General features: G+C 69.2%; 55 protein-coding genes and 1 tRNA gene (2 of these 56 only partly in view). 28 read left to right on the forward strand and 28 right to left on the reverse strand.

Features of this window, described 5'->3' with window-relative positions; translation table 11 throughout:
• From ACFDS6_RS03235 to rpsB, 6 genes are all read right to left on the reverse strand, one after another.
• Positions 1–558: the 5' portion of a phosphatidate cytidylyltransferase gene (locus ACFDS6_RS03235; protein WP_375270727.1), read on the reverse strand. It extends 183 nt beyond the left edge of the window; only the first 558 of its 741 coding nucleotides appear in the window; it begins with the start codon at positions 556–558; the stop codon falls past the left edge of the window.
• Positions 559–605: 47 nt separating this feature from the next.
• On the reverse strand, positions 606–1,343 hold the full coding sequence (locus ACFDS6_RS03240) for an isoprenyl transferase (protein ID WP_375270666.1): 738 nt from the start codon (positions 1,341–1,343) through the stop codon (positions 606–608).
• 22 nt (positions 1,344–1,365) lie between these two features.
• Positions 1,366–1,923 carry a ribosome recycling factor gene (gene frr, locus ACFDS6_RS03245; RefSeq protein ID WP_375270667.1) on the reverse strand — a complete coding sequence of 186 codons (558 nt, stop codon included), beginning with the start codon at positions 1,921–1,923 and terminating at the stop codon, positions 1,366–1,368.
• A gap of 3 nt (positions 1,924–1,926) precedes the next feature.
• Complete coding sequence (gene pyrH, locus ACFDS6_RS03250; protein WP_375270668.1) at positions 1,927–2,655, reverse strand: UMP kinase; 729 nt, start codon at positions 2,653–2,655, stop codon at positions 1,927–1,929.
• A gap of 138 nt (positions 2,656–2,793) precedes the next feature.
• On the reverse strand, positions 2,794–3,729 hold the full coding sequence (gene tsf / locus ACFDS6_RS03255) for a translation elongation factor Ts (RefSeq protein ID WP_375270669.1): 936 nt from the start codon (positions 3,727–3,729) through the stop codon (positions 2,794–2,796).
• A 146-nt stretch (positions 3,730–3,875) separates the two neighbouring features.
• A complete protein-coding gene (rpsB, locus tag ACFDS6_RS03260; RefSeq protein WP_375270670.1) occupies positions 3,876–4,697 on the reverse strand; it encodes a 30S ribosomal protein S2 in 822 nt (273 codons plus the stop codon).
• A gap of 314 nt (positions 4,698–5,011) precedes the next feature.
• Here rpsB and ACFDS6_RS03265 point away from each other — a divergent pair, with 314 nt between their 5' ends.
• A complete protein-coding gene (locus ACFDS6_RS03265) occupies positions 5,012–5,245 on the forward strand; it encodes a hypothetical protein (RefSeq protein ID WP_375270671.1) in 234 nt (77 codons plus the stop codon).
• Here ACFDS6_RS03265 and ACFDS6_RS03270 read toward each other — a convergent pair.
• The gene (locus ACFDS6_RS03270) at positions 5,187–5,984 is read right to left on the reverse strand and encodes a CDP-alcohol phosphatidyltransferase family protein (protein ID WP_375270672.1); all 798 of its coding nucleotides are present in this window, start codon (positions 5,982–5,984) and stop codon (positions 5,187–5,189) included. The genes ACFDS6_RS03265 and ACFDS6_RS03270 overlap by 59 nt on opposite strands.
• 2 nt (positions 5,985–5,986) lie before the next feature.
• Entirely contained in the window at positions 5,987–6,709 is a 723-nt protein-coding gene (locus ACFDS6_RS03275; RefSeq protein WP_375270673.1) for a phosphatidylserine decarboxylase, read from the reverse strand.
• Between the two features lie 155 nt (positions 6,710–6,864).
• Here ACFDS6_RS03275 and ACFDS6_RS03280 point away from each other — a divergent pair, with 155 nt between their 5' ends.
• The 5 genes from ACFDS6_RS03280 to ACFDS6_RS03300 all read left to right on the forward strand — a co-directional run bounded on the left by ACFDS6_RS03280 (position 6,865) and on the right by ACFDS6_RS03300 (position 11,937).
• Entirely contained in the window at positions 6,865–8,085 is a 1,221-nt protein-coding gene (locus tag ACFDS6_RS03280; RefSeq protein WP_375270674.1) for an NADP-dependent isocitrate dehydrogenase, read from the forward strand.
• 7 nt (positions 8,086–8,092) lie between these two features.
• A complete protein-coding gene (locus ACFDS6_RS03285) occupies positions 8,093–8,536 on the forward strand; it encodes a hypothetical protein (protein ID WP_375270675.1) in 444 nt (147 codons plus the stop codon).
• A complete protein-coding gene (locus ACFDS6_RS03290) occupies positions 8,537–8,893 on the forward strand; it encodes a hypothetical protein (protein ID WP_375270676.1) in 357 nt (118 codons plus the stop codon). It begins immediately after the preceding gene.
• A gap of 32 nt (positions 8,894–8,925) precedes the next feature.
• On the forward strand, positions 8,926–10,707 hold the full coding sequence (locus ACFDS6_RS03295) for a cation:proton antiporter (RefSeq protein WP_375270677.1): 1,782 nt from the start codon (positions 8,926–8,928) through the stop codon (positions 10,705–10,707).
• Positions 10,708–10,785: 78 nt separating this feature from the next.
• Positions 10,786–11,937 carry a glycosyltransferase family 4 protein gene (locus ACFDS6_RS03300; RefSeq protein ID WP_375270678.1) on the forward strand — a complete coding sequence of 384 codons (1,152 nt, stop codon included), beginning with the start codon at positions 10,786–10,788 and terminating at the stop codon, positions 11,935–11,937.
• On the opposite strand, the gene ACFDS6_RS03305 is transcribed toward ACFDS6_RS03300, so the two are convergent.
• Together ACFDS6_RS03305 and ACFDS6_RS03310 are read right to left on the reverse strand one after the other, a co-directional pair.
• Positions 11,934–12,236, reverse strand: coding sequence for a DUF2218 domain-containing protein (locus ACFDS6_RS03305; RefSeq protein WP_375270679.1), 303 nt, complete (start codon positions 12,234–12,236; stop codon positions 11,934–11,936). The two genes, ACFDS6_RS03300 and ACFDS6_RS03305, sit on opposite strands and share 4 nt — an antisense overlap.
• Positions 12,233–12,838, reverse strand: coding sequence for a PadR family transcriptional regulator (locus ACFDS6_RS03310; protein ID WP_375270680.1), 606 nt, complete (start codon positions 12,836–12,838; stop codon positions 12,233–12,235). The genes ACFDS6_RS03305 and ACFDS6_RS03310 overlap by 4 nt, the downstream gene beginning before the upstream one ends.
• 129 nt (positions 12,839–12,967) lie before the next feature.
• On the opposite strand from ACFDS6_RS03310, the gene ACFDS6_RS03315 reads away from it, so the two are divergent.
• From ACFDS6_RS03315 to ACFDS6_RS03385, 15 genes are all read left to right on the forward strand, one after another.
• Positions 12,968–14,293: a replication-associated recombination protein A gene (locus ACFDS6_RS03315; RefSeq protein ID WP_375270681.1), complete on the forward strand. Its 1,326-nt coding sequence runs from the start codon at positions 12,968–12,970 to the stop codon at positions 14,291–14,293.
• Positions 14,271–15,629 (forward strand): serine hydrolase domain-containing protein, encoded by a 1,359-nt coding sequence (locus ACFDS6_RS03320; RefSeq protein ID WP_375270682.1) that lies wholly within the window; start codon positions 14,271–14,273, stop codon positions 15,627–15,629. The genes ACFDS6_RS03315 and ACFDS6_RS03320 overlap by 23 nt, the downstream gene beginning before the upstream one ends.
• Positions 15,630–15,646: 17 nt before the next feature.
• Entirely contained in the window at positions 15,647–16,522 is an 876-nt protein-coding gene (locus tag ACFDS6_RS03325) for a hypothetical protein (protein ID WP_375270683.1), read from the forward strand.
• A gap of 49 nt (positions 16,523–16,571) precedes the next feature.
• Positions 16,572–16,647 (forward strand) — tRNA-Thr (locus ACFDS6_RS03330).
• A 54-nt stretch (positions 16,648–16,701) separates the two neighbouring features.
• Complete coding sequence (locus tag ACFDS6_RS03335; protein WP_375270684.1) at positions 16,702–17,400, forward strand: endonuclease/exonuclease/phosphatase family protein; 699 nt, start codon at positions 16,702–16,704, stop codon at positions 17,398–17,400.
• Positions 17,397–19,715, forward strand: coding sequence for a patatin-like protein (locus tag ACFDS6_RS03340; protein ID WP_375270685.1), 2,319 nt, complete (start codon positions 17,397–17,399; stop codon positions 19,713–19,715). Before ACFDS6_RS03335 ends, ACFDS6_RS03340 begins: the two co-directional genes overlap by 4 nt.
• 41 nt (positions 19,716–19,756) lie before the next feature.
• Complete coding sequence (locus tag ACFDS6_RS03345; RefSeq protein WP_375270686.1) at positions 19,757–20,092, forward strand: lipopolysaccharide assembly protein LapA domain-containing protein; 336 nt, start codon at positions 19,757–19,759, stop codon at positions 20,090–20,092.
• Complete coding sequence (pyrF, locus tag ACFDS6_RS03350) at positions 20,092–20,766, forward strand: orotidine-5'-phosphate decarboxylase (RefSeq protein WP_375270687.1); 675 nt, start codon at positions 20,092–20,094, stop codon at positions 20,764–20,766. Before ACFDS6_RS03345 ends, pyrF begins: the two co-directional genes overlap by 1 nt.
• 14 nt (positions 20,767–20,780) lie before the next feature.
• The gene (locus ACFDS6_RS03355; RefSeq protein ID WP_375270688.1) at positions 20,781–21,008 is read left to right on the forward strand and encodes a hypothetical protein; all 228 of its coding nucleotides are present in this window, start codon (positions 20,781–20,783) and stop codon (positions 21,006–21,008) included.
• A gap of 49 nt (positions 21,009–21,057) precedes the next feature.
• Positions 21,058–21,696: a phosphoribosylanthranilate isomerase gene (locus ACFDS6_RS03360; protein ID WP_375270689.1), complete on the forward strand. Its 639-nt coding sequence runs from the start codon at positions 21,058–21,060 to the stop codon at positions 21,694–21,696.
• On the forward strand, positions 21,693–22,940 hold the full coding sequence (gene trpB / locus ACFDS6_RS03365; RefSeq protein WP_375270690.1) for a tryptophan synthase subunit beta: 1,248 nt from the start codon (positions 21,693–21,695) through the stop codon (positions 22,938–22,940). The genes ACFDS6_RS03360 and trpB overlap by 4 nt, the downstream gene beginning before the upstream one ends.
• Positions 22,940–23,743, forward strand: coding sequence for a tryptophan synthase subunit alpha (gene trpA / locus ACFDS6_RS03370; protein ID WP_375270691.1), 804 nt, complete (start codon positions 22,940–22,942; stop codon positions 23,741–23,743). Before trpB ends, trpA begins: the two co-directional genes overlap by 1 nt.
• On the forward strand, positions 23,740–24,603 hold the full coding sequence (gene accD / locus ACFDS6_RS03375; RefSeq protein WP_375270692.1) for an acetyl-CoA carboxylase, carboxyltransferase subunit beta: 864 nt from the start codon (positions 23,740–23,742) through the stop codon (positions 24,601–24,603). Before trpA ends, accD begins: the two co-directional genes overlap by 4 nt.
• Positions 24,604–24,684: 81 nt before the next feature.
• Entirely contained in the window at positions 24,685–26,013 is a 1,329-nt protein-coding gene (locus ACFDS6_RS03380; protein WP_375270693.1) for a bifunctional folylpolyglutamate synthase/dihydrofolate synthase, read from the forward strand.
• Positions 26,014–26,083: 70 nt separating this feature from the next.
• Positions 26,084–26,509: a DUF6628 family protein gene (locus ACFDS6_RS03385; RefSeq protein WP_375270694.1), complete on the forward strand. Its 426-nt coding sequence runs from the start codon at positions 26,084–26,086 to the stop codon at positions 26,507–26,509.
• A gap of 6 nt (positions 26,510–26,515) precedes the next feature.
• On the opposite strand, the gene ACFDS6_RS03390 is transcribed toward ACFDS6_RS03385, so the two are convergent.
• A complete protein-coding gene (locus ACFDS6_RS03390; protein WP_375270695.1) occupies positions 26,516–27,865 on the reverse strand; it encodes an MFS transporter in 1,350 nt (449 codons plus the stop codon).
• 104 nt (positions 27,866–27,969) lie between these two features.
• The gene (locus ACFDS6_RS03395; RefSeq protein ID WP_375270696.1) at positions 27,970–28,404 is read right to left on the reverse strand and encodes a response regulator; all 435 of its coding nucleotides are present in this window, start codon (positions 28,402–28,404) and stop codon (positions 27,970–27,972) included.
• A gap of 97 nt (positions 28,405–28,501) precedes the next feature.
• On the opposite strand from ACFDS6_RS03395, the gene ACFDS6_RS03400 reads away from it, so the two are divergent.
• Complete coding sequence (locus ACFDS6_RS03400; RefSeq protein ID WP_375270697.1) at positions 28,502–30,004, forward strand: pseudouridine synthase; 1,503 nt, start codon at positions 28,502–28,504, stop codon at positions 30,002–30,004.
• Positions 30,001–30,546, forward strand: coding sequence for a 16S rRNA (guanine(966)-N(2))-methyltransferase RsmD (rsmD, locus tag ACFDS6_RS03405; RefSeq protein WP_375270698.1), 546 nt, complete (start codon positions 30,001–30,003; stop codon positions 30,544–30,546). The genes ACFDS6_RS03400 and rsmD overlap by 4 nt, the downstream gene beginning before the upstream one ends.
• A gap of 6 nt (positions 30,547–30,552) precedes the next feature.
• On the opposite strand, the gene ACFDS6_RS03410 is transcribed toward rsmD, so the two are convergent.
• Positions 30,553–31,836: an MFS transporter gene (locus tag ACFDS6_RS03410; RefSeq protein ID WP_375270699.1), complete on the reverse strand. Its 1,284-nt coding sequence runs from the start codon at positions 31,834–31,836 to the stop codon at positions 30,553–30,555.
• 256 nt (positions 31,837–32,092) lie between these two features.
• Positions 32,093–33,727, reverse strand: a complete 1,635-nt coding sequence (locus ACFDS6_RS03415; protein ID WP_375270700.1) for an inorganic phosphate transporter — start codon at positions 33,725–33,727, stop codon at positions 32,093–32,095.
• Positions 33,728–33,941: 214 nt separating this feature from the next.
• Here ACFDS6_RS03415 and ACFDS6_RS03420 point away from each other — a divergent pair, with 214 nt between their 5' ends.
• Positions 33,942–36,245 carry an ATP-dependent helicase gene (locus ACFDS6_RS03420; RefSeq protein ID WP_375270701.1) on the forward strand — a complete coding sequence of 768 codons (2,304 nt, stop codon included), beginning with the start codon at positions 33,942–33,944 and terminating at the stop codon, positions 36,243–36,245.
• Positions 36,246–36,429: 184 nt separating this feature from the next.
• Positions 36,430–36,921 (forward strand): hypothetical protein, encoded by a 492-nt coding sequence (locus ACFDS6_RS03425; protein WP_375270702.1) that lies wholly within the window; start codon positions 36,430–36,432, stop codon positions 36,919–36,921.
• Here ACFDS6_RS03425 and ACFDS6_RS03430 read toward each other — a convergent pair.
• The 9 genes from ACFDS6_RS03430 to ACFDS6_RS03470 form a co-directional block, all read right to left on the reverse strand.
• The gene (locus ACFDS6_RS03430; protein ID WP_375270703.1) at positions 36,905–37,264 is read right to left on the reverse strand and encodes a hypothetical protein; all 360 of its coding nucleotides are present in this window, start codon (positions 37,262–37,264) and stop codon (positions 36,905–36,907) included. The genes ACFDS6_RS03425 and ACFDS6_RS03430 overlap by 17 nt on opposite strands.
• 32 nt (positions 37,265–37,296) lie before the next feature.
• Entirely contained in the window at positions 37,297–37,629 is a 333-nt protein-coding gene (locus ACFDS6_RS03435) for a hypothetical protein (RefSeq protein WP_375270704.1), read from the reverse strand.
• A 96-nt stretch (positions 37,630–37,725) separates the two neighbouring features.
• Complete coding sequence (locus ACFDS6_RS03440; RefSeq protein WP_375270705.1) at positions 37,726–39,846, reverse strand: prolyl oligopeptidase family protein; 2,121 nt, start codon at positions 39,844–39,846, stop codon at positions 37,726–37,728.
• Between the two features lie 150 nt (positions 39,847–39,996).
• Positions 39,997–40,332 carry a DUF423 domain-containing protein gene (locus ACFDS6_RS03445; protein ID WP_375270706.1) on the reverse strand — a complete coding sequence of 112 codons (336 nt, stop codon included), beginning with the start codon at positions 40,330–40,332 and terminating at the stop codon, positions 39,997–39,999.
• Complete coding sequence (locus ACFDS6_RS03450) at positions 40,329–42,113, reverse strand: cation:proton antiporter (protein WP_375270707.1); 1,785 nt, start codon at positions 42,111–42,113, stop codon at positions 40,329–40,331. Before ACFDS6_RS03450 ends, ACFDS6_RS03445 begins: the two co-directional genes overlap by 4 nt.
• Entirely contained in the window at positions 42,113–42,550 is a 438-nt protein-coding gene (locus tag ACFDS6_RS03455; RefSeq protein ID WP_375270708.1) for an iron-sulfur cluster assembly scaffold protein, read from the reverse strand. Before ACFDS6_RS03455 ends, ACFDS6_RS03450 begins: the two co-directional genes overlap by 1 nt.
• Positions 42,547–43,110, reverse strand: a complete 564-nt coding sequence (locus ACFDS6_RS03460; protein WP_375270709.1) for a CvpA family protein — start codon at positions 43,108–43,110, stop codon at positions 42,547–42,549. Before ACFDS6_RS03460 ends, ACFDS6_RS03455 begins: the two co-directional genes overlap by 4 nt.
• 33 nt (positions 43,111–43,143) lie before the next feature.
• Positions 43,144–44,511, reverse strand: coding sequence for a DNA repair protein RadA (gene radA, locus ACFDS6_RS03465; protein WP_375270710.1), 1,368 nt, complete (start codon positions 44,509–44,511; stop codon positions 43,144–43,146).
• A 45-nt stretch (positions 44,512–44,556) separates the two neighbouring features.
• Positions 44,557–45,255 carry a glutathione S-transferase N-terminal domain-containing protein gene (locus ACFDS6_RS03470; RefSeq protein ID WP_375270711.1) on the reverse strand — a complete coding sequence of 233 codons (699 nt, stop codon included), beginning with the start codon at positions 45,253–45,255 and terminating at the stop codon, positions 44,557–44,559.
• Between the two features lie 106 nt (positions 45,256–45,361).
• Between ACFDS6_RS03470 and ACFDS6_RS03475 the strand changes: the two genes are divergently transcribed.
• On the forward strand, positions 45,362–46,090 hold the full coding sequence (locus tag ACFDS6_RS03475; protein ID WP_375270712.1) for a hypothetical protein: 729 nt from the start codon (positions 45,362–45,364) through the stop codon (positions 46,088–46,090).
• Positions 46,091–46,140: 50 nt separating this feature from the next.
• Here ACFDS6_RS03475 and alaS read toward each other — a convergent pair whose 3' ends face one another.
• The 5 genes from alaS to ACFDS6_RS03500 all read right to left on the reverse strand — a co-directional run bounded on the left by alaS (position 46,141) and on the right by ACFDS6_RS03500 (position 54,428).
• Positions 46,141–48,804: an alanine--tRNA ligase gene (gene alaS / locus ACFDS6_RS03480; protein ID WP_375270713.1), complete on the reverse strand. Its 2,664-nt coding sequence runs from the start codon at positions 48,802–48,804 to the stop codon at positions 46,141–46,143.
• A 77-nt stretch (positions 48,805–48,881) separates the two neighbouring features.
• Positions 48,882–50,366 carry a Ppx/GppA family phosphatase gene (locus ACFDS6_RS03485; protein WP_375270714.1) on the reverse strand — a complete coding sequence of 495 codons (1,485 nt, stop codon included), beginning with the start codon at positions 50,364–50,366 and terminating at the stop codon, positions 48,882–48,884.
• Positions 50,363–52,537 (reverse strand): RNA degradosome polyphosphate kinase, encoded by a 2,175-nt coding sequence (locus ACFDS6_RS03490; RefSeq protein ID WP_375270715.1) that lies wholly within the window; start codon positions 52,535–52,537, stop codon positions 50,363–50,365. Before ACFDS6_RS03490 ends, ACFDS6_RS03485 begins: the two co-directional genes overlap by 4 nt.
• Positions 52,534–53,151: a chromosomal replication initiator DnaA gene (locus tag ACFDS6_RS03495; RefSeq protein WP_375270716.1), complete on the reverse strand. Its 618-nt coding sequence runs from the start codon at positions 53,149–53,151 to the stop codon at positions 52,534–52,536. Before ACFDS6_RS03495 ends, ACFDS6_RS03490 begins: the two co-directional genes overlap by 4 nt.
• A gap of 41 nt (positions 53,152–53,192) precedes the next feature.
• Complete coding sequence (locus tag ACFDS6_RS03500; protein WP_375270717.1) at positions 53,193–54,428, reverse strand: heavy-metal-associated domain-containing protein; 1,236 nt, start codon at positions 54,426–54,428, stop codon at positions 53,193–53,195.
• Between the two features lie 61 nt (positions 54,429–54,489).
• Here ACFDS6_RS03500 and purM point away from each other — a divergent pair, with 61 nt between their 5' ends.
• Both purM and purN read left to right on the forward strand, forming a co-directional pair.
• Entirely contained in the window at positions 54,490–55,614 is a 1,125-nt protein-coding gene (gene purM, locus ACFDS6_RS03505) for a phosphoribosylformylglycinamidine cyclo-ligase (protein WP_375270718.1), read from the forward strand.
• Positions 55,611–55,718 carry the beginning of a phosphoribosylglycinamide formyltransferase gene (gene purN / locus ACFDS6_RS03510; RefSeq protein WP_375270719.1) on the forward strand. 456 nt of this gene lie beyond the right edge of the window, so the window shows 108 of its 564 coding nt (coding positions 1–108); its start codon is at positions 55,611–55,613; its stop codon lies beyond the right edge, outside the window. The genes purM and purN overlap by 4 nt, the downstream gene beginning before the upstream one ends.

Consider the following 55,718-nt stretch of genomic DNA (forward strand, 5'->3'; position numbering starts at 1 on the left):
GGTCGCGATCAGCAGCCTGAGCGGCAAGGCGTAAGCCAGGTGCAGCACGAACGCGAACAGGGTCGCCGCGACGATCCCGCCGATCAGGCCCGCCCAGGTCTTGTTCGGGCTGACCCGCGGCGCGAGCTTGGGACCGCCGATTGTGCGCCCGGCGAAGAACGCGCCGATGTCGGTCATCCACACGAGCACCAGCGCCCAGAGCGACAGCAGCAGCCCGGCCTCCTGCTCGCGGATCAGCACGAGCGACAGCACCGGCAGCGCGCAGTAGACGGCGCCGCTCGCCAGCCACGCGCGCCGGGTGACGATAGCGACGAAGAAGAACGCGGCGGCGATCAGCCCGAGTGCCAGGAAGCTCGCCCCCGCCGCGATCGGCGCCATGATCGCGAGCGGCACCGAGACGGCATATTGCGCCAGCCGCTTCTCACGCGGCGGCGTCGCGGTCAGATCGGACCATTCGGCCATCATGAACAGCGCGATCACGACCATCAGCAGCCAGTAGGCGAACCCGCCGATTGCGAGTGCGACCAGCGCCACGGCCGCCATCACCGCGGCCGCCATCGAGCGGAGGGCGAGCTCGGATACGCGCGGCCCCGCTTCCGGTGCGGTCACAATCCACCGTAGCGGCGCTGCCGCTGGCCGAACGCCTCGACCGCGGCGGCGAGATCGCGCGCGCCGAAATCGGGCCACAAGGTATCGACGAACAAGAGCTCCGCGTAGGCCGCCTGCCACAGCAGGAAATTGGACAAGCGATGCTCACCCGAGGTGCGGATCATCAGGTCGAGTGGCGGCAGCTCGCGCGTTTCCAGCTCGCGCTCGATCGAGCCGACGTCGATCGCCGATGGGTCCAGCGTGCCCGCCCGCGCCTGCGCCGCGAGCGCCTGTGCCGCGCGCACCAGCTCGGCCTGCGCACCGTAGTTGAGCGCGATCGCCAGGATCGGTCCGGTGTTGCCCGCGGTGCGCGCCAGGGCGTCGTCGATCAGGTCGACCACGTCGGCGGAGAAGCGTGCGTAATCGCCGAGCACGCGCAAGCGCACGTTCTCGCGTACCAGTTCGGCCAGATCGTTGCGGATGAAGAACTTGAGTAGCCCCATCAGGTCGCTCACTTCCTCCGCCGGGCGCCGCCAATTCTCCGACGAGAAGGCATAGAGCGTCAGCGCCTCAATCCCCATCGATCGCGCCGCGCGGGTGACGGAGCGCACCGCCTCGACGCCCGCCTTGTGGCCGGCGGCGCGCGGCAGCAGACGCTTCTTCGCCCACCGCCCGTTGCCGTCCATGATGATCGCGACGTGGCGCGGGATCGTCCCGCCCGCCATGTCCGCCCTGACCGCGGTCGCCATCAGCATTCCCCCCTATGCCGACGCGGGCTCACTTGCCGAGGATTTCCTTTTCCTTGACGGCCGAGACGCTGTCGATGTCGGCGGTGGTCGCGTCGGTCAGCTTCTGCACTTCGCCCTCCAACCGCTTGCGCTCGTCCTCGGAGAAGACGCCCTTCTTCTCGTCGGTCTTGAGCGCGTCCATGCCGTCGCGGCGGACGTTGCGCACCGCGATCTTCGCCTTCTCCGAATATTGCCCGGCGAGCTTGGCCAGCTCCTTGCGGCGCTCCTCGGTCAGGTCCGGAATGGGTAGGCGCAAATTCTGGCCGTCATTGATCGGGTTGAGCCCGAGCCCGGCGGACCGGATCGCCTTCTCGACCGGGCCGACGTTCGACTTGTCCCACACCTGGACCGAGATCATCCGCGGTTCGGGCACGGACACGGTCGCGACCTGGTTGAGCGGCATCTTGGCGCCGTAAACCTCCACGGTCACCGGATCGAGCAGCGAGGTCGACGCGCGACCGGTGCGCAGGCCCCCGAGATCGCCCTTGAGCGATTCCACCGCGCCGTTCATGCGACGCTCGATGTCGGCCTTGTCATACGCGGGCATGGCTTACTTCTCCGTGTTGGACTGAACGATCGTCGACACACCCTCACCGTGCAGCACGGCGGCAAAATTGCCGTGCTCGCGGATGTTGAACACGACGATCGGAATGTTGGAATCGCGGCACAAGGCGACCGCGCTCGCGTCCATGACGCGCAGGTTCTTGGACAACACCTCGTCGTAGCCGATCGTGTCGTAGCGCCTGGCGGTCGCCACCTGCTTGGGATCGGCATCGTAGACGCCGTCGACGCTGGTACCCTTGAACAGCGCGTCGCAGTTCATCTCGGCCGCACGGAGCGCCGCACCGCTGTCGGTGGTGAAGAACGGCGAGCCGACCCCTGCGGCGAAGATCACGACACGACCCTTCTCCAGGTGCCGCATTGCGCGACGCCGCACGAACGGCTCGCAGACCGACTGCATCGGGATCGCGGACTGGACGCGCGTATCGACGCCGATCTGCTCCAGCGCGTTCTGTACGGCGAGCGCGTTCATCACGGTCGCGAGCATGCCCATGTAATCGCCGGTCGCGCGCTCCATGCCCCGCGCGGCCCCCGAAATACCGCGGAAGATGTTGCCGCCACCCACCACGACGCACAGCTCGAATCCCTGCGCCTTCACGTCGGCGATCTCTTCGGCGACGCGCGCGGTGACGGTCGGATCGATCGCCAGACCGCCCTCCCCCATCAACACTTCGCCCGACAATTTCAGCAGGATACGGTGGTAGCGCGGTTTGGTCATCGATTCCGAATGGTTTGGGGAGAGGCTGGCGGACCTTAGAGGCCCACTCGGACGTCGGCAACCCGCCCGACACGCAAACCGCCGCCCCGGCGGGTGCCAGGGCGGCGGCTTCTTACAACGCGTTAGCGTCTCGGCAGGTCAGGCGTTCTGCGGCACGCCCGAAGCGGCCGCGACCTCGGCGGCGAAGTCGGACTGCTCCTTCTCGATGCCCTCGCCAAGCTGGAAGCGGACGTAGTCGACCAGCTTGATCTCGGCACCCGCATCCTTGCCCGCCTTGGCGACGACATCGCTGATCTTGGTCTTGCCGTCCATGACGAACAGCTGGCTGACCAGCGCGTGCTCCTTGCGGTACTTGGCGATCGAGCCTTCGACCATCTTGGCGATGATGTCGGCGGGCTTGCCGCTCTCCCCTGCCTTCTCGGTCGCGATCGCGCGCTCGCGCTCGATCTCGGCCTCGTCCAGGTCACCCTCGTTCAGCGCCTTGGGGAAGGCCGCGGCGATGTGCATCGCAAGGCTCTTGCCGAGCGACTGGAGCGCCTCGTCACTTGCCGCGCTCTCGAGTGCGACGAGCACGCCGATCTTGCCCAGGCCCGGCGACTGCTGGTTGTGGACGTAGGCGACGACCGCGCCCTGCGACACTTCGAGGCGACGCGCGCGGCGGATCGACTGGTTCTCGCCAATCGTCGCGACGTTGTTGGTCAGCGCGTCGGCGACGGTCGTGCCCGACGGCATCGACGCGCCCTTGATTGCCTCGACGTCTTCACCGGTGGCCAGCGCGATCTGGGTCACTTCGCGCACGAAGTTCTGAAACTGGTCGTTCTTGGCGACGAAGTCGGTCTCGGAATTGACCTCGACCGCCGCACCCTTGGTGCCCGACACGGCGACGCCGACCAGCCCTTCGGCCGCGGTACGGCTCGACTTCTTCTGCGCGGCGGCAAGCCCCTTGGTGCGCAGCCAGTCGAGCGCCGCGTCCATGTCGCCGGCGGTCTCGTTCAGCGCCTTCTTGCAGTCCATCATGCCCGCGCCGCTCTTCTCGCGCAGGTCCTTCACCATCGAAGCGGTGATGTCGGCCATCGTTCTGGTCCTCGGATGTAGTTGGTTGCCCTCACGCCTGCACGCCAAGGCGGCAGGCGGACGGGCGATGAAATAAATGGAGGCCGCCATGTAGGCAGCCTCCATGACAATTGCACGTCACCGCGGATGCGGTGCCGCGTCGAGGCTCACGCCTGCGCGTTCGCCGCCATGACGTTGCCCTCGGCATTGACGTCGGTGTCGATCGGGGCGTCGACGCCCTGGATCGCTTCCTCCGCCGGCGGCTCGACCATCGCGCCCAGGTCGGCACCGCTGCGCGCCTGCTGCTGCTGGTTGCCGCGGGTCGCGGCGATCGCGATCGCCTCACAGTACAACCGGATCGCGCGCGCCGCGTCGTCGTTCGCCGGAACCGGGAATGCGATGCCGTCAGGCGAGACGTTCGAGTCGAGGATGCCGACGACGGGGATGCCCAGCGTATTGGCTTCCTTGATCGCGAGCTCTTCCTTGTTGGCGTCGATCACGAACATGACGTCGGGGATGCCGCCCATGTCGCGGATGCCGCCCAGCGACATCTCGAGCTTGTCGCGCTCGCGCGTCAGCTGCAGAACTTCCTTCTTGGTCAGGCCCGCGGTGTTGCCCGACAGCTGCTCCTCGAGCGCCTTCAACCGCTTGATCGAGTTGCTGATCGTCTTCCAGTTGGTAAGCATGCCGCCCAACCAGCGGTGGTTGACGAAGTGCTGGCCCGCGCGGCGCGCAGCCTCGGCGACCGGCTCCTGCGCCTGACGCTTGGTGCCCACGAACAGCACCTTGCCGCCCGAGGCGACCGTCGACGACACGAACTCGAGCGCGCGGGCGAACAGCGGCACGGTCTGCGACAGGTCGATGATGTGGACGCCGTTGCGATCGCCGAAGATGTACGGCTTCATCTTGGGATTCCAGCGGTGGGTCTGGTGACCGAAGTGCGCGCCGGTTTCGATAAGCTGCTGCATGCTGACGACAGGTGCCGCCATAACGATGTTCCTTCCGGTTAAGCCGCTGGGAAGCGAGTGACGCGTGCGGGCTCCAAGCCCGGCGCACCGGTTTTTTGATGCTTCCCATGTGGGATTTAGGGGGCCGCGCTTATCCGCGATCGCGCGATCTTACAACCCGCAATTGCCGCTTGACGGAGGAACGTAAGCGGAACATAGAAGAGAACAGAACACGAACTTGCCTGTTTCTCGCGTAAGTGGCTCTATTTTCGTCCGAAATGGTCGCGTTGCCGGGAACCGAAGCTCGTGGATGGATGTTGGCGGACGTTGGGTTCGCATAAGCTGAGGAAGCGAACATGCTGATCGTGCTTGATGTTCTGGTCTTCGGGGGCGCCACGCTGGGCGCGTTCTATGCGCTCGGTGCGACGCTCGTGCCCAATGCCGATCGCATTATGGATGTGCTGGCCGGTCGGCCGCAGCAGCGCTTCGAGCCGCTGGCGACGCTGGTACGCGCCGAGAACCGGATCGCCGTCAGGCGCTGGTCGTCGGCGTCGCCGCGTCCGCAGCAGCGGTGGCGCGAAGCTGCCTGACCCGCGCGTAGCTCGCGATGCTGAACGGCAGCGCGAGCAGGTAGGCCACGCACAGCAGCGACAATGTCTCCCACGGCGCGGAGATCGCCGCGGCGCCGACCACCACCACTACCGCGATCGCCTCGAAGCGGACGTTGCGGCGCAGGCGCAGCGACGACCACGAGAAGGTCGCGACGCTCGACACCATCAGCACCGCGATCAGTACGGTCCACGGCGCAACCAGGTACGGGGAGCGGAACACTGGCTCGCCGGTCGCCAGCCACAGGAACATTGGCAGCAGCGAGAGGCCGGCGCCCGCGGGCGCCGGCGCACCGGTCAGGAAGCCGGCGGACTTGTGCGGCTGGTCGCCGGCGTCGATCGCCGCGTTAAACCGCGCGAGCCGCAGCGCGCAGAACACCGCCAGCATCAGCGCCGCCGTCCAGCCGAAGCGCGGCAGCGTCGACAACGACCAGAGATACAGGATCAGCGCGGGCGAGACGCCAAACGAGATTGCGTCGCTCAGCGAATCGAGCTCGGCCCCGAACCGGCTCTCCCCGCGCAGCATGCGCGCGACGCGTCCGTCGAGCCCGTCGAGCACGCCCGCCAGCAGCACCATGACGACCGCCAGCGCCCATTGTTGCTGGATCGCAAAGCGAATGCCCGACAACCCCGAGCAGAGCGCGAGCGCGGTGACCGCGTTGGGCGCGACCGCGCGAAGCGGCAGGCCGCGCGGGCGGCGTAGCGGGCGAACGGTGCGCACGATTACTGCGCCACCCCGGTTACCGCCGCGCCGCCGAAGCGGCCGAGCACCGTCTCGCCCGCGATCGCGCGCTGACCGAGCGCCACCTGCGGCACGCACCCCTCGGGCAGGAACACGTCGACGCGGCTGCCGAAGCGGATCAGCCCGACGCGCTGCCCGACCGCGACAATGTCGCCGACCTTAACGAAGCCGACGATCCGGCGCGCAACCAGCCCGGCGATCTGCGTGAAGCCGATGCGGCGCCCGTCGTGGCCCTCGACCACGAAATGCTGCCGCTCATTCTCCTCCGACGCCTTATCGAGGTCGGCGTTGAGGAACTTGCCCGAGATATAAACCACCCGGCGCACCACGCCGGCGATCGGCGTGCGGTTGATGTGCACGTCGAACACCGACATGAACACCGACACGCGCACCATCGGCTCCGCGCCCAGGTCGCCGACCAGCTCGCGGGGCACGGGCACCCGCTCGATCATGGTGATCAACCCGTCGGCGGGCGAGACGACCAGATCGTCGCCGATCGGCGTGGTGCGAACGGGATCGCGAAAGAAGGCTGCGACCCACAAGGTCACGCCCAGCAATGGCCAGAACAGCACCTTGGTGACGATCGTCGCGAGCAGCGTGATGCCGAACGCGATGGCGGTGAACTTCTGCCCTTCCGGGTGGACGGCGGGGAAACGCCACTTGACCGTGGAGGTGACCACCGGGGGCTTCTGCAATGATGACATGACCGCGGGTCTATCGTCGGTGAACCGCCCTGACAACGCGCCGCGTCGTGTCGGCCGCTTTTCGTGTCGCGGTGCGGCCGAGGTCCGCCCACGCTTGATCCGCGCGCCCGCCCTTTCTATGCGCGGAGCCAACCCCTCCCACAGGAAGAGAGAACATGGCCAAGATCAAGGTGAAGACGCCCGTCGTGGAGATCGACGGCGACGAGATGACGCGGATCATCTGGGAGTGGATCCGCGAGCGCCTGATCAAGCCGTATCTCGACATCGAGCTCGACTATTACGACCTCGGCATCGAGCACCGCGACGCTACCGACGATCAGGTAACCGTCGACAGCGCCAAGGCGACGCAGAAGTACGGCGTCGCGGTGAAGTGCGCGACGATCACGCCGGACGAGGCGCGCGTCGAGGAATTCGGCCTCAAGAAGATGTGGCGCTCGCCCAACGGCACGATCCGCAACATCCTGGGCGGCGTGATCTTCCGCGAGCCGATCGTGATCAAGAACGTGCCCCGCCTGATCCCGGGCTGGACGCACCCGATCGTGGTCGGCCGCCACGCCTTCGGCGACCAGTACAAGGCGACTGACTTCGTCGTGCCGGGCGCGGGCAAGCTGACGATGAAGTGGGAAGGCACCGACGGCCAGGTGATCGAGCGCGAGGTGTTCGACTTCCCCGAGGGCGGCGTCGCGATGGGGATGTACAACCTCGACCAGTCGATCCGCGACTTCGCGCGCGCCAGCATGAACTACTCGCTGGGCCGCGGCTGGCCGCTGTACCTTTCGACCAAGAACACCATCCTCAAGGCTTATGACGGCCGCTTCAAGGACCTGTTCGCCGAAATCTTCGAGGCCGAGTTCAAGGACGAGTTCGCCGCCAAGGGGATCGTCTACGAGCACCGCCTGATCGACGACATGGTGGCGTCGGCGCTCAAGTGGAACGGCGAGTTCGTGTGGGCGTGCAAGAACTACGACGGCGACGTCCAGTCGGACCAGGTCGCGCAAGGCTTCGGCTCGCTCGGCCTGATGACCTCGGTGCTGATGACCCCGGACGGCAAGACGATCGAGGCAGAGGCCGCGCACGGCACCGTCACCCGCCACTATCGCCAGCACCAGCAGGGCAAGGCGACCTCGACCAACCCGATTGCGTCGATCTTCGCCTGGACCGGCGGCCTCAAGTACCGTGGCCAGTTCGACAACACGCCCGACGTGACCCGCTTCGCCGAGACGCTGGAGCAGGTCTGCATCGAGACGGTCGAGAACGGCGACATGACCAAGGACCTCGCGATCCTGATCGGTCCCGACCAGAAGTGGATGACCACCGAGCAGTTCTTCGAGGCGGTGCGCCAGAACCTCGAGAACAAGATGGCCAACTGGGCCTGATCGCCCGGTGCGCGAGGAAGCCTTTCGCCGCTTCCTCGCGCCACGCCTCGGCGCGCGCAGCATCGACAGCTACCTGTCGAACCTGCGCCGCGTCGAACGGGTGCTGCGCGTCGACGTGGATGCGCTCGCGCTCGACGACCAGCTGATCGAGAATGTTCGCGAGCAACTGCGTGCCGCGAGCGTGAGCGACGCGAAGGTGTCGGACTGCCTCAGCGCCCTGCGCGCCTATGCCGCCCTCCGACGCGAAACGGCCGGAACTTACCCCCTCCTGCCAGCGCCGTCGACCGCAGCCGATCGTTCGCCGAATGGCCTGGCGTCGATGACGACCGCGGCCTTGCTCGCGAGCTACGCGGCAATCCTGCGCGAGTTTCGTGCCTGCGGGATTACCCGCACCGGCAACGGACCGGCCGGTAACTATGCCGAGCATCTGTTCTCGCGCGCGCTTGGTTGAATGCTGGAGCCGAACAGCAACGCCGGGTTCGATGCGCGCGATTCGGCCACGCGGCAACGCTACGAGGTCAAGGCGCGCCGCCTCACGTCGCCGAACCAATCCGCGCAGTTGAGCGCGTTGCGCGGCTTGCCCGAGCAACGCTTCGATCTGATCGCCGTGCTGTTGTTCGCGGCCGACTTCTCGGTCGCTACCGCCGCCCTGATCCCGCACGTGCTGGTCCTGCAGCGAGGGAGCTACGTCGCGCATACGAACAGCTGGCGGCTCGTCGTCACGCCGGCCCAACTCGCACATACTAGCATCGAGGACGTGACGACGGCCGTTCGCGCGATCTCCGGCGGTGACGACTTTACCACCTGACACGATTGCGCACTTCGGCCAAAGGTGCCCGCATGGCGATCGGATTGGAAAATTCGGGCTTCTCGGACGCGCTGGTGGTGCTGGGCGCGGCGGGACTGGTCATCCCTGCGTTCGCGCGGTTCCGGATCAGTCCGGTGATCGGCTTCATCCTGGTCGGTGCGCTGGTCGGGCCGGCCGGGCTCGGATCGCTCAGCGCCGCCTTCCCGTGGCTCTACTACGTGACGATCTCTAACCCGGACGCGATCGAGCCATTCGCCGAGTTCGGGATCGTGCTGCTGCTGTTCTCGATCGGGCTGGAGCTGTCCTTCCGTCGCCTGTGGACGATGCGGCAGCTGGTGTTCGGCACCGGCGCGGCCGAACTGCTGGGCTCGGCGGCGCTGATCGCGACCGCGCTGCACCTACTGGGGCAGCCGTGGCAGGGCGCGGCGGGGCTCGGGCTCGCGCTGTCGCTCTCCTCGACGGCGCTGGTGCTGCCGCTGGTGGGTACGACCAGCCCGGTCGGGCGCGGCGCCTTCGCGATGCTGTTGTTCGAGGACCTCGCGCTCGTGCCGATCATCTTCGCGCTCGGCGCGATGGCACCGACCGCGAGCGACGAGGGCTGGAGCGGCATCGCGGGCGTCGCGCTGCGCGGCGGGCTGACCGTCGTCGCGATGTACGTCGGCGGCCGCTTCGTGCTGCCGCGCCTGTTCGCGCAGGCGGCGCGCACCAAGAGCCCCGAACTGTTCCTCGCCGCCTCGCTGCTCGTCGTCATCGTCGCCAGCGTCGCGACCACCGCGGCGGGTCTGTCGCCAATCGTCGGCGCGCTGCTCGCCGGACTGCTGATCGCCGAAACCGAGTATCACAGCGAGGTCGAGGTCATCACCAAGCCGTTCCAGGGGCTCGCGCTCGGCGTGTTCCTAATCACGGTCGGCATGAGCCTCGACCTGCGCCTGATCCTCGCCAACTGGGCGTCGCTGCTGCTGGCGGTCGTGGGCGTCGTGCTGGTCAAGGCGGTCGTCACCGCGCTGCTGCTGCGCGTCGGCAACACCCGGCGCGGGGTCGCGGCGGAGACGGGACTGCTGATGGGCAGCCCGTCGGAGACGACGCTGATCGTGCTCGCGACCGCGGCGCAGGCGCGGCTGATCCTGCCGTCGACCGCGTCCTTTTGGCAGACCGTCACCGCGATCGGGCTGACCATCACGCCGCTGCTCGCCGCGCTCGGCCGGCGCGTCTCGCGGCGGCTGGAACGGCAGAACGCGCCCGAGCAGCTGCCCAACGGCGAGGATCGGACGATCATAATCGGGTTCGGCCGGGTCGGCGAGTTGATCGCCGACATGCTGTCGCGCCACGACCGCCCGTACCTCGCCGTGGAGGCCGACATCGACGCGGTCACCCGTGCGCGCGCGGCGGGCCACAGCGTCGTGTTCGGCGACATCGTTCGGCGCGAGCTGGTCGACCGGCTCGACCTTGGCACCGCGCCGATGCTGATCCTGACGATGGACGATCCGGTGCTGACCGTCCGCCTGACGCGGCAGGTCCGCGCGCAATTTCCCGACCTGCCGATCATCGCGCGCGCGCGCGATCCGGGCCACGCCGCCGAGCTCTACCGGGCCGGCGTCACCGATGCGGTGCCTGAGACGCTGGAGAGCTCGCTGCAACTCTCCGAGGCCGTGCTGGTGGAACTGGGCACCGCGATGGGCCCGGTGATCGCCTCCATCCACGAAAAGCGCGAGGAGCTGCGCAACGATATCCGCGCCGAGGCGAAGATGTCGCGTGATCCGCGCATCCGCCGCATCCGCAGCCGCAGCGAGGTCGAGGCCGCGGCCTCGTCCTGAGCCCCGACGCGCACGACGATGCATCTTACCGGGACACCGTCATGTTTCTGCCGGAAACCTTCCATAGGTGCGCATCGAATGAAGCCCTCCGACCTGCGCGTCGCGTTGTTCAGCGGCAACTACAATTACGTGCGCGACGGCGCCAATCAGGCGCAGAACCTGCTGGTCGGTTACCTGTTGTCGAAGGACGTGGAGGTCCGCGTCTATTCGCCCACCTCCAGTGACCCCGCCTTCGCGCCGCGCGGCGACCTGGTCGACGTGCCCGCCATCCCGATCCCGGGCCGGGGAGAGTATAAGCTCGCGCGAGCGCTACCCGCCGCGCCGCGCCGCGACCTGGAAGCCTTCGCTCCCAACATCGTCCATGTCTCCGCGCCTGAGTTCCTTGGCCACGCCGCGGTCACCTGGGCGCGCGCGCACGATGTGCCGGTGGTCGCCTCGGTCCACACGCGGTTCGAGACCTATTTCGAATATTACCGACTCGGCTTCATCCAGCCCGCGATCAAGTGGATCCTCAAACGCTTCTACAACCGTGCCGACCGCGTGCTGGTGCCAACCGCGTCGATGGGCGACATCATTCGCGCGCTCGGCGTCGACACGCCGGTGTCGCTGTGGCCGCGCGGGGTCAACCATCAGCGTTTCTCGCCCGAGCGCCGCTGCCTGGAGTGGCGGCGCTCGCTCGGTATCGCCGACGACGAGGTGGCGGTCGGCTTCCTCGGCCGGCTGGTGCTGGAGAAAGGCCTGGGCGTCTTCGCCGACGTGATCGCCGCGCTGCGCGAGCGGGGCGTGCGGCACCGCGTGATCGTGATCGGCGAGGGGCCGGCACGCGACTGGTTCGCCGACCGCGCGCCGGAGGCCGCGTTCGCGGGTTTCCAGAGCGGCGACGATCTCGGCCGCGCGGTCGCCTCGATGGACATCCTGTTCAACCCCAGCGTGACCGAGACCTGGGGACAGGTCACCTCGGAGGCGATGGCCGCGGGCGTGCCCGTCGTCGCCGCGCACGCGACCGGCGCGGTCGACCTAGTCGAGGACGGGGTCACCGGCTTCCTAGTCGAGCCGCAGCAGATCGCGGACTATGCCGAGGCGATCGCCCGCTTGATCGAGGATCCGGCACTGCGCGCGCGCGCCGGCGCGGCGAGCCACGCGCGCGCGGCGACCTTCCGCTGGGACACCGCCAACGCTCAGGTGCTCGCCGCCTATCTCGACGTCATGCGCGAACGGTCCGCGGCCTAGCTGGTCGGCGCACCATCGCGCCAGTCGAACGTCAGCGGGGTTTCGCGGAAGGCGAAGCGATCGAGGTGGCTCGACACCACCTCCTGCATCCGCGCCGCATCCTCACCGTCGGGCACGGTCAGCATCACGTCGAGCGTGTCGCTGTCCGCCCGCATCTTCAGCACCGAGCCGTTCGGAAACGCGATCCGGCCTTCCTGCTCGGAGTAGCTGACTTCCATCTTGTGGCTCCAGTGCTTGGCGAGCTGCTGGAGGTAGCGGCTCGCCGACGCGGTCGGCACGCGTGCGACCCGGACGCTCACTTCAGCCGCTCCACGCGCTGCGCCAGCTCGTCGATCATCGCCGCCACCTCGTACATCCGCTCCTGCGACACCTCCTCGCGCCCGAACGTCTCGCCCAGCGCGATCTTCAGGTTCCCCATCGCGCGTCGGATCGGTCCGGCATCGACCCGCTCGCGCTGCGCGCCGAGCGCGTGGAGCCGTGCCATGATCGCGGCGACCTGCTCGGCCTGCTCGTCCAGGTGCGTGCGGCCCGCGTCGGTCGCGGCGAAGCGCTTCTTGGCCCCGTCCGACTGCTGCTCCTCGATCAGCCCCATCTCGTCAAGCAGCGTCAGCGTCGGGTAGACCACGCCGGGACTGGGGGCGTAGGCGCCCGCGGTCAGTGCCTCGATCGCGCGGATTAGGTCGTAGCCGTGGCGCGGCGTGTCCGCGATCAGCTTGAGCAGCACCAGCCGCAACTCGCTGCCGTCGAACATCCGCGCGCGTCGCCCGCCCATCGGCCGCTCGCCCGCTGCGAACCAGTCGCCGCCGAACGGACCGCGGTGACCGCCACGCTGCCCCTGCCTGTCGAATTGTGCGCCGCCGCCGCCCCAGTGGGCGCGATGCGCGTGACCGTGATGCATCATGCTACGTCTCCTCAAGATTGCACCAAGATACATCTTCAGGCGGAGTGTGCAAGATGCTCTTAGATATGTTTTGCTAGTGTTCTACGATGGTCACTCCCGTTTCGCAGCTATTCGCCTATGATGCAGGAAATGGCCGACCTGCTGACCGGACTGGAACCACCCGCCCCGCCCGAGCCGCCGCGCACGGACGCGCCGCTCGCCGACCGGTTGCGGCCGCGCGCGCTCGACGAGGTGGTCGGGCAGGAGCATCTGACCGCGCCCGAGGGCACGATCGGCCGGATGGTCGCTGCCGGCAAGCTCTCCTCGATCATCCTGTGGGGACCGCCGGGCACGGGCAAGACGACGATCGCGCGGTTGCTCGCCGACGCGGTCGGCCTGCGGTTCGCGCCCATCTCAGCGGTCTTCTCGGGCGTCGCCGACCTGAAGAAGGTGTTCGCCGAGGCACGCGAGCACGCGCGGCTGGGCAAGCGCACCCTGCTGTTCGTGGACGAGGTCCACCGCTTCAACCGCGCGCAGCAGGACGGTTTCCTCCCCTACGTCGAGGACGGCACCGTCACATTGGTCGGCGCCACGACCGAGAACCCGTCGTTCGAGCTCAACGCCGCACTGCTCAGCCGCGCGCAGGTCCTGATCCTCCACCGTCTCGGCTCCGCCGCGCTCGAGCAGTTGATCGCGCGCGCCGAGGCCGAGGTCGGTCGCCCGCTCCCGCTCGACCCGGCCGCGCGCGAGGCGCTGATCGCCAGCGCCGACGGTGACGGCCGCTTTCTGCTCAACCAGGTCGAGACCCTGTTCTCGGTCGATCTCGCCGCACCGCTCGATGCGGCCGGGCTGTCGGCCTTCCTGCAGCGCCGCGTCGCGGTCTACGACAAGGATCGCGAGGGCCATTACAACCTCATCAGCGCGCTGCATAAGTCGATCCGCGGCTCGGACCCGAACGCCGCGCTCTACTATCTCGCGCGGATGCTCACCGCGGGCGAGGAGCCGCTCTACCTGCTGCGCCGGCTGACCCGCGCCGCGGTCGAGGACGTCGGGCTCGCCGACCCGCAGGCGCTGCAACAATGCCTCGCCGCCAAGGACGCGTACGACTTCCTCGGCAGCCCGGAGGGCGAGCTCGCGATCGCGCAGGCGTGCGTCTACCTCGCCACTGCGCCCAAATCGAACGCGGTCTACGTCGCGCAGAAGGCCGCATGGCGCAGCGCGCGCGAGAGCGGATCGCTGATGCCGCCCGCGCACATCCTCGGCGCGCCGACCAAGCTCATGCGCGATCTCGGCTACGGCAAAGGCTACGCCTACGATCACGATGCCGAGGACGCCTTCTCCGGCGCGAACTACTGGCCCGACGACCTCGTGCCGCAGCGCTTCTACGTGCCGACCGAGCGCGGGTACGAGAAGCGGATTGCCGAGCGGCTGGCTTGGTGGGATGAACGTCGCCATGCCCGCACGCCCCACGCCTAGAATTTTCGCCGCCCTCGCCGCCGTCACGCTGCTGGGCGGGACCGCGTCTGCCCAGACCAACGCGCAGCCCTACGCCCGCGCGATCGCCGCCGGGTACAAGGCGGCGACGATCTGCGGTGGCGTGTTCAACGCCGGGCGATCGCAGGCGGCGATCGAGGCGCTGGAGCTGAACGGCATCTATCCCGAATATGCCGCATTGGTGCCGACGCTCACCGCTACGGTCGACCGCGCGACGACCAGCGTCAGCGTCCCCTTCGCCGCCGATCTTCCGCCGCGCCGCGCGACGTGGCGGCGCGGGATCGGCTGCGTGCTCGCCCCGATCGGTGCGGCGGCCAAGCCGGCGGCGGCGACGCCCGCGCCCGCTTCCACGATCGGCGGCGCGGACCCGCGCCCCTGGCCGCTCGGCGACGCGAACATCGGACCCATCCCCTCCCCCGCGCTCGCCGGCGTCGTCGCGCGCGCCTTCTCCGACTACGGCCGCGGCAGCCAGACAGTTGGCGTCGTCGTGCTGCTGGACGGCAAGGTCGTGGCGGAGCGTTACCGCGACGGCTTCGGCCCGTTCGTCGCCAACCGCACCTGGTCGGTCGCCAAGAGCATCGCGGGCACGCTGGTCGGGCTGTCGGGCATCGACCCGCGCCGCCGCAGCGACATTCCCGAATGGTACAGCAGCGACCCCCGCCGCGCGATTACGCTCGACAATTTGCTGCGTATGTCGTCGGGGCTGCACAGCGACACGGCGGGCAACCGCACCGACGCGATCTATTTCGGCGGCACCACGGTGACCGAGCAGGCGACCTCCTGGCCGCTAGAGGCGAAACCCGGCACGCGGTTCCGCTACGCCAACAACGACATCCTGCTCGCGATGCGCAGCCTGCGCGCCACGCTCGGCGACGCGAAGGCAAGCGTCCTGCCGCAGCGGCTGTTCGCGACGCTGGGCATGACCCACACCGTCGCGCAGCGCGACTGGCAGGGCAATTACATCCTCTCGTCGGACGTCTGGTCCACCGCCCGCGATCTGGCGCGGCTCGGCCAGTTCTGGCTTCAGGACGGCGTGTGGCAGGGCAAGCGCCTGCTGCCCGGCGGCTGGATGCGCTACATGACCGCGCCCAGCGGTCCGCAGCCCGACCGCGCCGAGGGCTACGGCGCGACGATGTGGCTGTTCGGCGAGAAGCAGGGCCTGCCCGCCGGCAGCTACGCCGCGCAGGGCAATCGCGGCCAGTACGTCGTGGTGGTCCCGTCGGCGAAGCTGGTGGTGGTGCGCCGCGGCGAGGACCCGACCGGCAGCAGCTTCGACATTGCGCGCTTCGCCGCCGACGTGCTCGCCGCGCAGCGCTGATCGCGCGCCGAGCACGGGTGAGTACGCAGCCGCGCTTCCGCCACTTCGCCGGGATCGACTGGTCGGGCGCGGTCGGCGAGCGGCAGCGCGGCATCCGCGTCGCGCTATGCGAGGCGGGCAGCACCGCGCCGACCCTCGTCCGCCCCGACCACCTCTGGTCGCGCGCCGACGTGCTCGCCTGGCTCCTCGACGATCTGCCCGCGGACACACTGGTCGGCCTCGACCTCGGCGCCTCGCTGCCCTTCCTCGACCGCGGCGGCTTCTTTCCTGAATGGCCCGAGAGCCCGCCCGACGCGCGCTCGCTCTGGGCGTTGGTCGACCGCATCTGCGCCGACGATCCGCATCTCGCCGCCTCCAGCTTCGTCGATCACCACCAGGCGTCGCGCCACTTCCGCCGTCACGGCGGTCGCACCGGTGACCTGTTCCCGCCCGGTCGCGGGCGCTGGCGCGTCGCCGAGCACGCGCAGGCGACGCTCGGGCTCAACCCGGTCAGCAACCTCAATCTCGTCGGCGCGGCGCAGGTCGGCAAGTCGAGCCTGACGGGCATGCGCATGCTCCATCGCCTCGCCGGGCGCCTGCCCGTCTGGCCGTTCGACCCCGATCCCGGGCGCGGCAGCCTCGTGCTCGAAATCTACACCAGCCTCGCCGCGCGCGAGGCGGGCGTGCCCGCCGGTCGCAGCAAGCTGCGCGACACCGCCGCGCTCAACGCAGCGCTCGCCAGGCTCGGCAGCTTTCCCCTGCCCGACACCGGCGCGATCGACGACCACGCAAGCGACGCGCTGCTCGCCGCCGCCTGGCTCCGCGTCGCGTCTGCGCGGCCCCAAATTTGGCACCCCGCCGCGCTGACGCCCGAGGTCGCGCGCATCGAGGGCTGGACCTTCGGCGTCCCCTGAAAGGGGCTGGACGCGCGCGCGTGCCTGTCGCATGGCATCGCCGCACGGCGCCGGTTTAGCTCAGCTGGTAGAGCAGCGGTTTTGTAAACCGAAGGTCGCGGGTTCGATTCCTGCAACCGGCACCACCCTGCCCCACCGATCGTGCAACCGCCACCCCGGCGGATCGTTTCGGCGATACAATGAAGATCAAGGTCGCGAGCTACAACATGCGCAAGGGGATCGGCACCGATCGCCGGCGCGACCCGCAACGCATCCTCGACGTCCTGTCCGAGATCGACGCCGACATCGTCGCGCTGCAGGAGGCCGATCGCCGCTTCGGCACCCGCGCCGCGGTCATCACCCCGCACCTGCTGGAGGAGCATGGCGGGTGGAAGGCGGTCGGCTTCGGCGTCCGCGCGCTCAGCTCGGGGTGGCACGGCAACGCGCTGCTGGTGCGCCGTTCCGCGACGATCGACGATTGCGAGGTGCTCCACCTCCCCGCGCTCGAACCGCGCGGTGCGGTGATGGCCGACGTCACCGTGCGCGACGCCACCGTGCGCGTCGTCGGCATGCACCTTGACCTCTCAGGATTGTGGCGGCGGCGGCAGGCGCACACCATCCTGACGCACGTGGCGGCCAGCGCACGACAGCACCCGACGGTGATGATGGGCGACCTGAACGAGTGGAGCCGCGGGTCGGGCTGCCTGCGCGATTTCGCGCACAGCTTCGCCTTCGCCGAGACCGGCCCCAGCTTCCACGCGCGCCGCCCGATCGCGCGGCTCGACCGCATCATGGCCTCGCGCGAGTTGCGCATCACCGCGTGCGGCGTCCATGCCAGCGCCGCCGCGCGCCGCGCGTCCGACCACCTGCCGATCTGGGCCGAGATCACGGCCGCGTGAGCGACGACGCGCCACCGCCGCCGCGCCCACGCGACAAGGAACTGCGGCTCGCGCTCGTCTGCTACGGCGGGATCAGCCTCGCGGTCTACATGCACGGCATCACCAAGGAGGTCTGGCACCTCGCCCGCGCCAGCCGCGCGCACCACGACACGGGAGAGGCGCTGTCCGGCTCCGCGCGCGTCTACGCCGACCTGCTGGCCGAGATGGGCGACACGGCCGGCATCTCGCTCCGCATCCTGCCCGACATCGTCGCCGGCGCCAGCGCGGGCGGGATCAACGGCATCTTCCTGGCGCAGGCGATCGCCGCCGGCCAGTCGCTCGACCCCTTGACCGACCTGTGGCTCGACGGCGCCGATGTCGAGCGGCTGATCGACGCCGACGCCGCACCCGCCTCGCGCTTCTCCAAGGTTTGGGCGCTGCCGATCGCCTGGATGGCGGCGGGGCGCAGCGCCGATCAGCTCGACGCGCTGGACGAGCCCACGCGCGAGGAAGTGCGCGCCAAGATGTCGCACTTCATCCGCTCGCGCTGGTTCGAGCCGCCCTTCTCCGGCGCGGGCTTCACCGCCATGCTGCTGGACGCGTTCGACGCGATGGCGACCGCGCCGCGCGGGCCCCGCCTGCTCCCGCCGGGGCAGCCGCTCGATCTGTTCGTCACCGTCACCGATTTCACCGGCCACCCCGAACGGCTGGAGCTGCACTCGCCGCCCGAGGTTACCGAGACCGAGCACCGCCTCGTCTTCCCCTTCACCGACCACGGCGCGAGCTGCGACACGCTCGCCGACGCGGCCGAGCTGACCTTCGCCGCGCGCGCGACCTCCAGCTTCCCCGGCGCCTTTCCCCCGCTCACCGTCGCCGAACTCGACCGGGTGATCGAGACGCGCGGCGCGGACTGGCCCAGCCGCGATGCCTTCCTGCGCCGCGTGCTGCCGCGCCAATCGGCCGCCAACACGATCGACAAGACCGCGCTGATAGACGGCTCCGTGCTCGCCAACGCGCCGTTCCGCCCCGCGATCGACGCGCTGCGCAACCGTCCCGCGCGGCGCGAGATCGACCGGCGGTTCGTCTACATCGACCCCTCGCCCGGTACCAAGTTCCGCCTATCCGGCGCGAGCGACGGCGTGCCCGGCTTCTTTCAGACGATCCTGGGCGCGATCAGCGAGCTGCCACGACAGCAACCGATCCGCGACAACCTGGAGGCGCTCGCCGAGCGGTCGCGCCGCATCGAGCGGATGCGGACGATCCTCGAGGCGATCCGTCCCAACGTCGAGCGCGAGATCGAGCAATTGTTCGGCCGCACCTTCTTCCTCGATCGCCCGACTGCCGCGCGGCTGGTCGCGTGGCGACGGCGCGCGCAGACCGCCGCTGCCGAGCGCGCCGGCTTCTCCTACGCCGGCTACGGCCACCTGAAGACCGCCAATGTCGTCGAGTTCGTCGCCACGCTGCTCCACGCGATCGGCGGCGCGCCGGGTGCGCAGCGCTGGAGCAACACGCGCGCGCGGATCGACCAGGCGCTCGCCGCGCGCGGTGTCACCGCCAATGCCGTCTTCATCGGCGAGGGCAGCGAGGCGACGATCGCGTTCCTGCGCACCTTCGATCTCGACTTCCGCGTCCGCCGCCTCCGCCTGCTCGCGCGCCGCATCGGAGAGGCGGAGAGCGAGGCGGGCGCGGAGACGCTCGAACCGCTGCGCCGCGCCGTCTACGACTCGCTCGCCAGCTACCTCGACGCGCGCCGGCCCGAATCGCACCGCGCGCTGCGCCACGCCGTGCGCGCGCTGCGCGACGATGCCGAGCCGCTGCTTGGCGCCCTAGGCACCGCGCTGGACCTGACCGATCTCGACGCGCAGACCGACGCGCGCATCGCCGCCGCACTCGCCGAATTGCCGCGCGAGTGGCGTCGCGCGATGCTGCTCAACTACCTCGGCTTCCCCTACGTCGACGTCGCCACGCTGCCGCTGCTCCAGGGCGAGGGCACCGACGAGTATGATCGGATCCGCGTTGACCGCATCTCCCCCGACGATGCGCGGTCGATCCGCAGCGGCGGCGCGGAAGCGACGTTGAAAGGCATCCAGTACAACAGCTTCGGCGCCTTCTTCAGCCGCGCCTACCGCGAGAACGACTATCTATGGGGTCGCCTGCACGGGGCCGAGCGGATGATCGACATCGCGGTCTCCACGCTGCCCGCGACCGCGCGGCTGCGCGCCGGCCGCGTCGCCGCGATCAAGCGCGCCGCATTCCTCGCCATCCTCGACGAGGAGGAGCCGCGGCTCTCCGCCGTGCCCGCCCTCGTCGCCTCGCTGCGGCGCGAACTCGGCTGAAGGCTGGCCAAAGTCGCCCGCCCGCGATAGCGTCGCGGGCGATGCAGTTCCTGAAGATCCTGTTCTGGTGCCTGCTGGCGTTCATCGCCGCGGTGTTCACCTTCGGCAATTGGACCACGGTGTCGATCCAGCTGTTCGGCGGTCTGGTGATGGAGATCAATCTTCCGCTTCTGCTGCTGCTCACCTTCCTGCTCGGGTTCGTGCCGACGCTGATCTACCAGCACGTCGTGCGCTGGCGGCTGCGCCAGCGGCTCTCCGCCGCCGAGCGCGCGCTGGCGAGCACCCGCTCGATCATCGACGCCGCGTCGCCCGAGCCTGCGCCGCCGCCGCCCTCCGCCGCTCTTGCCCCCTCGACCGCCGCGCCTGAGACGATCTGATGTCCAACCGCATCTTCGTCGCGCTGGACACGCCCGACCTCGACCGCGCGCGTGGGCTGGCGCAGAAGGTGCGCCATCACGTCGGCGGCGTGAAGCTGGGGCTCGAGTTCTTCTGCGCCAACGGTCCCGCCGGCGTCCGCGCGATCGAGGACATCGGCCTGCCCGTCTTCCTTGACCTGAAGCTCCACGACATCCCCAACACTGTGGCGAAAGCGGTGCAGTCGCTCGCCCCGCTCCGGCCCGCCGTGCTGACCGTCCACGCCAGCGGCGGCCGCGCGATGCTGGAGGATGCCAAGGCTGCGGCGCATCCCGCCACGCGCGTGGTGGCGGTGACGATGCTCACCAGCCTCGACGACGGCGACCTGTCCGCGATCGGCGTCGGTGGCAGCGCGCACGATCACGTCCTGCGCCTCGCCGATCTCGCGCGCGAGGCGGGGCTCGATGGCATCGTCTGCTCGGGCGCAGAGGTACAGGCGGCGCACCGCGCCTGGCCGAAGGGCTATTTCGTCGTCCCCGGCGTCCGTCCCGTTGATGGCGCGACCGGCGACCAGAAACGCGTTGTGACGCCGCGCCGCGCGCTCGACGACGGCGCCTCCATGCTCGTGATCGGTCGCCCCATTTCCCAGGCGAGCGATCCCGACAAGGCCGCGCGCGCAATCGCCGCGACGCTGTGAACGAGGCGATCGGCATGGAGGACGGTCACGCGCTGGTGGACGATGTGCGCGCCGCCGCGCGGCGCCACAATCTCACCTGGAGCACGCTCGTCCCCGACCGCTTCACGATCAATCACGCCGCCGAGGCGGCCGAGGAGGCCGCCTACGCCGAGATGGCGGTCGCCAAGCGCGCGCTCCGCGACCACATCTGCCGGACGTACGGCATCACGGTGGAGGAACTCGCCAGCCTCGCGATGCCGTGATCGCTCGTCGCGTTGGTGCTGGCGGCTTCCCGCTGCTAAGGCGCCGTCCATGCCGTTATCCGCCAAGATCTGTGGGCTCTCGACGCCCGCCACCATCGACGCTGCGGTGGCAGGCGGCGCGACTCACGTCGGGTTTGTCTTCTTCCCGCCCTCGCCGCGCGACCTGTCGTTCGAGCAGGCCGCCGCGCTCGCCGCGCGAATACCCGACCACGTCACCCGCGTCGGCGTTTTCGTCGACCCCGATGACGAAACGATCGCGCGCGCCGCACGAGCCGGACGCTTGTCCGCGATCCAGCTTCACGGGACCGTAGCCGCGCGCGTCGCCCACCTGCGGCAACTGACCAGGCTGAAGACCTGGGCCGCGATCCCGGTCAAGACCCGCGCCGACCTCGACGCCGCCCGCTCTCAGGTTGGCGCGGCCGACCGCCTGCTGTTCGATGCCAAGACGCCCGCGGATGCGGCGCTGCCCGGCGGCATGGGTGTGCGGTTCGACTGGTCGCTGCTCGACGGCTTCCGTTCGCCGCTGCCTTGGGCCCTGTCGGGCGGGCTCGATGCGGCGAACGTCGCCGAGGCCGTGGCGCGTACCGGCGCCACGTTGGTCGACACCTCGTCGGGCGTCGAGGACGCGCCCGGCGTCAAGAGCGTGGACAAGATCACCACCTTCCTGCAATCGGTCGCCCGACTATGACGCTTTTATCCGAACTCGCGGCGCCCAACAGCTTCCGCCAGCAGCCAGACTCGCGCGGCCATTTCGGCGACTACGGCGGCCGCTACGTCGCGGAAACGCTGATGCCGCTGATCCTCGAACTCGAGCGCGCCTATCGCGCGGCGAAGGACGATCCGGCGTTCCAGGCGCAGTTCGACGATTTGCTCGAACATTACGTCGGCCGCCCCAGCCCGCTCTACTATGCCGAACGGCTCACGGAGGCGCTGCGCGACAGCGCGCCGGGCGGCATGGGGCCGGAAATCTGGTTCAAGCGCGACGAGCTCAATCACACCGGCGCGCACAAGATTAACAATTGTGTGGGCCAGATCCTGCTCGCCATCCGCATGGGCAAGACCCGCATCATCGCCGAAACCGGCGCGGGGCAGCACGGCGTCGCGACCGCAACCGTCTGCGCGCGCTTCGGCCTGCCATGCGTCATCTACATGGGCGCGAAGGACATCGAGCGGCAGGCGCCCAACGTGTTCCGCATGAAGCTGCTCGGCGCCGAGGTCCGCGCAGTGGAGAGTGGCGCGCGCACGCTGAAGGACGCGATGAACGAGGCGCTGCGCGACTGGGTCGCGAACGTCCACGACACCTTCTACATCATCGGAACCGCGGCGGGGCCGCACCCCTATCCCGAACTCGTCCGCGACTTTCAGAGCGTAATCGGGCGCGAAGCGCGCGCGCAGATGCTGTCGCGCACCGGTCGCCTGCCCGACCTGCTCGTCGCCGCGATCGGCGGCGGATCGAACGCGATCGGCCTATTCCACCCCTTTCTCGACGACGCCGACGTGCAGATGCTCGGCGTCGAGGCAGCGGGCGAAGGGCTCGACGCCAAGCATGCCGCCAGCCTCGCCGGCGGCTTCCCCGGCGTGCTCCACGGCAACAAGACCTACCTGCTTCAGGACGACGACGGACAGATCGCGGAAGCGCACTCGATTTCCGCCGGGCTCGACTATCCCGGCATCGGCCCCGAGCACGCCTGGCTCAAGGACATCGGCCGCGTCACCTATACCAGCGTCACCGACCGCGAGGCACTCGAAGCTTTCCAGTTGCTCTGCCGTGTCGAAGGGATCATCCCCGCGCTCGAACCCTCGCACGCGATCGCAGCCGTCGCCGCCAAGTCGAAGGAAATGCGACGCGATCAGGTGATCCTCGCCAATCTGTGCGGTCGCGGCGACAAGGACATCTTTACCGTGGCCGAGGCGCTCGGGGTGGCGATCTGATGTCGCGCCTCTCCGACGCCTTTCGCGCCGACCGTCCCGCGCTCGTCACCTTCGTGACCGCCGGCGACCCAGACGTCGCGACCACGCCCGCGATCCTCGACGCGCTGGTCGCGGGCGGGGCGGACGTGATCGAACTCGGCATGCCCTTCACCGACCCGATGGCGGACGGCCCCGCGATCCAGGCCGCGAACATCCGCAGCCTCGAAGGCGGCACGACGACCGCCGACATCCTCGGCATCGCCGCGGGCTTTCGCGCGCGTCACCCGGACGTGCCGCTGGTGCTGATGGGTTACGCCAATCCGATGCTGCGGCGCGGCGCCGCGTGGTTCGCGGACGCTGCACGCGAGGCCGGCGTCGACGGCGTGATCTGCGTCGACGTACCGCCCGAGGAGGACGACGCGCTCGGCCCCGCGCTGCGCGACGCCGGGCTGGACCTGATCCGCCTCGCCACGCCGACCACCGACGTTGCGCGCCTGCCCGAAGTGGTGAACGGCGCGTCCGGCTTCCTCTACTACGTCTCGGTCGCCGGCATCACCGGCCTGCAGCAGGCGCAGCAGGCGTCGATCGAGCAGGCGGTCGCGCGGTTGAAGCAGGCGACCGACGTGCCCGTCGCCGTCGGCTTCGGCGTCCGCACACCCGATCAGGCGCGCGCAATCGGCGCGGTCGCCGACGGAGTCGTCGTCGGCTCGGCGATCGTCGAGATCGTCGCGGCGCACGGCACGCAAGCGCCCGCCCACGTCACCACCTATGTTCGCGGCCTGTCCGACGCGCTCGCCTCGGCCCGCAAGGAAGCAGCACGATGAGCTGGTTAAGCAATGTTCGCAACGCCTTGTCCGCCATTGTTCCGGCGGGCAAGCAACAGACACCCGAGAATTTGTGGCACAAGTGCAAGGGCTGCGGGACGATGGTCTTCACCAAGGAGCTGGAGGAGAACCTCCACGTCTGCCCGACGTGCGACCATCACGATCGCATCGGCCCGGCCGAGCGCTTCGCCTACCTGTTCGACGACGGCACCGCGCAACCGCTCGCCCCGCCCAAGGCGCCCGAGGATCCTCTCAAGTTCCGCGACTCGAAGCGCTACGTCGATCGGCTCAAGGCGGCGCGCGCAGACACGGGCGAGCAGGACGCGTTCGTCAACGCGCGCGGGCTGATCCACGGGCGCAAGGTCGTGATCGGCGTCCAGGACTTCGCCTTCATGGGCGGCTCGATGGGCCAGGCCGTGGGCGAAGCGTTCATCCAAGGTGTCGAGGCCGCGATCGCCGATCACGCGCCCTACGTCGTCTTCACCGCCTCGGGCGGAGCGCGGATGCAGGAAGGCATCCTCAGCCTGATGCAGATGCCGCGCAGCACCGTCGCGATCCAGATGCTCCACGACGTCGGTCTGCCCTATATCGTCGTGCTGACCGACCCGACCTCGGGCGGGGTCATGGCGGCCTACGCGATGCTCGGCGACATCCATGTCGCCGAGCCCAAGGCGACGCTCGCCTTTACCGGCCGCCGCGTGATCGAGAACACGATCCGCGAGAAGCTGCCCGACGATTTCCAGACCAGCGAATATTATCTCGAGCACGGCATGATCGACATGGTCGTCCACCGCAAGGACCTGCGCGACCGCCTCTCCAGCGTGATCGGCTATCTCTGCGCGGAACGCAGCGCCGCTTGAGGATCGCCGGCTCGCCGCGTCGGCTCGGTCCGGCGCGGTGAGCCGCACGCTGATCCGTAGCCGCAATCCGGGAACGTCCTCTTGCCCGACCATGCCCGCTCCGCCGACCCCGCCGTCCAGGCGCAACTCGACCGGCTGTGGGCGCTCTCGCCCGGTGCGGACGTGCTCGGGCTGGGGCGCATCACGCAGCTGCTCGCGCGGCTCGGCGATCCGCAGCGCGACCTGCCACCGGTGTTCCACGTTGCGGGCACCAACGGCAAGGGCTCGACCTGCGCCTTCCTGCGCGCCGCGCTAGAGGCTGCCGGCTACCGCGTCCACGCCTATACCAGCCCGCACCTCGTCCGCTTCAACGAGCGTATCCGTCTCGCCGGCAGGCTGATCGACGACGCCGCGCTCGCTTCGCTGCTCGCCGAAGTGCTCGACGTCGCGGGAGACATCGGCGCGAGCTTCTTCGAGGTGACCACGGCCGCCGCCCTGCTCGCCTTCGCGCGCACGCCCGCCGACGCCTGCGTGATCGAGGTCGGGCTCGGCGGACGGCTCGACGCGACCAACGTGCTGCCGACCGCGGCGGCATGCGGCATCGCCGCGCTCGGCATGGATCACGAGGCGTTCCTCGGCGACACATTGCCGCTGATCGCCGCGGAGAAGGCCGGGATCGCCAAGCCGGGCGTTCCGCTCGTCACCATGTCCTACCCGCGCGAGATCGCGGCGGTCATCGCCGATATGGCCGACCGACGCGGCGCTCTCCTGCTTGCGCGCGGTGTCGCGTGGCACGGCGAGCTGGACGACGCGACGCTCCAGTACCGCGACGCACGCGGCGCGCTCGAGCTCCCGCTGCCGCGCCTCCACGGCGCGCATCAGGCCGACAATCTCGCACTCGCCACCGCGATGCTGCGCCACCAGCGCGCCTTGATGGTACCGATTGAGGCTATCGCCGCCGCCTCGGCCGGCGCATTCTGGCCCGCGCGACTCCAGCGCCTCTCGCCCGGCCCGCTCGTCGACCTGCTGCCGTCCGGGACGCCGCTCTGGCTCGACGGCGGCCACAACAGCTCTGCCGGCGCGGCGCTCGCTCAGGCGTTGCCGCAACTCGGCATCCGTGGTGACACGACCCTGATCCTCGGCATGCTCGCGAACAAGGACGCGGCAGGCTTTCTGCAACCGATCGCGCCGCTACTGTCGCGTGTGGTCGCCATTACCGTTCCCGACCACGCGAGCCACGCACCGGCCGCGCTCGTCGACATCGCCAGACAGTTCGCCATCCCATCGACACACGAGGCAAGCAACGTGTCCGAGGCACTCAAGATCGTCGCGCAAGACACTGATGGGCCGGAGAAAACACCCATCCTCATCGCCGGCTCGCTCTACCTCGCCGGAGACGTCCTCGCCCGCAACGACGAACTACCGAGCTGACAGTCCTGATTGCGATTGACTTGCAATAGCGAAGCGGGGAGGATGTGCGGACGAGAAGGAGTCGCTCGCGATGACCACCACCGCCACGCTGTCTGCCCTGCCCAACACGCTGCCATCCTGTGCCAACGCGCGCGTCGCGCTGTTCGCGATTCGGCGGATGGGGGCGAACGGCCTCGGAGACGCGCGCGCCGCCCACGTCTTCGTCACCACCTTCGGTGAAGGCTTCCGGCGTCCGCTGACGCTCGCGCGCGCGCTGATGGCGGACATGGCCGCGACCTCGTCGATGCCGATCGCGATCGCGCCGTGCTGCTGCGCGCGCATGACCGCCTCGGAAGGCGCGCTGCTGTCTGTCCTCGCGCGGGTCGAGTTCGCGCCGGACGCCGCGCTGCTGCTGATGCAGGACCTGCTCGGCCATCGCCGCGTCGACGGCGTGCTGGCCAGCGCCGCCGCGCTCGCCGCCGCCTTCACCGACGAGGGGCACCCGATCAGCGCCTGATCGGCGTCACCGCGGCGCCCCGTCGCGCGCGTCGCCCCCGCCCTCGATGCCGGCGCTGCCGACCGAACGGTCGATCAACCCCGCCCTGCTCATCCACCAGAACAGCGCGACGCCGGGCAGCGCCAGCACCGTGGTGAGCACGTAGAACTCGACGTAGCCCAGCCGTTCCACCAGCAACCCGGCGGTCGTTCCCGTCAGGACGCGCCCGACCACGCTCGTCGCCGCCGAGATGAGCGCATACTGCGCCGCGGTAAAGCGCAGGTCGGTCAGCGCGGAGAAATACGCCACCAGCGTCACGCCTCCGATGCCGCTGGCGATGTTCTCGAACCCGATCGCGCCCGCCATCCCGACGTTGCTGTGCCCGCTCGCGGCCAGCAGCCCGAACGACAGGTTGCTCACTGCCATCAGCACCAGGCTGAGCAGCACTGAGCGCTTCAGCCCCATTCGCGCGTACAGCACGCCGCCGATGAAGATGCCGACCAGATACGCCCAGAACCCGACGCCGACGTCGAAGAAGGCGATCTCGTCGTTGCTGAACCGCAGATCGTCGAACAACAGCCGGAACGTCAGATTGGCCAGCGTGTCGCCGACCTTGTGGATCAGGATGAAAAGCAGCACCAGCCACGCGCCGCTGCGCGCGAAGAACTCCGCGAACGGCTGCCAGATCGCGCGGATCGCGCTCGCCAGGCCCCGCCGCTCGCCGCGCACCTGGCGTCGCACCGGCTCGCCGAGCAGCAGTCCCGCGACCATTGCGGGCAGCGCCAGTGCGGCGCAGGCGAGGTACGCCGCCGCCCAGCCGTGCCGCGCCGCGATCACCAGGGCGAGCGCGCCCGCGCCGGCCGATCCGATCCGCCAGCCGTACTGGCTCATGCCCGAACCCACGCCCAATCGCCGTGGCTCCAGTATCTCGATGCGATAGGCGTCGATCACGATGTCGAATGTCGCCCCCGCCACGCCGACCAGGATCGCGGCGGTCGCCGTTGCCGAGATCGACGCGCTCGGGTCGACCAGCGCCAGATTGGCGACCGCCGCGATGACCAGCACGCCCGCGAGCAGCAGCCACGACACGCGCTGCCCCATGCGCCCGAGCACCGGTATCCGCACGCCATCGACCAGCCACGCCCACAGGAACTTCAGGTTGTAGACGAGGAAGGCAAGGCTGAACGCGGTGACCGTCTTCTTGTCGATGCCCGCCTGCGACAGACGCGTCGTCAGCGTGGCCGCGATCATCGAATAAGGGAAGCCGGACGAGATACCGAGCGCGAGCGACGCCAGCGGCGCGCGCTCGAAGTAGGGCGCGACGCCGTCACGCCATGTCTGCCGCTTTCCGTTCACCGATCCCGGCGCTGACGCCATCACTTGCTCCTACGCGATTTGCGCCGGACCCTAGCGGGAAAAGATGGGCAGGTAAGCCACCAACGCATTTGCGACGCGCGCGGCCCGACGCCGGCGGCGACGTGTCAGTCGGGCGTGACGTACAGCTCAAACCCTTGCGGCAGCCGCTTCGTCGCGCGTCCCGCCATCGCCGCGTCGACCGCGTCGATCGCGCCCAGCAGGTCGCGCTCCTGGAACGGCTTGGCGAGGAAGCCGACTGCCAGCGCGCGCGCCTCGGGCGGGCACGTCCCGGTGACGAACATCACCGGGATCGACCGCTCGCCCGCCGCGCGCGCCACGTCGATGCCGCTGCCGTCCGCCAGCCGCACGTCCGCCAGGATCAGGTCGACCTTCTCGGTCGCGCCCGCGATTTCGCGCCGCGCGTCCGCCACCCGGTCGACGGTGGCGATCACCTCGTAACCGTGCTCGCGCAGCATCCGCTCGGTGTCGAACGCGATCAACGGCTCGTCCTCGACGACGAGCAGCCGGGTGATCAATCGCTGCTTTCGTCCGAACAACATGCGTGACGCTTCCATCGTTACGCTCCCACAACGCAAAAGCGTGATTTCGGTCGCAAATATTTGACAGCGTTCGAACACGCGGCGCTAAGGCGGGCGAATGGCCGAGGAAACGTCGCTGCACCGTATCGCCAAACTGCTCGCGCGCGCGGGCGTCGCGTCGCGTCGCGACGTCGAACGCATGATCGAGGACGGCCGCGTGGCGCTGAACGGCGAGCGGCTCGACACGCCCGCGACGCTGCTGGCGACGCTCGCCGGCGTCACGGTCGATGGCGAACCCGTCGCCGAGGCGGAGCCGACGCGCCTGTTCCTGTTCCACAAGCCCGCGGGCTACCTGACCGCCGCGCGCGACCCGATGGGCCGCCCGACGATCTACGATCGCCTGCCCGCCGACCTGCCCCGGCTGGTGCCGGTCGGGCGCCTCGACCTCAACACCGAGGGGCTGCTGCTCCTCACCACCGACGGCGAGTTCAAGCGCCAGCTCGAACTACCCTCGACCGGGGTCGAGCGCGCCTATCGCGCGCGCGCCTACGGCGACATCACGCAGGCGCAGCTCGAGGCGCTGATCGACGGCGTCGAAATCGACGGCATCCGCTACGGCAGCATCGATGCCAACCTCGAACGCCGCACCGGCGCCAACGTCTGGGTCGAGATGATCCTGACCGAGGGCAAGAACCGCGAGGTGCGCCGCGTACTCGAATACCTCGGGCTCCAGGTCAGCCGCCTGATCCGTACGCGCTACGGCCCGTTCGTCATGGGCGACCTGCCCGTCGGCGGCATCGGCGAGGTGCGCGGCGCCGACCTCGTCGCCTTTCGCAACAGCCTTAAGGGCAACACACGGCTCGCGCCCGAGCAGGCCGGCACGATCACGGCCAGCGCGATCCGCCCCGGCTCCGCTGCGCGACCGGCCACGTCTTCTCGCCCGCGTGCCGAGCGCCTGCCGGAGCCGACGAGCGACCGTGCGCCCGCATCCGCGCGGGGTGCCGGCTACGACCCGACTCACGCACCGCGGGCCGGCAGCGATCGCGTCCAGACCCGCGGCGCCTTCGGCACAGGTGCCGCCCGCAGCGCGTCCGGCGAGAAGGATCGCACCACCCCGCGCGCACCGGCGTTCGGCGAGAGAGGCCGTACCCGCGCGCCGCAGAACACCAACGAACCCGACGCCGCGCGCACCCGCCGTCAGATCCAACCTCCTCGCCCCGCACCCTCCGCCGAACAGCCGCGCGCCCGTCCGGACCTCGCCATGCGGGGCGAGCGCAGCAGCGATCGCGCCACTTTGCGCAACCGCTCGGGCGCGATCGACCCGACGCACGCCGCACGCCCGTTCCGCGACACCGCCGCGCGCGGCGCGCGACAGCGACCGACGCCCGACGATCGCGATCCACGCAACGCTCGGGACACCGCGCGTCCCGAAGGCGGCCGATCGCAGCGCCAGGGCCGCCATGCGCCCACCGATGCTCAGGCCAAGCCCGTCAGGCCGCGCCACGACGAGCCGAGCGACGCGCCGCGCCCGCCGCGGCCCGAGCGCAAGCCCGGCTGGGCACGCGCCAAGCCCAAGGGGGGCGCCAAGCCCGGCACGCGCCCCGGAAAGCCGCGCAAGTGAGGATCGTCGCCGGCGACTGGCGCGGCCGCGCGCTCACCGCGCCCAAGGGCGACACCACGCGTCCCACCGCCGACCGCACGCGCGAGGCGTTGTTCTCGATGCTCGCCAGCCGCGTCGGCAGCTTCGACGGGCTCGCGGTCGCGGACCTGTTCGCGGGCTCGGGCGCGCTGGGGCTGGAGGCATTGTCGCGCGGCGCCGCCTCGTGCCTGTTCGTCGAGCAGGACCGCGCCGCACTCGACGCGCTGCGCGCCAACGTCGCGACGCTCGCCGCGGGCACGCGCGCGACGGTTCGCGCGGGCTCGGTGCTGGCGCTCGGCCCCGCGCCCGCCCCGCTCGACGTCGTGATGATGGACCCGCCCTACGCTTCGGGCGCGGGCGCGGTCGCGGCGGATAAGCTCGCGCGGCTCGGCTGGATCGGCCACGCGACCTGGCTCACGATCGAGACCGGCCGCGCCGAGCCGATCGCGCTCGCCGGCTACGTGGTCGACGCGGAGCGGCAGTACGGCCGCGCGCGCCTGACGGTCCTGCGCCGCGACGCCTGAGCCACACTACACGCCGGGCAGCACCGCCGGGCGCGCGCGCCCCTCGCGCATCAGCAGCAATGCCGCCAGGCTGGTCAGCGACAGCACCGCCAGATACCCGCCGACCCACGCCAGCCCGCCGCGCTGCACCAGCCACTGCGCCGCGACCGGGGTCAGCCCGCCACCGATGATCCCCGCCATGTTGAACGCCAGACTGACGCCGGTGTAGCGCACCCGCGCCGGGAACAGCCCCGGCAACCACGCGCCGAGCGGCCCGTAGACGAACCCCATTACGAACAGCGCGAAGGCGAGGCTCGCGAACATCGCCGGCATCGACCCCGACCCCAGCCCCGGCACCAGCACGAACCCTGCCACCACCGCGCCGACGCAGCCCCAGGCGAGCACATGCCCCGGCGTCGTCCGGTCCGCCCACACTCCCGACAGCGCGATCCCGACGGCCATGAACAGGATCGCCGCCAGCTGCAGCCCAAGGAACCCCTGCGTATTCACCCCCAGCGTCTTGGTCGCGTAGCCGAGCGCGAAGGCGGTCGCGATGTAATAGACCGCGAAGCACGCCACCGCGCCGAACGTCCCGCCCAGTGCCCGCCGCCAGTGATGCCGCAGCAGCTCGCCCATCGGCACCGTCGGCGGCGGGCCTTCCTCCACCATCGCGGCGAAGGCGGGCGTTTCGCTGATCTTGAGCCTGACCCACAGCCCCAGCCCGACCAGCACCACCGACAGCAGGAACGGCACGCGCCATCCCCAGGCCAGGAACTGCGCCGGCGTCATCACCAGCCCGATCACCAGGAACAACCCGTTAGCCGCGATGAACCCGACCGGCGCGCCGAGCTGCGGCACCATACCGTAGCCCCCGCGCTTCCCCGCCGGCGCATTCTCCACCGCCAGCAGCGCCGCCCCGCCCCATTCGCCGCCCAGCCCGAACCCCTGCCCGAACCGCAGCACGCATAGCAGGACCGGCGCCAGCAGCCCCGCGGTCGCGTAGGTCGGCAGGAACGCGATCGCGAGCGTCGACCCGCCCATCAGCATCAAACTCGCGACCAGCGTCGACTTGCGCCCGATCCGGTCGCCGTAGTGGCCGAACGCCCAGGCACCCACCGGGCGTGCGAAGAACGCCACCGCCAGGCTGGCGTAGGAGGCGAGCAGCTGCACCGACGCGTCCTCGCTCGGGAAGAACAGCGGCCCGAACACCAGCGACGCCGCAGTCGCGTAGATGTAGAAATCGTAGAACTCGACCGAGGTGCCGACCAGGCTGGCGAGCAGGATGCGTTGATGCGAGGCGGGGCTGGACATGGCAGCGTCATCGGAACCGACCGGCCCCGCGTCAACGCGCAACCGCCACCCACCCGACATTTCGCCGCGGTCACGAAATCGCGCCCGGCTGCAACACGCGCGCAACACGTCGCGCCTATCTCAAGGTCGTCGGCGCTTTTCCCCCTGTTGGGCGCCGGCACGCGGATCGGGCAACTCCCCCCTCGGCCGGTCCCTTCCCTGAACTACGGGGCGGCTCGACGCAGGGCCGCCCCGGATTTTACCGCAGACCGCTGGCTCAGAACGCGCCGCGCTCGACCAGCTGCAGCAGCAACCAGTAGAGCGTGCCCGACAGCAGCATCGCGACCGGCAACGTCATCAGCCACGCCGCCGCGAGCTGGATCAGCGTGCGCCGCTGCAACCCCATCCCGCTCGCCACCGACGCGCCCGCGACGCCCGACGACAGGATGTGCGTCGTCGACACCGGCAGTCCGAAGCGATCCGCCGCCAAGATCGTCCCCGCCGCGACCAGCTCGGCGGAGGCACCCATGCCGTAGGTCATGTGCTGCTTGCCGATCTTCTCGCCCACCGTCACGACGATCCGCTTCCACCCGATCATCGTGCCGAGCCCGAGCGCGAGCGCGACCGCCACCTTGACCCACAGCGGGATGTAGCGCGTGCCCGCCTCCAGCCGCGCGCGGTAATCGTCGAGCCGCTCGACCTCCGCCTCGCCGAAGCGGGCGGCCGGGTCCTTGGCGATCATCCGCGTCGCGTCGAGCACGAGGTACATGTCGTTGCGCAGATTGGGCGTGGCGGAGGCTGGCACCCGGTCGAGCGAGCCGTAGCTCGCGACCCGTCGCGCCAGGTCGCGCGACAGCGTCGTGGTGGCGCCGTAGACCTGCGCGTTCGTCACCGCGCGCCGCGCCACCGCGTCGGTCAACACCGGCCGCGCGCGCTCCAGCGGCACGTCGCCCGCGCCGCGCCGCTCCAGCACCTGCGCCGCCGCAGTCGCGCTGGCGTAGAAGGCGGGGGTCGCGCTCGCGGGCAAGGTGCGGTTGAGCGCGTAGGCGGTCGGCGCGCACCCGATCAGGATCAGCATGATCAGCCCCATGCCCTTCTGCCCGTCGTTCGACCCGTGGCTGAACGAGACGGCGGTGCAAGTGAACACCAGCAGCGCACGGATGCCGCGCGGCGGCGGAGCGTCGCCCTCTGGCGCCTGCATCAGCGTCGGATTGCGCGCTACCGCGCGCAGCACGACCAGCATCAGCATCGCCGCGCCGAACCCGATCAGCGGTGCCATCCACAATCCGGTCAGCACCTTGGTCGCCTGGCTCCAGTCGACCCCCGCCGTGCCGCCCGCACCCCGGTTCAGCAGCTGGTTGGCGAGCCCGACGCCCAGCACCGATCCGATCAGCGTGTGGCTCGACGAATTGGGCAGGCCGACGTACCAGGTGGCGAGGTTCCACATTACCGCCGCCAGCAGCAGCGCGAAGATCATCGCGAACCCCGCGCCCGACCCGACGTTCAGCACGAGGTCGACCGGCAACAACGTCACGATCGAGTAGGCGACCGCGCCCGACGACAGCATCACGCCCAGGAAGTTGAAGAATCCCGACCACATCACCGCCAGGTTGGCGGGCATCGAATTGGTGTAGATGACGGTCGCGACCGCGTTGGCGGTGTCGTGGAACCCGTTCACGAACTCGAACCCGAGCGCGATCAGTAGCGCGAGCCCCAGGAACAGGAACACGCCGGTCGCGAGCTGCTCGCCGACCTGCTGCGTGTCGAGGAACACGCTGACCCCGGCATAAGCGAAGCCGGCCACCACCAGCGCGGCGAAGACCCAGCGCGCGATCGGGTGCGCCGGCCGGTTCAGCTCGACCGCGCGCGACGGCTGCGACGACTCGGGCGGCGCGAAGACGGTGCTTGCCATGCGATCTTCCCTGTTCCCGCCGCGTGACGCTTTGATGACAGCGCTAGCGAGCGTGCTCGTCACGAGCGCTCCGTCCTGACACGCCGACGCGCTGGTCGACCGGCACGTCCGCACCGCTCGCCGACCTGCCGCGTGACCGTCTGGCACTCGGCCGTCGTTTCGCGTTTGTTCCCGACGATTGCGCCGCACGGCATCCCTGCCTACGTGCAATCACGTGACCGACACCCAGCTTGCCTCGCCGCCCTATCTCGCCACGCTGAACGACCCGCAACGTGAGGCGGTGCTCACCACCGACGGCCCGGTGCTCGTGCTGGCGGGCGCCGGCACCGGCAAGACCGCCGCGCTGACCGCGCGGCTCGCGCACCTGCTCTACACGCGCCGCGCCTGGCCGTCCGAGATCCTCTCGGTCACCTTCACCAACAAGGCCGCGCGCGAGATGCGCGAGCGCGTCGGGCGCTTGGTCGGCGAGGCGGTCGAGGGCATGCCGTGGCTCGGCACCTTTCACGCGATCGGTGCCAAGATGCTGCGACGCCACGCCGAGCTCGTCGGGCTGCAATCCAATTTCACCATCCTCGACACCGACGACCAGCTCCGCCTGCTCAAGCAGCTGATCGTCGCCGCCGACATCGATGAGAAGCGCTTCCCCGCGCGCAGCCTCGCCGGGCTGATCGACGAGTGGAAGAACAAGGGGCTGACCCCGCGCGAGATCGACGCGGGCGAGAGCGAGCGCTACGCGAACGGCCGCGGCGGCGAGCTGTACGACCAGTATCAGGCGCGGCTGAAGGCGGTGAACGCCTGCGACTTCGGCGACCTGCTGCTCCACGTCCTCACCATCCTGAAGAACAACCGCGAGGTGCTGGAGCAGTATCAGCAGCGCTTCCGCTACATCATGGTGGACGAGTATCAGGACACCAACTCGGTCCAGTACCTCTGGCTGCGGCTGCTCGCGCAGGAACGTCGCAACATCTGCTGCGTCGGCGACGACGACCAGTCAATCTACTCGTGGCGCGGCGCGCAGGTGGAGAACATCCTGAAGTTCGAGAAGGATTTCCCCGGCGCCAAGGTGATCCGGCTCGAACAGAATTACCGCTCCACCCCGCACATCCTCGGCGCCGCGTCGGGCGTCATCGCCAACAACGGCGGACGGCTCGGCAAGCAGTTGTGGACCGAGCTCGACGCCGGCGAGAAGGTGCGCGTCATCGGCGTGTGGGACGGACCCGAAGAAGCGCGTCGCGTGTCCGACGAGGTCGAAGCGTGCCAGCGTGCCGGCAGGAGCCTCGACGACATCGCCATCCTGGTGCGCGCGCAGCACCAGACGCGCGAGTTCGAGGACCGCTTCATCTCGGTCGGCCTGCCCTATCGCATCGTCGGCGGCTTCCGCTTCTACGAGCGCGCGGAGATCCGCGACGCGCTCGCCTATCTCCGCATCGTCAACCAGCCCGCCGACGACCTCGCGTTCGAGCGGATCGTCAACGTGCCAAAGCGCGGGCTGGGCGACAAGGCGGTGGCGAAGCTCCACCAGCTCGCGCGCGCCGAGGGGCTGCCGCTCAGCCTCGCCGCCGCGCGCATCCTCGACAGCGACGAGCTGACGCCGCAGGCACGCAAGTCGCTCGGCCGCTTCGTCGGCGACGTCGCGCGCTGGCGCGACATGGCGCGCGACCTGCCCCATCCCGAACTCGCGCGGCAGCTGCTCGACGAGAGCGGCTACACCGCGATGCTCCAGGCGGAGAAGACGACCGAGGCCGCCGGGCGGCTGGAGAATCTGTCCGAACTCGTCCGCGCGATGGAGGAATACGAGAACCTCGGCGCGTTCCTCGAACACGTCAGCCTCGTCATGGACAATGAGGCCACGCGCGAGGACCCCAAGATCACGATCATGACGATCCACGCCGCCAAGGGGCTGGAGTATGACACCGTGTTCCTCGTCGGCTGGGAGGAAGGGCTGTTCCCGTCGCAGCGCGCGCTCGACGAGGGCGGCAGCCGCAGCCTGGAGGAGGAGCGCCGCCTCGCCTACGTCGCGATCACGCGCGCGCGCCGCCGCGCGGTCATCATCCACGCCGCCAACCGCCGCATCTATGGCCAGTGGACCAGCTCGATCCCGTCGCGTTTCGTCGGCGAGCTGCCGGCCGATCACGTCGACAGCGAGACCACCATGTCGGGGGGCGAGAGCCTGTGGCGCGCCAACTGGACCGAGCGCGCCGACCCGTTCGCCGACGTGTCGCGCGGTGCCGGCCGCGGTCCCGGATGGCAGCGCGCCGCGGGCACGCTGGGCGCCAAGCCCGGCGGCGAGTGGACCAGCCGCACCTTCACGCGCGAGCCCGCCCGCGTGGTGGAGGGCCGCGCCAGCGCGGTCAGCATCGGCAACAAGGGCCGCGGCGACCTGTCGCTCGGCCAGCGCGTGTTCCACCAGAAGTTCGGCTACGGCGCGATCGCGGAGATAGAGGGCAACAAGCTCGAGATCGACTTCGAGCAGGCCGGGCGCAAGCGCGTGATGGACAGCTTCGTTACGCCGAGCTGACGACGACCGTTGTCACAGGCTCATCCTGAGAGCCCGCTTCTGGCTGTCCTACAACTCTCCTACCCACTAGGCTGCTCCTGTACCCGCGTCGGCGTTGAAATCGCACCGAAAAGAATCCTCGCCGACGACGCTCATTGGACTGACCTTTGCCTCACCTTCCGCGTTGTCGCACGCGGAGGTGCCCATGTCCGAGACTGCCGAGAAGTCCGATCCCGAGCTGTGGGAGAAGGTGAAGGACGAGATCACCGCCGGTGCCAAGGGCGGCAAGAAGGGCCAATGGTCAGCGCGCAAGGCGCAGATGGCGGTGCAGGAGTACAAGAAGCGCGGCGGCGGCTACGTCGGCGAGCAGGACGAGCATAACTCGCTCCACGAGTGGACCGAGGAGGATTGGGGCACCAAGTCCGGCAAGAAGAGCGGCGAGACCGGCGAGCGCTACCTGCCCAAGGAAGCACGCGAGAAGCTGACCGACGAGGAGTACAAGCGCACCACCGCCAAGAAGCGCGCCGACACGAAGAAGGGCAAGCAATTCTCCGCCCAGCCCAAGGATGTGGCGGATAAGACACGCTCGGCACGCGACCATCGCACCAAGGCGGAGCTGTACGAGGAGGCCAAGAAGCGCGACATTCCGGGCCGGTCGAAGATGTCGAAGGACGAACTGCTCAGCGCGCTGAGTTGAGCCGCACCGCACCGCTCGCCCATAACGCCCACCAGATGATCAGCGGCTGCAGCGCGAGCCGCGGCGCGTGGTACCAGATCGGCAGCCCCGTCCCGCTCCACAGGTCCTGGATCGCGTGCTGCACGTTCGCCGGCCACACGCACAAAGCGTAGGCAGCCAGCGCCCACCCGGCTGCGCGGCGCCACCTCACGCTCAACAACGCCGCCGCGCCTGCCAACTCGCACACCCCTGTCGCGATCACCACGAACCGCGGCGCGGGCACCCATCGGGGCACGATGCGGGTCACCGCGTCAATGAAATACAGGTGCCCGACGCCGGCGAGCGCGTAGAACACGACCAGCACCCACCGCGAGACGCGCCTAGCCCTCGTCTCTCTCACTGCTCGATCGCGAGCAGCGTCACTCCCTCGTACTTGGCGTCCTTCGGCTGGAACAGCTCACTCGCCGTGAACCGCCGCGGGGTGACGCGCAGGCCCGTCAGGCCGGTCAGCTTGAACGCGCCGATCTTCGCCTCGCGCGGCGGCTGCCCGTCGCGCTCCAGCGTCAGCGCATCGAGGTAGATCTCGCCGTGCTTGGTGTACACGATATGCGGCGCCAGCGTCACCGTCCCGCGGTTGTAGTTGGCCGCGATCGCCTGCTGCTTCACGATCGCCTCGAAGACGAGCGGAACGGTGTCGGGAACAGCCGCCGCGGGTCGGTCCTCAGTCATGGTCAACGTCATTCACCTGTCATAACCGCATCTGCTGCAATGCAGCAACAACGGCCTGCGAAACGGCAGGTTTCCGAAGACCGGCGCGAAGGCGCCTCACTTCACCGGGTCCGGACCGAACAGCTTCTGCGCGAAATAGGTCATCTGCAACGCGTTCAACCGCGCGCCCTGCTCGATGTCGGCATCGCCCGAATGCCCGCCCGCCGTATCCTCGTAGAACAGGTAAGGCAGGCCATATTCTTTCATGCGCGCCGCGAACTTGCGCGCGTGCTGCGGTCCGACGCGATCGTCCTTGGTCGTCGTCCAGATGTACGGCTCGGGATAGTTCACCCCGCGCCGCAGGTTCTGATAGGGCGAGATCTTCTGGAGGAACGCCCGTTCCTCCGGCACGCTGACGCTGCCATACTCGTCGACCCACGACGCCCCCGCCGCAATGCCCTCGTAGCGGATCATGTCGAGCAGCGGCACCTGGATCGCCACCGCCTTCCACAGGTCGGGATGCTGGTTGAACTCGACTCCCATCAGCAGCCCGCCGTTCGATCCGCCGTAGATGCCGAGCTTCGCCGGGCTGGTCAGCTTGCGCGCGAACAGGTCTCGCGCCACCGCGGCGAAGTCGTCGTAGATGATCTGCCGCTTTGTCTTACGCCCCGCGTCGTGCCACGCCGGGCCGAACTCGCCGCCGCCGCGAATGTTCGCGAGCACGTAGGCCCCACCGCGCTCCAGCCAGAGCTTGCCCGTGATCGCGGCGTAACTGGGCGTCATCGACGCCTGGAATCCGCCATAAGCCGTCATCAGCGTCGGCGTGCTGCCATCGAGCCGTTCGCCTTTCCGGTGCACGACGAAATAAGGGATTTTGGTGCCGTCGCTAGACGTCGCCTCGAACTGCTTCGACACCAGTCCCGCTGCGTCGAAGCGCGCCGGTAGCGCCTTCACCTGATTGGGCGGCGCGTCGCTGCCCGCCGTCACCGACCACAAGGTCGTCGGCGCGAGAAAGCTGGTGACGCTCAGATAGGCATCGTCGCTCTGCTCGGTCGCGCTCGCGAGACCGATCGAGGCATTGTCGGGCAGCGCCAGCCGCTGCTGCGCCCACCCATCCGGGCCGTGCGTAAAGACCAGCGCGCGACCCCGCACATTGTCGTAGATGCTGGCGACGATGTGATGGCGCGTCGTGGTCACGCGATCGACCGACTGCCGCGCATCGGGCGCAAACACCAGCGTCGGCGTGAACCGGCCTTTCCTCACCTCGGTGAGCGGCGCCGACGCGATCGCGCCAGCGGGGATGCGTCCCCACGGATCGCTTGTCTCGAAGACGACCTGCCCGTCGATCAGGCCGGTAGCGAAGGTACGCGCCGGAACGTCGAGCCGCACCAGCTTGCCACCGTCCTCGATCAGCGTCTCGCCGGTGAAGAAAGTCGGCCGGCGTTGCACCAGCACCGCGCTGTTCCCCGCGCCGTCCTGCATTACCATGCCGTAGGTGCCGAGCTGGTCTTCGCGCTTGCCGCGGTAGACCTCCTCCGCTCGCGTCAGCGACTGTCCGCGCCGCAGCTTCTTCACGACAAACGGATAACCCGAGTCGGTCATCGTTCCGGCGCCCCAGTCGCGCGACACCAGCAGCGTGTCGGCGTCGATCCAGTCCGCGCCCTGCTTCGACGTCGGCAGCACGAAGCCGCCGCTCACGAAGGCGCCATCCTCCAGGTCGAACTCGCAATAGGTGACGGCGTCTTCGCCGCCCTCGGACAGCGCCACCAGGCACCGCCGTTCATCGGGCGCCAGACAGGTCAGCCCCTTCCAAACCCACTTCTTGTTCTCGGCCTTGCTCAGCGCGTCGAGATCAAGCGCGACGGTCCACGTCGGCGCAGCGTCGGCATAGCCGTCCCTGCTCGTCCAACGCAGCACGCCCTGCGGATGATCGGCATCGCGCCAGAAATTGTAGATGCGACCGCGCAACTGCATCGGCATCGCGATCCGATCCTTCGCCGCGGCGATCGCCAGCGCCTCGGCGTAGAAGCGGGCGTATCGCGGATCGTTCTGCAGCCGCGGCAAGGTGCGCGCATTCTCCGCCGCCACCCAGGCGAGCGGCTTGGCCCCATCCTTGTCCTCCAACCAGATGTAGGGATCGGTCGGCTGAGCCGCGGCGGTCGGTGCTGTGTCGGTCATGGAGCCGTTGTGGGTGGCCGCCTGTGCTCCCGCAACCAGCGCCAGCGCGATAAGGATCATCGGTCACTCCCCACGTCGATCCACCTCATGTGGCAAGGTCGCGGCTCGAGCACAATGCACGGCATGTGTCACACGGCGTGCGTAAGGGCTGGGTGTGATCGCGGCTACGACGACCGCAAGGCTTCTCCTCCGCAAACTTCGGGCGCGTGATCAGCCGGCGCGTGCGCCGATCCACGCCAACCACAGCCACCCGGCGATCAGCAGCGAGCCGCCGATGGGCGTGATCGCGCCGAACCAGCGCGGTGCGCCGATCGCCATCAGGTACAGGGTTCCGGCGAAGATCGCCGCGCCGACGATGAACAACCACGCCGGTCCGCGCGCATCGAGGCGCGATGCGATCAGCGCCGCGACCACGTGCAGCAGCTGGTACTGACCACCCGTGCGCAACCATTCCGCGGCTTCGCCACTCGCACCATGCGCGCCGAACGCGCCCGCCGCCACCGCCAGCGCGCCCGACAGACCCGCCGCCACCATCAGCCAGTTCATGTCGCTGCTCCCGTACCCGTATTGATCGGCTCGTCGCGCTCGAACTGCGTGATGATGCTTTCGCGCGCTGCGCGAATGTCGCCCGCTTCGATCTGGAGCCTCAGGCGTTCGCGATCCCGCGCGCGGTACATGTCCTCCGCGCGGTCGATCTCCTCGTTCGAAATGCGCAGGCCCTGCATCGCCGCGCGCGCCATCTTGACCGCCGACTCGAGCACCTCGCGCACCACGTACTGCGCCGGACCGTTCTTCAGCTTGATCAGCGCACGACGATCATACGCACGCACGTAGACCCTCGCCCTCGGAAAGGCCTCGTGCACGCTCTCCAGCCAGTCCGCGTCCACCTGGTCGCCGTCGAGACAGAAGAGGATCAGCTCGGCCTCCGCCGCCCCCGCCTGCCACAGCAGGTCGAGTCGCGTGCCGTCTCCGAAATAGACCTTGGCGCCGAACTCCGCGGCGATATCGATCATCTCGATGTCGCGATCGATCAGGGTGACGGGCACGCCGCTGGCGATCAGCATCTGCGCGACCGTCTGACCAAACCTGCCGTAACCGACGATCAGTGCGTTGGCGCCGTCGCTTCTCGGACCGTCCCGCTCGGCCTGGCTGTCGATCGGCGCCTCGCGGAACCGCCTGGTCGCCATCATCAGGAATGGCGTACTCGCCATCGACAGGGTGATGATGGCGCCGAACAGACTGGCCGCCTCCGGCGCGATCAGCAAGCCGTTCTGCGCCTGCGTCAGCAGGACGAAGCCGAACTCGCCGCCCTGGCTGAGCAACAGACCGAGCGCCAGCGCGGGCCGCCACGGCATCCTGAACGCGCGGCCGATCGCGAAGATGACTAGGGCCTTGGTCGCGATCAGCGCGGTCGCCATTCCAACCACGAACAGCGGCCGCTCGGCGATGGTGGCGAGATCGAGCATCATGCCGACCGCGAGGAAGAACAAGCCGAGCAGGATGGAGCGGAACGGCTCGATGTCCGCTTCCAACTCATGCCGGTATGGGCTGTCCGCCAGCATCACGCCCGCCACGAACGCGCCGAGCGCGGTCGATAGCCCGAGGAACTCCATCAAGGCCGCGGACGCGATCACCGTGAACAGCGCCGCGAACACGAACAGCTCGCGCTCGCCGTGATTGCCGATCCACCGGAACAGCGGCGTCAGCACGAACCGACCGGCCGCGATCAGCCCACCGATCGCGAGCACCGTGTACAATCCCAGCAGCCATCCCGACGGCCCGGCTGCCTCCGCCGGGTTACGGCTCAGCGCGGCGATAATGGTGATCATTGGGATGATCGACAGGTCCTGGAACAGCAGGATGGAGAAGGCGCGCTCCCCGAACGGCGTGCGCAGCCGCCCGGCCGATTGCAGCATCGGCAGCACCTGTGCCGTGGACGAGAGCGCGAGCGGCATGCCGAGCGCGAGCGCGGCCGGGATCGAGAAATGCGCGATCAACGCGAGGATGGCCGTGATCGCCGCGCCGCAGGCGAGGACCTGCAACGCGCCGAGCGCGAAGATATCTTCCTTCAACCGCCACAATTTGGCCGGGCTCAGCTCGAGCCCGACGATGAACAGCAGCATGGTGATGCCGAGCTCGGCGAAGCCCAGCTTCGTCTCCGCGTCGCCGACGAGTCCCAGGACGTGCGGCCCAACCACCGCACCCGCGATCAGGTAGCCGAGCGTGGCACCCAGACCCAGGCGTCGGAACAGCAGCACGAACGCCAGCGCGAACCCCAGCAGGACGACGCCGTCGCGCAGCAGCGATCCCTCCGCGGCATGTTCCATCAGCCGCGGTTCCGCGCCGCCGCCGCCACGTCCGCGGCCTCGGCCGCCGCCTCGAACGCGAGCCGGATCGAGGGGTGGCGCGCGGTCAGCTTCAGTCCGGGCGTGAAGATATCGATCCCCGGCCAGGCGGGCAGCGGCCCGCTACCCGCCAGCCACGCGGTCAGCTCATCGCGCGCCGCGGCGAGTTCCGCCGGCGTGCGTCCGATCGCATGCTGCGCCAGAATCGTCGACGATGCCTGACCGAGCAGGCAGGCGCGCACCAGCGTGCCCAGCTTCGCGACGCGGCCCTCCTCGTCGAGTTCGACATCAACGGTGACGCGGCTGCCGCAGATGGCGGAACGCTTCTCCACGGACGCGGCACCGTCGGGCAGGCGATCGGGGTAAGGATTGCCGAGCGCCAGCGCGGAAATCTCGGGGGTATAAAGGTCGAGGCTCACGACGCGTCTTGTCCATTGTCTTGCGGGATCGGGTACCAGCGCGGCGAGAACAGCGGCTTGCCGCGGCGGCGTCGGTCGACCACGTCCGCGATCGAGGCGCTGGTCGCGCTCAGCAGCGGATAGGTCCGCGCCTCCACAATCCATGCCGGCCGCCGCGCGGGGCCGCCGCCCAGCAGGTCGAGCACCAGCACGATCAGCAGGAAGGCGAGACTGGCGAAGATCAATCCCTTGAGCGCGCCGAAGCCGAAGCCGAGCGCGCGGTCGATCGGCCCCAGCACCGACGTCCGCGTCCGCGCGCTCACCGCGTTCACGACGACGCGGCTCAGCAGGTAGGTGCCGCCGGTCAGGACCGCGAAGGCCAGCACCGTCGCGCCCGACGGCGTGCCGATCGTGGGGGCAAGCGCGCGCGACAGCGGCAGGTGAAAGATTTTGAGCGCGAACACCATCGCCACCCAGGCGAACAGCGCCAGCACCTCCGCCACGAACCCGCGCCTGGCACCCAGCAGCGCGGTCGAGGCGACGAGCAGCAGGACGACGATGTCGAGGGCGTGCAGGTTCATCCCGCGCTAGATACGGGCTGCCGCCGCGGGCGACTAGCCCCGGCCCAGCATGTGATCGACGAAGCGACCGAGATTGCCGAAGCTGGAGAGCCGCACCGCCGCCGCGTCCGCGACGCCCGACGGCACCATCGCGCGCGTGAAGCCGAGCTTGCCCGCTTCCTTCAGCCGCAGCGGCGCGTGCGCGACAGGGCGAATTTCGCCGGACAGCGCGATTTCGCCGAACGCGATCCCGTCGGACGCGACCGGCCGTTCGCTGAGCGCGGAAATCAGCGCCGCCGCCACCGCCAGGTCGGCGGCAGGGTCCTGCACGCGGTAGCCGCCCGCGACGTTCAGGTACACTTCGCAGGTCGAGAAGCTCAATCCGCAGCGCGCTTCCAGCACCGCCAGGATCATCGCGAGCCGTCCGGAGTCCCAGCCCACGACCGCGCGCCTGGGGGTCGCCCCGCTCGCCAGCCGCACGACCAGTGCCTGTATCTCGACCAGCACGGGTCGCGTGCCCTCTAATGCCGGAAAGACGATCGACCCGGTCACACTCTCGTCGCGCTGCGTCAGGAACAGGCTGGATGGATTGGCGACCTCCACCAGCCCCTCGCCTGCCATCGCGAACACGCCGATCTCGTCCGTCCCGCCGAAGCGATTCTTGATCGCGCGTAGAATGCGATATTGATGGCTGCGCTCGCCCTCGAAGCTGAGCACGGTGTCGACCATGTGCTCCAGCACGCGCGGCCCCGCGATCGACCCGTCCTTGGTCACGTGCCCGACCAGCACCACCGCGGTGCCGCGTTCCTTGGCGAAGCGGATCAGCTCCTGCGCGGTCGCGCGCACCTGGCTGACCGTACCGGGCGCACCCTCGATTAGATCGGAATGCATCGTCTGGATCGAGTCGATCACCAGCAGCGCGGGCGGCGCGCCCTGCAGCGTCGTCAGGATGTCGCGCGTCGAGGTCGCCGCGGCGAGTTGCACCGGCGCGTCGCCGAGCCCGAGCCGTTGCGCGCGCAATCGCACCTGATCCGCCGCTTCCTCGCCCGAGACATAGGCGACGCTGCGCCCGCTGCGCGCCAGCCGCGCCGCCGCCTGGAGCAGCAATGTCGATTTGCCGACGCCCGGATCGCCACCGATCAACGTCGCCGATCCCGCGACCAGTCCGCCGCCCAGCGCCCGGTCCAGCTCGGCGATGCCGAAGGTCATCCGCTCGGGCAGCGCGATCTCGGCGTCGAGCTTGACCAACGTCAGCGCGCGACCGCCCGACTGCAGATTATGCTTGGCCTGGAACGGCGTGACGACAGCCGCCGCCTCCTCCACCAGCGTGTTCCACTCGCTGCAATCGGCACACTGCCCCTGCCAGCGGTGCGACACCGATCCGCAGGACTGACATACGTAGCGACGCTGAGCTTTGGCCATGCCCGTTCCTAGCACATGGAGAACGGGAGGGGAACAAAGACGCGGTCAGTCCTTCGACGGGATCTCCAGTCCGCGCTGAACCGCCGGGCGGGCCAACCCACGCTCCAACCAGCCCGCGACGTTGCGGAACTCGGCGAAGCCGACCAGGTCACCCGCCTTGTAGAAGTCGCGCAACGCGCGCACCCAGCCGAGCATTGAGATGTCGGCGATCGAGTAATCGCCGACGAACCACTCCTTGCCGGCGAGCGCGCGATCCATCACGCCGAGCAGCCGCTTGCTCTCATCGATGTAGCGGTCGCGCGGGCGCTTGTCCTCCCACTCCTTGCCCGCGAACTTGTGGAAGAAGCCGAGCTGCCCGAACATCGGTCCCACGCCGCCCATCTGGAACATGACCCAGGAGATCGCCTGCCAGCGCGCGGTCGATTGCTGCGGCAGGAACTGTCCTGTCTTCTCCGCCAGGTAGAGCAGGATCGCGCCGCTCTCGAACACGCCAATCGCCTCGCCGCCCGGTCCGGCGGGATCGATGATCGCCGGAATCTTGCCGTTAGGGTTGAGCGACACGAACGCGTCCGACTTCTGCTCATTGGCGGCGAAGTCGATCAGGTGCGCCTCGTACGGCAGGCCGGTTTCCTCCAGCATGATCGACGCCTTCACGCCGTTCGGCGTGTTGAGCGAGTAGAGCTGGATGCGGTCCGGATGCTGGGCGGGCCAGCGCCGCGTGATGGGGAAATCTGCCAGGGTCATGGCGCGCAAACGGCGGGGAAAGGCTGGCGTTCCGTTCACCCGCGGTTCGGAACCCGATCGTTACGCCCTCGTTCTCCCAAGCAACATCAACCGCGAAAGAGCACATATGAAGCGCTACGAGTTCCTCGCCGCTGTCGCGGCGGCAGCTTTGACCCCCGCCCTGGCCTCGGCACAGACCGCACCGGCCACCGCGCCCGCGACCGGCGCGCGGACGTCGACCGCCGGCGCCGTCACGACCGGTGCGACCGTGTACGACACCAGCGGCGGCGTCGTCGGCACGGTGGCGAGCACGGACGGCACCAACGCCGTGATCGACACCGGCACCAACAAGGCGGCGATCCCGCTGACCTCGCTCGGCAAGGGCGCGAAGGGTCCGATCCTCGCCATGACCAAGGCGCAGCTCGACGCCGCGGCCGGCGCGCAGAAGCAGCAGGCGAGCGCGGCATTTCGCGCCCAGCTCGTTACCGGGGCCAGCGTCTACGGTGCGGGCGGCGCGAAGCTCGGCACGATCAAGGCGATCGATGACACCAACGTCACGCTGACCACCGATCAGGGCGACGCCAAGCTGCCGATCACCGGGTTCGGCCCCGGACCGCAGGGCGTCACGATCGGCCTGACCGAGGCGCAACTCACCGCCGCGATGAACGGCCAAGCACCTGCTGCCGACGCGGCCCCAACCGATGCGGCCACCACCGGTGCGGCCGTGAGCGACACGTCCGTTGCCACGCCGGGCACCACCGACACGGCGTCGACCACGCCGCCTGGCGCGACGACGACCACGACCAACACGACCTTGACCACCACCAAGACGATGAAGAGCAAGCCACGTCGGTAAACTCGCTGACCCGCCCGCAGTGATGCGGGCGGGTTATCGTCAGTGAAGGCTCAGCCCCGCTGCAACCCCGACCGGACCGCGGCCACCGCGGCGTCGGCCTGGTCGGCCCTTGGACCCCCACCCTGTGCCATGTCGGGCCGTCCGCCACCGCCTTGTCCACCCAGCGCCGCGACGCCCGCCTTGACGAGGTCGACCGCGCTATAGTGCTCAATCAGGTCGGGCGTGACGCCGACTGCGATTGTCGCCTTGCCGTCGTTCACCGCGACGATCGCGACCACGCCCGAGCCGAGCTGCTGCCGCGCATCGTCGACCGCGCCGCGCAGCCCCTTCGCCTCGAAGCCGTCGAGCACCTGCGCGACGAACGCGACGTCGCCCACCATCTCTGGCCCGGCCGCGTCCTTCGCCCCGCCACCGAGCGCCAGCGCCTTCTTCGCCTCGGCGAGTTCGCGCTCCAGCCGCCGCCGATCGTCGAGCAACGCCGCGACTCGCGCGGGCACCTCGTCCGGAGTCGCGCGGAGCGCGGCCGCTGCCTCGCGCAACTTCTCGTCGCGCGCGCTCAGGTACTGACGCGCCGCCTCGCCGGTCAGCGCCTCGACGCGGCGCACGCCCGATGACACCGCACTCTCGCCCACAACCTTGAACAGCCCGATGTCGCCGAGCGCGCGCGCGTGGGTGCCGCCGCACAATTCGATCGAGTAGGCTTCGCCCGCATCATCCGTGCCCATCGACACGACGTGCACCTCGTCGCCGTACTTTTCCCCGAACAGCGCCATCGCGCCCATCGCGATCGCCTCGTCGGGGGTCATCAACCGCGTCTCGACCGTGCCATTGCCGCGAATCTGCGCGTTCACCGCCGCCTCGACGTCGGCGAGCTCGCCCGGTGCCATCGCGCTCGAGTGCGACACGTCGAAGCGCAGCCGATCGGGCGCGACGAGGCTACCCTTCTGCGCGACATGCGTGCCCAGCCGCGTCCGCAGCGCCTCGTGCAGCAGGTGCGTGGCGGAGTGATTGGCACGGATCGCGTCGCGGCGCGCCACGTTGATTGCGAGCCGCACCGTGTCGCCGACCTTGATCCCGCCAGCTTCGACCTTGGCGTGGTGAACGAACAGCTTGCCGAGCTGCTTGGAGGTGTCCGTCACGGTAGCGGCGAGACCCGCCTCGCTCGACAGCGTGCCTGCGTCGCCGACCTGCCCGCCGCTCTCGCCGTAGAAGGGCGTCTGATTGACGATCACGTCGACCTGCTCGCCCGCGCCCGCCTCCTCGACGCGCTGCCCGTCCTTGACGAGCGCGAGCACGACGCCCTCACCGCTGTCGCTGCCGTAGCCAGTGAACTCGGTCGCGCCGACTTCCTCGACCAGGTCGAACCACAGTTCGTCCGACGCCTTCGCACCCGATCCCTTCCAGGCCGCGCGCGCGGCGCGCTTCTGCTCCGCCATCGCGCTGTCGAACCCGGCGCGGTCGACCTGCAGGCCTTGCGCGCGCAGCGCGTCCTCGGTCAGGTCGTACGGGAAGCCGAAGGTGTCGTAGAGCTTGAACGCTGTTTTCCCCGCCAGCATGTCACCCTCGCCCATGCCGGCGGTCGCCTCGTCGAGCAGCCGCAGTCCCTTGTCGAGCGTCTGGCGGAAGCGCGTTTCCTCCTGCCTCAGCGTCGCCTCGATCAGCGGCTGCGCGCGCACGAGCTCGGGGTAAGCGGCGCCCATCTCGGCGACCAGGGCGGGAACGAGCCGGTGCATCAGCGGCTCCCCCCCATCTCCTTTGGCGCCACCGAGCAGGTGCGCGTGACGCATCGCGCGCCGCATGATCCGGCGCAGCACGTAACCGCGCCCTTCGTTCGCGGGCAGCACGCCGTCGGCGACGAGAAAGCCCGAGCAGCGCAGGTGATCGGCGATGACGCGGTGGCTCGCCTGATTGTCGCCGGTCGTGGCCGTGTGCGTCAGCGCGCCGGAGGCGGCGATCAGCGCCTTGAACGTGTCCGTGTCGTAATTGTCGTGGACGCCCTGCATCACCGCGGCGATCCGCTCCAGCCCCATGCCGGTGTCGATCGACGGCCGCGGCAGGTCGCCGGTGATCTGGTCGGCCTCCTGCACGAATTGCATGAAGACGAGGTTCCAGATCTCGACGAAACGATCGCCGTCCTCGTCCGGGCTTCCCGGCGGGCCGCCCGCGATATGCTCGCCGTGATCGTAGAAGATCTCGGAGCACGGCCCGCACGGCCCGTCCGATCCCATCGCCCAGAAATTGTCCTTGGTCGCGATGCGGATGATGCGATGGTCGGGCAGCCCCGCTATCTTCTTCCACAGATCGAACGCCTGATTGTCGGTATGGTAGACCGTCGCGGTCAGTCTGTCCGCCGGCAGCCCCCATTCCTTCGTCAGCAGCGTCCAGGCGTGGGTGATCGCCTCTTCCTTGAAGTAATCGCCGAACGAGAAATTACCGAGCATTTCGAAGAAGGTATGATGCCGCGCGGTATAGCCGACGTTGTCGAGATCGTTGTGCTTGCCCCCCGCGCGCACGCACTTCTGCGAACTGCTCGCAGTCGTGTAGGGTCGTATTTCCAGCCCGGTGAACACGTTCTTGAACGGGACCATGCCGGCGTTGACGAACATCAGCGTCGGATCGTTCTGCGGCACCAGCGGTGCCGACGGCACGACCTGATGGCCGGCGGCGCCGAAATAGTCGAGGAAGCTGCGGCGAAGGTCGTTGGTCGATATCATGGCCAGCGACTTAATGGGCAGATCGCGCGCTGCCTAGCGCTTCGTCGCGCAGCGTCCCGGCAGGGGGGCGCCGCCGATCAATCGCGCGCGTTGGTGACCGGTGCTCGCCCCAGCGCCGCCGCCAGCGTCGCGTGCCGCTTCGCCACCGTCTCGCCGTACAAGGCGCGGTCCGCGCGATTCATGTCGAGCCGGACCGTGGAGGCCTGAAGCGTCAGTCGCGACCGGCGCAACGGTTCCGCGACCCCCGCACTCAGACGCTGACCCAGACGGATCGCGTGCCCCCAGCTCACCGCGCGACGCAACGCCGCCTCCGACGCGAGCTGCGCCAGCACGGCGGGCGATGTCGCCGCGCCGCCGAGCGCAGTCCATAGCGCCTGCGCCATCATCGCGCGCCCGCGCCCGTCAACCCCGACCCAGTTGCCGTGGAGCGCGATCTCCAGGCCCCGCTCGGCGCGGAACTCCGGGTTCGCGCGCCACCCGACGTCGGCCAGCTGACAAGCGGCATTGCGCAGGCGCGCCTCTGCCGGCTTGTCCTCGCCGAACAAAGGCGCGATCCAGCGATCGAGCAGGTCACCGTGTTCGGGAAATCGGCCGGATAGGCGCCCCTCGTCCTTCGCCGCGACGAGCAACGGGTCCTGCGCACGCTCGTCCGCGCTCAGTTCCCCGAATAATAGACCTTCGCGCAGGCCGAAGGCAGACACGATTGTGCCGCTGCTTCTCAGATGCTTGAGCAACGCGGACAGCAACGCGGCCGCGTCGCCGAGCGTTGAGATACGGCCGCTCGACAGACCGGGCACCTCCTTCAGCTGCGGTTTGCCGACGTGCGACAAGGTGCGCCGCAGGCTTGCGACCGTCCCCGGTGACATCGCGTATTGATGAATGATGGGCAGCGGATACCGCGCGCGGTGCATCGCCAGGCGCGCGAGCCCACGCCAGGACCCGCCGACCAGGTACAAGGGCAGGTTCTTGCCCGCACCGATCCAGCCCGCCTCGCCCAGCAGGTGCTCCACTCGTCGGTCGAGGCGTCCCCGCTCCCGCAGCGGGGCCAGCCGCAGCACGCCGAGCGGAAACGATACGCGCTTCGTCACCTCGCCTTTGCGCACACGGACGAGCTCGAGACTGCCGCCCCCCAGGTCGCCGACGATGCCGTCCGCACCAGGTATACCCGACAGCACGCCGTGGCCGGCCGCCGCGGCTTCCTCTTCTCCCGACAAGATTTCTACCGTGAGACCCGCAATCTCGGCGATCCCGATCAACTGCGCGCCGTTGCTCGCGTCGCGTACCGCGGCGGTCGCGACGGTTCGGACGCGGCTCACGTCCATCGCCTGCGCCAGCGCGGCGAAACGGTGCAGCGCCGCGTCCGCGGACGCCATCGCCTCGGCGTCGATCGTGCCGGTCGCGGCGAGGCTGCGGCCGAGGCCTGCAAGCACCTTCTCGTTGAACAACGTCGTGGGTAGCCGTGCAGGTCCCTGGTAGACGACGAGACGGATCGAGTTGGAGCCAATGTCGATGATCGCCGTGCGCGGCGACTCGGCGCCTCGCCCTTGCAGCGCGGGGGTCACGAACGCTGTCGCAACTTGAGCGTCGGAACCTCGCCGCCCTTCTCGTCCAGCGCCGCGCCGCGGCCGGAGAGCGAAGGATTGGTCATGAAATAGCGGTGGAGGTTGAACGGCCGATCGCTCGTGGAGACCCGATCGTAGCTGCCATCGGGCTGCAATTCCCAGCTCTGGTCGTTGTCGATCAGGTTGGCAACCATCACCTGATCGAGCACCTGATCGTGGACCGTCTCATTCTCGATCGGCAACAGATACTCGACCCGGCGATCGAAATTGCGTGGCATCCAGTCGGCCGACGAGATGTAGATGCGCGCGTCATCGTTGGGCAGCGCCGCGCCGTTGCCGAAGACCGCGATCCGGCTGTGCTCCAGGAACCGCCCGACGATCGACTTGACGCGGATGTTCTCGGACAGGCCCGCTACGCCGGGGCGCAGGCAGCAGATGCCGCGGATGATCAGCTCGATCTCGACGCCCGCCGAACTGGCCTCATACAATTTCTCGATGATCGCCGGATCGACGAGACTGTTCATCTTGGCCCAGATCGATGCGCTTCGTCCGTCACGCGCGTGCGCGATCTCCGCGTCGATGTCGGCGATCAGCCGGGCGCGCAGATCGCGCGGGCTCAGCACCACCGCTTCCATTCCCTGCGGCTCGACGTAGCCGGTAATGTAGTTAAACATCCGCGCAGCGTCGCGCCCGAGTCTCGGATCGGCGGTGAAGAAGCTCAGGTCGGTGTAGATCCTCGCGGTCACCGGGTGGTAATTGCCGGTGCCGAAATGGCAGTAGGTGCGGAACTGCGTGCCCTCGCGCCTGACCACCATCGCCACCTTGGCGTGCGTCTTCCAATCAATGAAGCCATAGACGACCTGCACCCCCGCGCGCTCCAGCGCGCTCGCCCATTGCAGGTTCTGTTCCTCGTCGAACCTGGCCTTCAGCTCGACCACCGCCGTCACCGACTTCCCGGCCTCCGCCGCGGCGATCAGCGCGTTGATGACGGCGGACTGCTTGCCCGCGCGGTACAGCGTCTGCTTGATCGCGACCACGTCGGGATCGTTCGCCGCCTGCTTGAGAAAGGCGAGCACGACGTCGAACGTCTCGTACGGGTGATGAACGATGATGTCCTTGGCACGGATTGCGGCAAAGCAATCGCCGCCGAACTCGCGAATACGCTCGGGAAAGCGCGGGGTGAAGGGCGTGAACTTCAGGTCGGGCCGGTCCTCGTCGGCCAGCAGCGCGAGATCGCCGATGCCGAGGAATGCACCGCTCTCGGTCACGATCGTGTCCGATCCGCCCAGTTCCTCGCGCAGCACCGCGGCGAGCGCCTCGCTCATCCCGGTTTCGAGTTCCAGCCGGATGACGCGCCCGCGCCGCCGCCGCTTGATCGCGTTGGCGAAGTAGCGGACGAGATCCTCCGCCTCTTCCTCGATCTCGATATCGCTGTCGCGCAGCACGCGGAACTCCGCCGCGCCCAAGACGTCGTAGCCGGGGAACATCAGGTTGGAAAATCGCTTCAACAGCGACTCGACCGCGACGTAGCGCGCGCCCTCGCCCGGCAAACGCACGAAGCGCGGCATCGCATTCGGCAGCATAACCAATTCACGGATCGGCTCCTTGTCCGATCTCCGCACGAGATCGAACATCACCGCCATGCCCTTGTTGCGCATGAACGGGAACGGATGCGCCGGATCGAGCGCCTGCGGCGTGATGACCGGAAATAGCTGCTCGCGGAAATGCGTCTCCAGCCACGCCTGCTCATCCATGCTGAGCGCCGTGTCGATCGCGTGGCTGCCGATCACGCGGATGCCCGCTTCCGCGAGCGCGTAGCGGATGTCGCGCCACACCGATTGCTGGCTCACCATCAGCGCGTCCGCCTCGACCGTGATCGCGGCGAGCTGCTGTCCCGGCGTCAGCCCGTCGGCGGAGCGCAGTTCCACGTCCTGCAACTGCTGACCCTTCAACCCGGCGACGCGCACCATGAAAAACTCGTCAAGATTGTCGCCCGAGATGGCGAGGAAGCGCAACCGCTCGAGCAGCGGGTGCGCCGTGTTGCACGCTTCCTCCAGCACGCGGCGGTTGAATGCCAGCCATGACAGCTCGCGGTTGAAGTAACGCTCGCCCGCGACCTTCTCGAACGGATCGTCGTCGCGTTCGCGCTGTAGGTGGGCGGGCCGTGTCATGGGGTGATCGAATCCTCTGCAACGCCGAACAGCACGGCCAGCAGGTCACGCGCGAGCGGAATTGTAACGCGCCGACGTTCGGACAACGCGGCTTGTTCCAGCCCATCGAGCATCTGCGCGACAGCTTGATGACGCCGCGGCAGCCGCGGCACCAGCCATTCGAGCAGATTGTCGCGCACGTCCAACCGGCGGCGGGCAAACCCGCGCTCCAGCAACGCGCGCACCAGCTGCTCGTCGGGTGCGTCGATCAGCGCGACCGGGCTGGCAGCAAGACGGGTGCGCAGATCGGGCAACTCCACCGTCCACACCGGCGCGGCAGCGCCCGCGACGAGCAGCAGGGGCACGCGCGTCGCCTGCGCATCGTTCCACGCGTGGAACAGCATCTCCTCGCCGACACGTTCCGCGTCGTCGATCACGCGCCCACCGGATTGTGCGGCGAAGACCTGCGCCAGCAGGCTGCGTCCCGAACTCGCCGGCCCGATCAACAGCGCCGCCATGACCGGCCAATTCTGCCATTGCTGCAGGACCTGCACCGCGCGACGATTCGACTCGGTTATAAGGAACTCGACGTCGCGCGCCTGGTCAGGCCACGCGAGCGGCAAGGGGAATTGCATGGCGGGTGGCACCCCGCAAATCTCGCTACAGCGCGACCGCGTCATCCCGCCAGTGCATTGTCGGGCTGGAGATCGGGCGGCAGCAGCTGCGGCGCCCGGCGAATGCGCATAGTCGTGCCGCCGCCGAACACCTGCCAGCCGCGCGCCTCCAGACCGGCACGAAAATTGGCGGGTTCGCCCGCGAATGACAACACCATCAACGACACCCCGCCGAGCGCCAGGCTGCTGGTCGATGCGCTACGCACGCCTGGCACGCCGCGCAGCGCGCTCTCGGTGCTCGCGACCGCGCCGGCGTCAGGCGTCTCGACCTGCACGATGATGCTGACGACGGGTGCGCTCGCGTCGTCCGTCGGTGCCAGCGTCTCCGTGACGGCCGGGATGTCGCTGACTGCCTCGGTCGGAGGCGGGCTCAGTCCGGGGTCGCCGCGAAGATAGCCGCCGCGTGCGGCCGCCTGATAGATGTCGTCCATCCGCTTGACGCCCGCGTCGAGCAGCTGGGGCAGCGCGGATGCGTTCGCAGCGCGCAAGGCGAAGCGCGACAACAGGCGATTGTCGGGGCCGTGGCGCGCCTCGAACTCGCCGATCACCGGACCACCGGGCCACTGCCGTCGCAACCGCACCACCGGGATCAGCACGTCGGTTCCGCCGTACAGGTCGAGCACCTTGCGCCACCAACCGCGCGCGGGCCGCTGCGTCTGCCCGACGTTCAGCAGCAGCGGGTCGGCACCGTTGCCGGGCGGCCGAATATAATCGATCTCGCTGGTGCTGGTGCGGAACCGCGCCCACGCCTCCTGCCAGGCGGTGCGCTGCTCGAACACGCCTCCGACCCCGCCCGACCAGACGACCGGGACGACGACGAGCGGCGGCGTGCGCGAGACGTAGCTGCTGATGCCCAGCAGTCCGGCGGTGCGCGCACGGTCGAACAGCACGCCGAGTTGCGCGATATAGCGCGTCGGCCCGATCTGCTCGTTTCCGACCACGATCGCGGACACGAGCGAATCGAGCGTGCCGTCGGGTACCATCGCGCCGCCGCCGCCCAGCCGACGCGACAACTGCACCCACGCTTTGCGCTGCGCCTCGCGCCAGCCGGCGACCCGCGCCGCCTGCGCGTTCGGACCCGAGGTGTCGACACTGACGCTGCCCACCTCGTAATCGTTGGAGCTGTCGACCGCCGCGACGCCGCGGTCGCCGCCTTCGATCTGCGCCACCACCGCGCCGGCACCGAGCACGGCGACACCGATGGCCGCGGCGGTGGCGAGGAACGGACGGCTGCGCATCGGCGCCTTTTGGCGAAGCGGGCGTGGAAATCCAAGCGCGTTGTGGCTAGGCGCTTGCCGCATGACCGACGAACCCAACGCCCACGACCCAGCCGCACCCTCTGGCGGATACACCTACGCCGATGCGGGCGTCTCGATTTCCGCGGGCAACGCGCTGGTTCGCGCGATCGCCCCGCTCGCTCGCTCGACCCGGCGCAAGGGTGCCGACGCCGACTTGGGCGGGTTCGGTGGCCTGTTCGACCTTAAGGCCGCCGGCTTCACCGATCCGCTGCTAGTGGCCGCCAACGACGGCGTCGGTACCAAGCTGAAGCTCGCAATCGAGCACGACCGCCACGAGGGCGTCGGGATCGACCTCGTCGCGATGTGCGTCAACGACCTGATCGTACAGGGCGCGGAACCGCTGTTCTTCCTCGACTATTATGCCAGCGGCCGCCTCGATCAGGTGGTGGCCGAGCGCGTGATCGCTTCCATCGCCGAAGGGTGCCGCCAGGCGGGATGCGCGCTGATCGGCGGTGAAACGGCGGAGATGCCCGGGATGTACGCCGACGGCGATTATGATCTCGCCGGGTTCTGCGTCGGTGCGGTCGAGCGCGACCGGCTGCTCGACGGGCGCGACATCACGGCGGGCGACGTAGTCCTCGGCCTCGCCTCGTCGGGCGTCCACTCGAACGGCTACTCGCTGGTGCGGCGCCTCGCCGCCGATCGCGGGTGGAAGCTCGATCGACCCGCGATGTTCGATCAGGATCGCCTGCTCATCGACGCACTGATGGCGCCGACGCGCATCTACGTCGCCAGCCTTCTTCCGCTGCTGCGTGAGCGGCGCATCAAGGGCCTGGCCCACATCACCGGTGGCGGATTGCTCGAGAACATCCCGCGCGTGCTGCCGGCCGGCACGCACGCCGTCGTCGACGCCGACGCCTGGCCGCAACCGCGCCTGATGGCGTTCCTGCAGGCGCAGGGCGCAATCGAGCCCGAGGAATTGGCGCGCACGTTCAACTGTGGGATCGGCATGGCGGTTGTCGTCAGCGACAACGAGGCGGACGGCGTGACTCAGGCATTGGAGGCGGCGGATGAAACCGTATTCCGCATTGGTAATATCGAGGCGGGCGAGCGCGGCTGCACCGTGATCGGCAATACCGAGACGTGGAGCGCGCGCGGTGACTGGCGCGCGACGCACCACGCATGAGCGCGCCCGCGAAGGTCGCCGTCCTCATCTCCGGCCGCGGCTCCAACATGCAGGCCTTGGCCGAGCATGCCGGCGGCGATTACGAGATCGTGGTCGTCGCATCG

Source organism: Sphingomonas sp., from assembly GCF_042095875.1.
GTDB lineage: Bacteria > Pseudomonadota > Alphaproteobacteria > Sphingomonadales > Sphingomonadaceae > Sphingomonas.

Coding starts and splice junctions, on each gene's coding strand:
- ACFDS6_RS03395 (WP_375270696.1), bottom strand. CDS start 28,404: ATGTTGTTCGGACGAAAGCAGCGATTGATCACCCGGCTGCTCGTCGTC.
- ACFDS6_RS03475 (WP_375270712.1), top strand. CDS start 45,362: ATGAAGCGCTACGAGTTCCTCGCCGCTGTCGCGGCGGCAGCTTTGACC.
- ACFDS6_RS03390 (WP_375270695.1), bottom strand. CDS start 27,865: ATGGCGTCAGCGCCGGGATCGGTGAACGGAAAGCGGCAGACATGGCGT.
- frr (WP_375270667.1), bottom strand. CDS start 1,923: ATGCCCGCGTATGACAAGGCCGACATCGAGCGTCGCATGAACGGCGCG.
- ACFDS6_RS03355 (WP_375270688.1), top strand. CDS start 20,781: ATGGAGGACGGTCACGCGCTGGTGGACGATGTGCGCGCCGCCGCGCGG.
- pyrH (WP_375270668.1), bottom strand. CDS start 2,655: ATGACCAAACCGCGCTACCACCGTATCCTGCTGAAATTGTCGGGCGAA.
- ACFDS6_RS03490 (WP_375270715.1), bottom strand. CDS start 52,537: ATGACACGGCCCGCCCACCTACAGCGCGAACGCGACGACGATCCGTTC.
- ACFDS6_RS03460 (WP_375270709.1), bottom strand. CDS start 43,110: ATGAACCTGCACGCCCTCGACATCGTCGTCCTGCTGCTCGTCGCCTCG.
- ACFDS6_RS03450 (WP_375270707.1), bottom strand. CDS start 42,113: ATGGAACATGCCGCGGAGGGATCGCTGCTGCGCGACGGCGTCGTCCTG.
- purM (WP_375270718.1), top strand. CDS start 54,490: ATGACCGACGAACCCAACGCCCACGACCCAGCCGCACCCTCTGGCGGA.
- ACFDS6_RS03295 (WP_375270677.1), top strand. CDS start 8,926: ATGGCGATCGGATTGGAAAATTCGGGCTTCTCGGACGCGCTGGTGGTG.
- ACFDS6_RS03275 (WP_375270673.1), bottom strand. CDS start 6,709: ATGTCATCATTGCAGAAGCCCCCGGTGGTCACCTCCACGGTCAAGTGG.
- ACFDS6_RS03385 (WP_375270694.1), top strand. CDS start 26,084: ATGACCACCACCGCCACGCTGTCTGCCCTGCCCAACACGCTGCCATCC.
- ACFDS6_RS03315 (WP_375270681.1), top strand. CDS start 12,968: ATGGCCGACCTGCTGACCGGACTGGAACCACCCGCCCCGCCCGAGCCG.
- ACFDS6_RS03360 (WP_375270689.1), top strand. CDS start 21,058: ATGCCGTTATCCGCCAAGATCTGTGGGCTCTCGACGCCCGCCACCATC.
- ACFDS6_RS03335 (WP_375270684.1), top strand. CDS start 16,702: ATGAAGATCAAGGTCGCGAGCTACAACATGCGCAAGGGGATCGGCACC.
- ACFDS6_RS03300 (WP_375270678.1), top strand. CDS start 10,786: ATGAAGCCCTCCGACCTGCGCGTCGCGTTGTTCAGCGGCAACTACAAT.
- rpsB (WP_375270670.1), bottom strand. CDS start 4,697: ATGGCGGCACCTGTCGTCAGCATGCAGCAGCTTATCGAAACCGGCGCG.
- tsf (WP_375270669.1), bottom strand. CDS start 3,729: ATGGCCGACATCACCGCTTCGATGGTGAAGGACCTGCGCGAGAAGAGC.
- ACFDS6_RS03310 (WP_375270680.1), bottom strand. CDS start 12,838: ATGATGCATCACGGTCACGCGCATCGCGCCCACTGGGGCGGCGGCGGC.
- ACFDS6_RS03240 (WP_375270666.1), bottom strand. CDS start 1,343: ATGCTGATGGCGACCGCGGTCAGGGCGGACATGGCGGGCGGGACGATC.
- ACFDS6_RS03290 (WP_375270676.1), top strand. CDS start 8,537: ATGCTGGAGCCGAACAGCAACGCCGGGTTCGATGCGCGCGATTCGGCC.
- ACFDS6_RS03500 (WP_375270717.1), bottom strand. CDS start 54,428: ATGCGCAGCCGTCCGTTCCTCGCCACCGCCGCGGCCATCGGTGTCGCC.
- trpB (WP_375270690.1), top strand. CDS start 21,693: ATGACGCTTTTATCCGAACTCGCGGCGCCCAACAGCTTCCGCCAGCAG.
- ACFDS6_RS03445 (WP_375270706.1), bottom strand. CDS start 40,332: ATGAACTGGCTGATGGTGGCGGCGGGTCTGTCGGGCGCGCTGGCGGTG.
- radA (WP_375270710.1), bottom strand. CDS start 44,511: ATGGCCAAAGCTCAGCGTCGCTACGTATGTCAGTCCTGCGGATCGGTG.
- ACFDS6_RS03470 (WP_375270711.1), bottom strand. CDS start 45,255: ATGACCCTGGCAGATTTCCCCATCACGCGGCGCTGGCCCGCCCAGCAT.
- pyrF (WP_375270687.1), top strand. CDS start 20,092: ATGTCCAACCGCATCTTCGTCGCGCTGGACACGCCCGACCTCGACCGC.
- ACFDS6_RS03495 (WP_375270716.1), bottom strand. CDS start 53,151: ATGCAATTCCCCTTGCCGCTCGCGTGGCCTGACCAGGCGCGCGACGTC.
- alaS (WP_375270713.1), bottom strand. CDS start 48,804: ATGATATCGACCAACGACCTTCGCCGCAGCTTCCTCGACTATTTCGGC.
- ACFDS6_RS03400 (WP_375270697.1), top strand. CDS start 28,502: ATGGCCGAGGAAACGTCGCTGCACCGTATCGCCAAACTGCTCGCGCGC.
- ACFDS6_RS03265 (WP_375270671.1), top strand. CDS start 5,012: ATGCTGATCGTGCTTGATGTTCTGGTCTTCGGGGGCGCCACGCTGGGC.
- ACFDS6_RS03345 (WP_375270686.1), top strand. CDS start 19,757: ATGCAGTTCCTGAAGATCCTGTTCTGGTGCCTGCTGGCGTTCATCGCC.
- trpA (WP_375270691.1), top strand. CDS start 22,940: ATGTCGCGCCTCTCCGACGCCTTTCGCGCCGACCGTCCCGCGCTCGTC.
- ACFDS6_RS03280 (WP_375270674.1), top strand. CDS start 6,865: ATGGCCAAGATCAAGGTGAAGACGCCCGTCGTGGAGATCGACGGCGAC.
- ACFDS6_RS03410 (WP_375270699.1), bottom strand. CDS start 31,836: ATGTCCAGCCCCGCCTCGCATCAACGCATCCTGCTCGCCAGCCTGGTC.
- ACFDS6_RS03440 (WP_375270705.1), bottom strand. CDS start 39,846: ATGATCCTTATCGCGCTGGCGCTGGTTGCGGGAGCACAGGCGGCCACC.
- accD (WP_375270692.1), top strand. CDS start 23,740: ATGAGCTGGTTAAGCAATGTTCGCAACGCCTTGTCCGCCATTGTTCCG.
- ACFDS6_RS03320 (WP_375270682.1), top strand. CDS start 14,271: ATGCCCGCACGCCCCACGCCTAGAATTTTCGCCGCCCTCGCCGCCGTC.
- ACFDS6_RS03425 (WP_375270702.1), top strand. CDS start 36,430: ATGTCCGAGACTGCCGAGAAGTCCGATCCCGAGCTGTGGGAGAAGGTG.
- ACFDS6_RS03435 (WP_375270704.1), bottom strand. CDS start 37,629: ATGACTGAGGACCGACCCGCGGCGGCTGTTCCCGACACCGTTCCGCTC.
- ACFDS6_RS03415 (WP_375270700.1), bottom strand. CDS start 33,727: ATGGCAAGCACCGTCTTCGCGCCGCCCGAGTCGTCGCAGCCGTCGCGC.